General features: G+C 33.2%; 63 protein-coding genes and 1 other RNA gene (2 of these 64 only partly in view). 31 read left to right on the top strand and 33 right to left on the bottom strand.

Translation table 11 applies throughout. The features are described 5' to 3' along the window. Window positions 1–1114, top strand: partial view of a transaldolase gene (locus H5V42_RS01135; RefSeq protein WP_185781277.1) — the 3' portion only. The gene continues 272 nt to the left of window position 1, outside the view; the window shows 1114 of its 1386 coding nt (coding positions 273–1386); its start codon lies beyond the left edge, outside the window; its stop codon occupies window positions 1112–1114. 52 nt (window positions 1115–1166) lie between these two features. Here H5V42_RS01135 and fsa read toward each other — a convergent pair whose 3' ends face one another. The 3 genes from fsa to ffs form a co-directional block, all read right to left on the bottom strand. Further along, a complete protein-coding gene (fsa, locus tag H5V42_RS01130) occupies window positions 1167–1823 on the bottom strand; it encodes a fructose-6-phosphate aldolase (protein ID WP_185781276.1) in 657 nt (218 codons plus the stop codon). A 21-nt stretch (window positions 1824–1844) separates the two neighbouring features. After that, the gene (locus tag H5V42_RS01125; protein WP_185781275.1) at window positions 1845–2654 is read right to left on the bottom strand and encodes an SDR family oxidoreductase; all 810 of its coding nucleotides are present in this window, start codon (window positions 2652–2654) and stop codon (window positions 1845–1847) included. Window positions 2655–2701: 47 nt separating this feature from the next. Continuing rightward, window positions 2702–2800: signal recognition particle sRNA small type (gene ffs / locus H5V42_RS01120), an RNA gene on the bottom strand. A gap of 77 nt (window positions 2801–2877) precedes the next feature. Between ffs and H5V42_RS01115 the strand changes: the two genes are divergently transcribed. From H5V42_RS01115 to H5V42_RS01080, 8 genes are all read left to right on the top strand, one after another. Next, window positions 2878–3918: a glutaminyl-peptide cyclotransferase gene (locus tag H5V42_RS01115; RefSeq protein ID WP_185781274.1), complete on the top strand. Its 1041-nt coding sequence runs from the start codon at window positions 2878–2880 to the stop codon at window positions 3916–3918. Window position 3919: 1 nt separating this feature from the next. After that, window positions 3920–4309, top strand: coding sequence for an acyl-CoA thioesterase (locus H5V42_RS01110; protein WP_185781273.1), 390 nt, complete (start codon window positions 3920–3922; stop codon window positions 4307–4309). Then, window positions 4281–5855, top strand: a complete 1575-nt coding sequence (locus H5V42_RS01105; RefSeq protein WP_206682534.1) for a hypothetical protein — start codon at window positions 4281–4283, stop codon at window positions 5853–5855. The genes H5V42_RS01110 and H5V42_RS01105 overlap by 29 nt, the downstream gene beginning before the upstream one ends. Before the next feature lie 101 nt (window positions 5856–5956). Beyond that, window positions 5957–6688: a LytR/AlgR family response regulator transcription factor gene (locus tag H5V42_RS01100; RefSeq protein WP_185781272.1), complete on the top strand. Its 732-nt coding sequence runs from the start codon at window positions 5957–5959 to the stop codon at window positions 6686–6688. 142 nt (window positions 6689–6830) lie between these two features. After that, the gene (locus tag H5V42_RS01095) at window positions 6831–6992 is read left to right on the top strand and encodes a hypothetical protein (protein ID WP_185781271.1); all 162 of its coding nucleotides are present in this window, start codon (window positions 6831–6833) and stop codon (window positions 6990–6992) included. Window positions 6993–7084: 92 nt separating this feature from the next. Further along, entirely contained in the window at window positions 7085–9178 is a 2094-nt protein-coding gene (locus tag H5V42_RS01090) for a tetratricopeptide repeat-containing sensor histidine kinase (protein WP_185781270.1), read from the top strand. Next, complete coding sequence (locus tag H5V42_RS01085) at window positions 9175–9843, top strand: response regulator transcription factor (protein ID WP_185781269.1); 669 nt, start codon at window positions 9175–9177, stop codon at window positions 9841–9843. Before H5V42_RS01090 ends, H5V42_RS01085 begins: the two co-directional genes overlap by 4 nt. A gap of 295 nt (window positions 9844–10138) precedes the next feature. Beyond that, the gene (locus H5V42_RS01080) at window positions 10139–10801 is read left to right on the top strand and encodes a hypothetical protein (protein ID WP_185781268.1); all 663 of its coding nucleotides are present in this window, start codon (window positions 10139–10141) and stop codon (window positions 10799–10801) included. Window positions 10802–10809: 8 nt separating this feature from the next. Here H5V42_RS01080 and glyA read toward each other — a convergent pair whose 3' ends face one another. Next, complete coding sequence (gene glyA, locus H5V42_RS01075; RefSeq protein ID WP_185781267.1) at window positions 10810–12084, bottom strand: serine hydroxymethyltransferase; 1275 nt, start codon at window positions 12082–12084, stop codon at window positions 10810–10812. Between the two features lie 223 nt (window positions 12085–12307). On the opposite strand from glyA, the gene H5V42_RS01070 reads away from it, so the two are divergent. Then, on the top strand, window positions 12308–13495 hold the full coding sequence (locus H5V42_RS01070) for a hypothetical protein (RefSeq protein WP_185781266.1): 1188 nt from the start codon (window positions 12308–12310) through the stop codon (window positions 13493–13495). 29 nt (window positions 13496–13524) lie between these two features. Here the strand turns inward: H5V42_RS01070 and ytxJ are convergent, their stop codons facing one another. After that, on the bottom strand, window positions 13525–13920 hold the full coding sequence (gene ytxJ / locus H5V42_RS01065) for a bacillithiol system redox-active protein YtxJ (protein ID WP_185781265.1): 396 nt from the start codon (window positions 13918–13920) through the stop codon (window positions 13525–13527). A 141-nt stretch (window positions 13921–14061) separates the two neighbouring features. Here ytxJ and clpB point away from each other — a divergent pair, with 141 nt between their 5' ends. Beyond that, the gene (clpB, locus tag H5V42_RS01060; protein ID WP_185781264.1) at window positions 14062–16662 is read left to right on the top strand and encodes an ATP-dependent chaperone ClpB; all 2601 of its coding nucleotides are present in this window, start codon (window positions 14062–14064) and stop codon (window positions 16660–16662) included. 97 nt (window positions 16663–16759) lie between these two features. Continuing rightward, on the top strand, window positions 16760–17356 hold the full coding sequence (locus H5V42_RS01055) for a TetR/AcrR family transcriptional regulator (RefSeq protein WP_185781263.1): 597 nt from the start codon (window positions 16760–16762) through the stop codon (window positions 17354–17356). A 10-nt stretch (window positions 17357–17366) separates the two neighbouring features. Here H5V42_RS01055 and H5V42_RS01050 read toward each other — a convergent pair whose 3' ends face one another. Further along, complete coding sequence (locus tag H5V42_RS01050; protein ID WP_185781262.1) at window positions 17367–18746, bottom strand: PorP/SprF family type IX secretion system membrane protein; 1380 nt, start codon at window positions 18744–18746, stop codon at window positions 17367–17369. A gap of 61 nt (window positions 18747–18807) precedes the next feature. Between H5V42_RS01050 and H5V42_RS01045 the strand changes: the two genes are divergently transcribed. Beyond that, window positions 18808–19347 carry a phosphoglycerate mutase family protein gene (locus H5V42_RS01045; RefSeq protein ID WP_185781261.1) on the top strand — a complete coding sequence of 180 codons (540 nt, stop codon included), beginning with the start codon at window positions 18808–18810 and terminating at the stop codon, window positions 19345–19347. Here H5V42_RS01045 and H5V42_RS01040 read toward each other — a convergent pair. Then, complete coding sequence (locus H5V42_RS01040; protein ID WP_185781260.1) at window positions 19344–20087, bottom strand: DUF6503 family protein; 744 nt, start codon at window positions 20085–20087, stop codon at window positions 19344–19346. The genes H5V42_RS01045 and H5V42_RS01040 overlap by 4 nt on opposite strands. Before the next feature lie 76 nt (window positions 20088–20163). On the opposite strand from H5V42_RS01040, the gene smpB reads away from it, so the two are divergent. Next, window positions 20164–20625: an SsrA-binding protein SmpB gene (gene smpB, locus H5V42_RS01035; RefSeq protein WP_185781259.1), complete on the top strand. Its 462-nt coding sequence runs from the start codon at window positions 20164–20166 to the stop codon at window positions 20623–20625. On the opposite strand, the gene H5V42_RS01030 is transcribed toward smpB, so the two are convergent. Further along, a complete protein-coding gene (locus tag H5V42_RS01030; RefSeq protein WP_185781258.1) occupies window positions 20622–21263 on the bottom strand; it encodes a protein-L-isoaspartate(D-aspartate) O-methyltransferase in 642 nt (213 codons plus the stop codon). The two genes, smpB and H5V42_RS01030, sit on opposite strands and share 4 nt — an antisense overlap. Window positions 21264–21351: 88 nt before the next feature. On the opposite strand from H5V42_RS01030, the gene H5V42_RS01025 reads away from it, so the two are divergent. The 8 genes from H5V42_RS01025 to H5V42_RS00990 are packed head-to-tail and all read left to right on the top strand — an operon-like array spanning window position 21352 to window position 28637. Next, window positions 21352–22314, top strand: coding sequence for a Gfo/Idh/MocA family protein (locus tag H5V42_RS01025; RefSeq protein ID WP_185781257.1), 963 nt, complete (start codon window positions 21352–21354; stop codon window positions 22312–22314). Window positions 22315–22320: 6 nt separating this feature from the next. Then, window positions 22321–23208 (top strand): 3-hydroxybutyryl-CoA dehydrogenase, encoded by an 888-nt coding sequence (locus tag H5V42_RS01020; protein ID WP_185781256.1) that lies wholly within the window; start codon window positions 22321–22323, stop codon window positions 23206–23208. After that, complete coding sequence (locus tag H5V42_RS01015; protein WP_185781255.1) at window positions 23209–24420, top strand: DUF1015 domain-containing protein; 1212 nt, start codon at window positions 23209–23211, stop codon at window positions 24418–24420. A 5-nt stretch (window positions 24421–24425) separates the two neighbouring features. Next, entirely contained in the window at window positions 24426–25085 is a 660-nt protein-coding gene (locus H5V42_RS01010; protein ID WP_185781254.1) for a YggS family pyridoxal phosphate-dependent enzyme, read from the top strand. A gap of 19 nt (window positions 25086–25104) precedes the next feature. Then, a complete protein-coding gene (locus tag H5V42_RS01005) occupies window positions 25105–26388 on the top strand; it encodes an exonuclease domain-containing protein (protein WP_185781752.1) in 1284 nt (427 codons plus the stop codon). An 8-nt stretch (window positions 26389–26396) separates the two neighbouring features. Continuing rightward, window positions 26397–27248, top strand: coding sequence for an ion transporter (locus H5V42_RS01000; RefSeq protein WP_185781253.1), 852 nt, complete (start codon window positions 26397–26399; stop codon window positions 27246–27248). Further along, window positions 27245–28159: a tRNA (adenosine(37)-N6)-dimethylallyltransferase MiaA gene (gene miaA, locus H5V42_RS00995; RefSeq protein ID WP_185781252.1), complete on the top strand. Its 915-nt coding sequence runs from the start codon at window positions 27245–27247 to the stop codon at window positions 28157–28159. Before H5V42_RS01000 ends, miaA begins: the two co-directional genes overlap by 4 nt. Next, window positions 28152–28637, top strand: a complete 486-nt coding sequence (locus H5V42_RS00990; RefSeq protein ID WP_185781251.1) for a gluconokinase — start codon at window positions 28152–28154, stop codon at window positions 28635–28637. The genes miaA and H5V42_RS00990 overlap by 8 nt, the downstream gene beginning before the upstream one ends. A gap of 58 nt (window positions 28638–28695) precedes the next feature. Here the strand turns inward: H5V42_RS00990 and H5V42_RS00985 are convergent, their stop codons facing one another. From H5V42_RS00985 to H5V42_RS00925, 13 genes are all read right to left on the bottom strand, one after another. Beyond that, window positions 28696–29415: a response regulator transcription factor gene (locus H5V42_RS00985; protein ID WP_185781250.1), complete on the bottom strand. Its 720-nt coding sequence runs from the start codon at window positions 29413–29415 to the stop codon at window positions 28696–28698. A gap of 7 nt (window positions 29416–29422) precedes the next feature. Next, window positions 29423–31006, bottom strand: coding sequence for a sensor histidine kinase (locus H5V42_RS00980; RefSeq protein ID WP_185781249.1), 1584 nt, complete (start codon window positions 31004–31006; stop codon window positions 29423–29425). Window positions 31007–31077: 71 nt separating this feature from the next. Continuing rightward, entirely contained in the window at window positions 31078–31668 is a 591-nt protein-coding gene (gene coaE, locus H5V42_RS00975; RefSeq protein WP_185781248.1) for a dephospho-CoA kinase, read from the bottom strand. Beyond that, on the bottom strand, window positions 31665–32615 hold the full coding sequence (locus tag H5V42_RS00970; protein WP_185781247.1) for a YbbR-like domain-containing protein: 951 nt from the start codon (window positions 32613–32615) through the stop codon (window positions 31665–31667). Before H5V42_RS00970 ends, coaE begins: the two co-directional genes overlap by 4 nt. 5 nt (window positions 32616–32620) lie before the next feature. Beyond that, window positions 32621–33628: a glycosyltransferase gene (locus H5V42_RS00965; RefSeq protein WP_185781246.1), complete on the bottom strand. Its 1008-nt coding sequence runs from the start codon at window positions 33626–33628 to the stop codon at window positions 32621–32623. Between the two features lie 59 nt (window positions 33629–33687). Beyond that, a complete protein-coding gene (locus tag H5V42_RS00960; protein ID WP_185781245.1) occupies window positions 33688–34500 on the bottom strand; it encodes an enoyl-ACP reductase FabI in 813 nt (270 codons plus the stop codon). Between the two features lie 56 nt (window positions 34501–34556). Continuing rightward, the gene (gene recN / locus H5V42_RS00955; protein ID WP_185781244.1) at window positions 34557–36212 is read right to left on the bottom strand and encodes a DNA repair protein RecN; all 1656 of its coding nucleotides are present in this window, start codon (window positions 36210–36212) and stop codon (window positions 34557–34559) included. 45 nt (window positions 36213–36257) lie between these two features. Beyond that, the gene (gene porD / locus H5V42_RS00950; protein WP_185781243.1) at window positions 36258–37148 is read right to left on the bottom strand and encodes a type IX secretion system protein PorD; all 891 of its coding nucleotides are present in this window, start codon (window positions 37146–37148) and stop codon (window positions 36258–36260) included. Continuing rightward, window positions 37141–38349 (bottom strand): bifunctional phosphopantothenoylcysteine decarboxylase/phosphopantothenate--cysteine ligase CoaBC, encoded by a 1209-nt coding sequence (coaBC, locus tag H5V42_RS00945; RefSeq protein ID WP_185781242.1) that lies wholly within the window; start codon window positions 38347–38349, stop codon window positions 37141–37143. The genes porD and coaBC overlap by 8 nt, the downstream gene beginning before the upstream one ends. Further along, window positions 38350–38676 (bottom strand): DNA-directed RNA polymerase subunit omega, encoded by a 327-nt coding sequence (locus H5V42_RS00940; protein ID WP_185781241.1) that lies wholly within the window; start codon window positions 38674–38676, stop codon window positions 38350–38352. Window positions 38677–38688: 12 nt separating this feature from the next. Next, the gene (locus H5V42_RS00935; protein ID WP_241731804.1) at window positions 38689–39513 is read right to left on the bottom strand and encodes an outer membrane protein assembly factor BamD; all 825 of its coding nucleotides are present in this window, start codon (window positions 39511–39513) and stop codon (window positions 38689–38691) included. 111 nt (window positions 39514–39624) lie between these two features. Continuing rightward, the gene (gene dapA, locus H5V42_RS00930) at window positions 39625–40515 is read right to left on the bottom strand and encodes a 4-hydroxy-tetrahydrodipicolinate synthase (protein ID WP_185781239.1); all 891 of its coding nucleotides are present in this window, start codon (window positions 40513–40515) and stop codon (window positions 39625–39627) included. Next, entirely contained in the window at window positions 40515–41048 is a 534-nt protein-coding gene (locus H5V42_RS00925; RefSeq protein WP_185781238.1) for a DUF6913 domain-containing protein, read from the bottom strand. The genes dapA and H5V42_RS00925 overlap by 1 nt, the downstream gene beginning before the upstream one ends. A 200-nt stretch (window positions 41049–41248) precedes the next feature. Here H5V42_RS00925 and H5V42_RS00920 point away from each other — a divergent pair, with 200 nt between their 5' ends. After that, window positions 41249–42352 carry an endonuclease/exonuclease/phosphatase family protein gene (locus H5V42_RS00920; protein ID WP_185781237.1) on the top strand — a complete coding sequence of 368 codons (1104 nt, stop codon included), beginning with the start codon at window positions 41249–41251 and terminating at the stop codon, window positions 42350–42352. Here the strand turns inward: H5V42_RS00920 and H5V42_RS00915 are convergent. The 7 genes from H5V42_RS00915 to H5V42_RS00885 form a co-directional block, all read right to left on the bottom strand. Continuing rightward, window positions 42349–42645: a hypothetical protein gene (locus H5V42_RS00915; RefSeq protein WP_185781236.1), complete on the bottom strand. Its 297-nt coding sequence runs from the start codon at window positions 42643–42645 to the stop codon at window positions 42349–42351. The two genes, H5V42_RS00920 and H5V42_RS00915, sit on opposite strands and share 4 nt — an antisense overlap. Further along, the gene (locus H5V42_RS00910) at window positions 42642–43004 is read right to left on the bottom strand and encodes a hypothetical protein (protein ID WP_206682533.1); all 363 of its coding nucleotides are present in this window, start codon (window positions 43002–43004) and stop codon (window positions 42642–42644) included. The genes H5V42_RS00915 and H5V42_RS00910 overlap by 4 nt, the downstream gene beginning before the upstream one ends. Before the next feature lie 82 nt (window positions 43005–43086). Continuing rightward, complete coding sequence (locus tag H5V42_RS00905) at window positions 43087–43479, bottom strand: hypothetical protein (protein WP_185781234.1); 393 nt, start codon at window positions 43477–43479, stop codon at window positions 43087–43089. Beyond that, window positions 43479–44072: a M23 family metallopeptidase gene (locus H5V42_RS00900; RefSeq protein ID WP_185781233.1), complete on the bottom strand. Its 594-nt coding sequence runs from the start codon at window positions 44070–44072 to the stop codon at window positions 43479–43481. The genes H5V42_RS00905 and H5V42_RS00900 overlap by 1 nt, the downstream gene beginning before the upstream one ends. Beyond that, complete coding sequence (gene ligA / locus H5V42_RS00895) at window positions 44073–46067, bottom strand: NAD-dependent DNA ligase LigA (protein ID WP_185781232.1); 1995 nt, start codon at window positions 46065–46067, stop codon at window positions 44073–44075. After that, the gene (prmC, locus tag H5V42_RS00890; protein WP_185781231.1) at window positions 46068–46916 is read right to left on the bottom strand and encodes a peptide chain release factor N(5)-glutamine methyltransferase; all 849 of its coding nucleotides are present in this window, start codon (window positions 46914–46916) and stop codon (window positions 46068–46070) included. 5 nt (window positions 46917–46921) lie between these two features. Further along, entirely contained in the window at window positions 46922–47410 is a 489-nt protein-coding gene (locus H5V42_RS00885; protein WP_185781230.1) for a GNAT family N-acetyltransferase, read from the bottom strand. Between the two features lie 26 nt (window positions 47411–47436). Between H5V42_RS00885 and ribD the strand changes: the two genes are divergently transcribed. From ribD to H5V42_RS00865, 4 genes are read left to right on the top strand one after another with little or no spacing between them, the layout of a single operon-like run. Further along, window positions 47437–48486: a bifunctional diaminohydroxyphosphoribosylaminopyrimidine deaminase/5-amino-6-(5-phosphoribosylamino)uracil reductase RibD gene (gene ribD / locus H5V42_RS00880; RefSeq protein WP_390809341.1), complete on the top strand. Its 1050-nt coding sequence runs from the start codon at window positions 47437–47439 to the stop codon at window positions 48484–48486. After that, window positions 48479–49078: an HAD family hydrolase gene (locus H5V42_RS00875; protein WP_185781228.1), complete on the top strand. Its 600-nt coding sequence runs from the start codon at window positions 48479–48481 to the stop codon at window positions 49076–49078. Before ribD ends, H5V42_RS00875 begins: the two co-directional genes overlap by 8 nt. Further along, the gene (locus tag H5V42_RS00870; protein WP_185781227.1) at window positions 49078–49941 is read left to right on the top strand and encodes a DMT family transporter; all 864 of its coding nucleotides are present in this window, start codon (window positions 49078–49080) and stop codon (window positions 49939–49941) included. The genes H5V42_RS00875 and H5V42_RS00870 overlap by 1 nt, the downstream gene beginning before the upstream one ends. Next, on the top strand, window positions 49942–50553 hold the full coding sequence (locus H5V42_RS00865) for an IMPACT family protein (RefSeq protein WP_185781226.1): 612 nt from the start codon (window positions 49942–49944) through the stop codon (window positions 50551–50553). Here H5V42_RS00865 and H5V42_RS00860 read toward each other — a convergent pair. After that, window positions 50543–50959 (bottom strand): acyl-CoA thioesterase, encoded by a 417-nt coding sequence (locus H5V42_RS00860; protein ID WP_262889897.1) that lies wholly within the window; start codon window positions 50957–50959, stop codon window positions 50543–50545. The two genes, H5V42_RS00865 and H5V42_RS00860, sit on opposite strands and share 11 nt — an antisense overlap. Window positions 50960–51162: 203 nt before the next feature. Between H5V42_RS00860 and dnaA the strand changes: the two genes are divergently transcribed. From dnaA to H5V42_RS00845, 3 genes are read left to right on the top strand one after another with little or no spacing between them, the layout of a single operon-like run. Next, window positions 51163–52587, top strand: a complete 1425-nt coding sequence (dnaA, locus tag H5V42_RS00855; protein ID WP_185781224.1) for a chromosomal replication initiator protein DnaA — start codon at window positions 51163–51165, stop codon at window positions 52585–52587. A gap of 11 nt (window positions 52588–52598) precedes the next feature. Next, window positions 52599–53045 carry a low molecular weight protein-tyrosine-phosphatase gene (locus H5V42_RS00850; RefSeq protein WP_185781223.1) on the top strand — a complete coding sequence of 149 codons (447 nt, stop codon included), beginning with the start codon at window positions 52599–52601 and terminating at the stop codon, window positions 53043–53045. A 3-nt stretch (window positions 53046–53048) separates the two neighbouring features. Beyond that, window positions 53049–53774, top strand: coding sequence for an SAM-dependent methyltransferase (locus tag H5V42_RS00845; protein ID WP_185781222.1), 726 nt, complete (start codon window positions 53049–53051; stop codon window positions 53772–53774). 30 nt (window positions 53775–53804) lie between these two features. Here the strand turns inward: H5V42_RS00845 and H5V42_RS00840 are convergent, their stop codons facing one another. The 4 genes from H5V42_RS00840 to dapF form a co-directional block, all read right to left on the bottom strand. Further along, window positions 53805–54434 (bottom strand): hypothetical protein, encoded by a 630-nt coding sequence (locus H5V42_RS00840; protein WP_185781221.1) that lies wholly within the window; start codon window positions 54432–54434, stop codon window positions 53805–53807. 154 nt (window positions 54435–54588) lie between these two features. Next, the gene (gene mltG, locus H5V42_RS00835) at window positions 54589–55635 is read right to left on the bottom strand and encodes an endolytic transglycosylase MltG (protein WP_185781220.1); all 1047 of its coding nucleotides are present in this window, start codon (window positions 55633–55635) and stop codon (window positions 54589–54591) included. Beyond that, window positions 55622–56155, bottom strand: a complete 534-nt coding sequence (locus tag H5V42_RS00830) for a GNAT family N-acetyltransferase (RefSeq protein WP_185781219.1) — start codon at window positions 56153–56155, stop codon at window positions 55622–55624. Before H5V42_RS00830 ends, mltG begins: the two co-directional genes overlap by 14 nt. After that, window positions 56143–56937: a diaminopimelate epimerase gene (gene dapF / locus H5V42_RS00825; protein WP_185781218.1), complete on the bottom strand. Its 795-nt coding sequence runs from the start codon at window positions 56935–56937 to the stop codon at window positions 56143–56145. The genes H5V42_RS00830 and dapF overlap by 13 nt, the downstream gene beginning before the upstream one ends. A 118-nt stretch (window positions 56938–57055) precedes the next feature. Between dapF and H5V42_RS00820 the strand changes: the two genes are divergently transcribed. Beyond that, window positions 57056–57671 carry the 5' end (the start) of a S1C family serine protease gene (locus H5V42_RS00820; protein WP_185781217.1) on the top strand. Its footprint extends 776 nt past the window's final position, so the window shows 616 of its 1392 coding nt (coding positions 1–616); it begins with the start codon at window positions 57056–57058; its stop codon lies off the right edge, out of view.

The following is a 57671-nucleotide window of genomic DNA, read 5'->3' as shown; positions in this document are numbered from 1 at the left end:
TATTATTATACGTTTAAATACCAATGCTTTTGATGAATCTCTGGTATTCTCAGGAACAAATCAGGGTATTAACAATTTTCTAATTGAAATGTTCTTAAACTTCGAAGATGAAGAAAGATACGTTAACTCACTTTACAAATTAAAACCAACAGATTTTAGCGCAAAAATTGATTCGCTTAGAACTTTAAAAAATGATGAGCTAAAAGATTTAATTGCTTCTGACGAGTTGTCAAAGGAAGCAGCTTCGATGGCTATGGCTGCCATTGATTATAATAGTTACATCTACAAAGAAAAATATCCTTTCTATCATAAAAAACACACTGGTGAAGAGACAATTCATGCTTTAGATGATAATTATTATCAGTATCGAAAAAAGATAGATTTAAACCACAATGAACTGGTTTACTTTAGACCCTATTATGATTATATGAAGTATCATTTTAGTAATTTAAGTTACATGTCTTGCCTTAGAGATTGCGGTTCTAAAAATCATACTCCAGAAAATTATATTCACCTTAACAATCATAAGTTAAAACTAATTGATAGCACTGTTGAGAATGAAGATTTACGAAATAACCTATTTAGAAGTGTTGCTGTTGATGCACTTTTAAAAGAACATAAAATTACACAAGGAACCCAAGATTTTGTTTCAAAATATGAAGGACTCTCTACAAATGAAGACCACAAACAAGAAATTCAGGGTTTAGTTAAAGGTATTCGTAATCTACAATCAAACAATACGTTGCCTAACATTATTCTTTCAACCTATAATGGTGAAGTTAAAGGTTTACCTCAGGTTGTAAGTCCTAATAAAAATGTAATCTATTTTTGGTCTGGAGTGCAAAAAAAGCACTTTAGAAATGTACATAAACAAATTGCCACCTTAAAAACTCAAAATCCTGATTTAAATTTTATAGGTATTTGTTTGCGCACCTCTGAAAGTCAGTGGAAAAGTATTATCAATGAGTCAGGTCTTTCTACCAACAATCAATTTTTAAGTTCAGATATTGATGAAGTTAGAAGTAATCTAATAATAGATGGTTTTAATAAATGTGTTATAACTAAAGACACTATTATTAAAGAGGGGTTTGGAAACCTTTACTCTTCCTTTTAAAAAAAAACCACCCAAAATTGAGTGGTCTTTATTAATGCTACAGTAAGCAATCTTAAGAATTACCTTTTTTGTAATCCGCTAAAAACTTTTCTAAACCAATATCAGTTAAAGGATGCTTTAAAAGGCCTTTTATTGCTGACAATGGTCCTGTCATAACATCTGCACCAATTTTAGCACAATCAATCACATGCATAGTGTGTCTTACAGATGCAGCTAATATTTCAGTTGTAAAACCATAGTTATCGTAAATCTGTCTAATCTCTGCGATAAGGTTTAAGCCGTCTGTTGAAATATCATCTAGTCGGCCAATAAATGGCGAAACATAAGTAGCACCTGCTTTTGCAGCTAACAGCGCCTGACCCGGTGAGAAAACTAATGTTACATTTGTTCTAATGCCTTTGTCTGTAAAATACTTACATGCTTTTACTCCATCAGCAATCATGGGTAATTTAACTACTATTTGAGAGTGCAATGCTGCTAAAGCCTCACCCTCTTTAACCATACCCTCAAAATCAGTTGCTATAACTTCAGCCGATACATCACCTTCTACTATGTTACAAATGTCTACATAGTGTTTTAGAATGTTTTCTTGGCCTGTAATACCTTCTTTGGCCATTAAAGACGGGTTTGTAGTAACACCATCTAAAACCCCTAAAGCCTGAGCTTCTTTAATTTGGTCAAGATTGGCAGTATCGATAAAAAATTTCATAATGTGTTGTATTTAATTGCTCTACAATTTATAATGACGTAAAAGTAACCTTTCAAACGTGTTATTTGGTAATATTTTCTTTAAGAAAATTGAAAACTTTTGCATGAACGAACCTACGGTGTAATGAACTTTTGGATTTTTAGTTTTTATTATCTTAAAAATCTTTTTGGCAACTTCATTAGGATTTCTTCCCGAATCTACATGCGCGTTCATTAAATCTAAAGACATTTGGTAAGACTCTTTATAAACAGAATCTTTTGATGCACTTACTGTATATCTACTATCAGCAATATTAGTTGCGTAGTCTCCAGGTGCAAGATTTACAACCTTAACTCCAAATTGCTTTGTTTCCATACGTAAACCCTCTACAACAACTTCTAAAGCACCTTTAGATGCTGAATAAAATGCCCTAAATGGCAATCCCATATAACCTGCAATAGAAGTTATATTAATAATCAAACCTGAATTTTGACTTCGCATCACTGGAAGCACCTCTTGTATCATTCGTAAGGGTCCTTTAAAATTCGTGTTAAAAACTTTATCTATGGCTTCTTCCGGTGTTTCTTCTACGGGCCCTGTTATACCTATCCCCGCATTATTAATTAAAATGTCTATTCTTCCCTCTTTTTTGACAATTGACAGTACTGCCGATTTTATACTTTCCACATTATGTACGTCTAAAGAAATAAGATTGAAATCTGAAAAATCTTTATACTTTTCAACTTTTCTGGTGGTACCGTAAACAATAAAACCTTTTTGCTGAAGATACATGCAAATGGCCTTGCCAATTCCGCCAGAACCACCTGTTACTAAAACTACTTGTTTGCTCATCTGAAGAGGTAAAATAGAAAATTAAGTAGGTAAAAATAAGGCATAAAAAAAGGCAAGCTACCTACATCGCACCGCTACGACCGTATACCCTTGCTGCGTTCCCGCCCTGGGGGATTCTACAGGAGCTGGTCGTGTAGGACTTGCCGGCTGCAAATATACAACCCTTTTAAATTTGCTGCAATCAACTTGCATGTGTAATTTGGTATTTCAATTAATTTATAAAATGAAAAGAATCTCATTTCTAATTGTAATAACTGTAACTTGTTTAATAACAGCCTGTGGAAGCACTTCAGATGCCACCAAATTTTTTAGTATTGATTTGGAAGGAAAAAATAACAAATTTCAAAATGGAGATTTGGTTGGCGTTGCCATACAAAACAAGAAGAATAAATCTATTACAAATGTGGAATATTCAATAGATGGTGAAGAAATTACAGAAAACAATGGCAAACTCGCTTTATCTGTGCAAAAATTAGGTCAAAAGCTTTTGGTTGCAAAAGTTTTTTATGATGATACTTCTGTAGAAATTACAAAAAAAGTCAGCATACTCGCTGCAAATCCTCCCGCAGTTTATACCTATGAAATTGTAAACGAATTTCCTCATGATAAAAATGCATTTACCCAAGGCTTAGAATTTAAAAATGATACCCTGTTCGAAAGTACTGGCCGTTTAGGACAGTCAACACTTAGAAAAGTTGATTATAAGACAGGTGAAGTTTTGCAAGAAATTGCGTTGAAAAATTCAGAATTTGGTGAAGGACTTACCTTATTAGGCAACAAAGTAATACAGCTTACATGGCAAAATAAGATTGGATACGTTTACAGTAGTAAAGACCTTTCTAAAATTGAAAGTTTTAGCTATGGTGAAAGTAAAGAAGGATGGGGTCTTTGTAATGATGGTAATAGAATTTACAAAAGTGATGGAACTGAAAAAATATGGATTTTAAATCCGGAAACCTATATCGAAGAAGACCATATAGAAACCGTAACCAATAAATCTATATTTAATAAAGCAAACGAGTTAGAGTTTGTAGATGGAAAAATCTATGCCAATGTATGGCAAAAAGAAAGTATGATGATTATAGATGCTACGTCAGGTGCAATAGAAGGGGTGGTTAACTTTAGTGGATTAAAAAGCAAAGTTGAACAACACGATGCCTTAGACGTGCTAAATGGTATAGCCTACCATCCTGAAAAAGGTACTTTTTTCGTAACTGGAAAAAATTGGAGCAAATTGTTTGAAGTCATTATAACAAAAAAGTAGCGTGAGGTTATTTACTCAAACTGTTTTGGTAACCATAGAGCATTTAGATGAAAACAAGCACGTTAATAACGTGCAATTTTTAACCTGGATACAAGAAATCTCCAGAGCTCATTGGTCGACCATTGCTCCAAAAGAAGTGGTAGATAATTATGTCTGGGTGGTAAGAAATCACAACATAACATATCACAAAAGTGCGTTTTTAGATGATAAACTAAAATTAGTTACTCAAATCTCTAAATGGAAAGGACCACTCTGTTGGCGTAAAGTTGAAATTATAGATTCAAAAAGCAATAACATTTTAGTTTCTGCGCTTACAGAATGGTGCATGTTAGAACGAAAAAGCATGAAACCAAAAAGAATTCATGAGCATCTTATTGAATTGTTTTCATAAACTGATTAATATCAAATGGATTGCAACAATTAGTCTTATTGTACTAATGGTTGGCCTTGCCTCTTGCCGCGAAGATTTTAATGAGAAAATAGTTGCTAACACATTAGAATTTTCTAAGGATACCGTTTTTTTAGACACTATTTTTTCAAATATTTCGAGCAGAACCTATTCATTTAAGGTATATAACAAAGAAAATACAGCGGTAACCATTCCAAATATTTCACTTAGAAACGAAAATTCAAATTACCGTTTGAATGTTGATGGCGAGGCAGGTGTTAATTTTAATGATGTTTCAATTCTCGCAAAAGATAGTTTGTTCGTTTTTATTGAAACAACTGCTACACAAACAGAGTTTGTTGCTAATGAATTCTTAAATACCGATGCCATTCAGTTTACATTAGCTACGGAAACAATGGAAGTGGAACTTGTAAGTTTAGTTAAAGACGCCATTTTTCTATTTCCCTCTATAGACAATCAAGGCATCAAAGAATCTATTTTATTGGGCGATGATGAATCAGAAATTAGTATAAATGGATTTTATTTGGAGGATAACGAGCTTATTTTCACTAAAGAAAAACCATATGTAATCTATGGTTATGCTACAGTTCCGCCAAACAAAAGTCTAATAATAGAAGCAGGTTCAAGGGTATTCTTTCATAAAGATTCTGGAATTCTAGTTTCAGAAAATGCTTCTATACAGGTAAATGGCACCTTGAGTGAGTCGTTCGAAGCCTTAGAAAATGAAGTTATTTTTGAAGCAGACCGTCTAGAAACAGCTTACGAAAATGTGGCAGGGCAATGGGGCGCTATTTGGTTAGCAAAGGGAAGCGTCGACAATACAATTTCAAATTTAACCTTAAAAAATGCCACAATCGGAGTACTCTGTGAAGGTACTACTACCAATTCTGAAGTAAATTTGAACATTGTAAACTCTCAAATCTACAATAGTTCATTTTCTAATTTATGGGGTATTAACGCCACAATCGAAGCTAAAAACTGTGTCTTTGGCAGTTCTGGAGAATCCTCTGTATATTTAAATTTAGGAGGCAACTACGAATTTCTTCATAGTACATTTGCTAATTATTGGACAAGTAGTTTTAGAAACTCACCTACCCTCTTAATAGACAATTTTATTGAGCTTTCTGATGGTTCTCTGTTATCAGCTGATTTACAACAAGCTTATTTTGGTAACTGCATTGTAGATGGTAATCAAAACATTGAATTTTTGCTTTTTCAGGAAGGTGAAAATGCATTTAACATTAGTTTCGAAAGTTCATTGTTAAAATTTAATGATATTAATGATAGGTTTAAAGAATTACCAATTTACGACTTCACTAATGCTAGCATTTACGTTAATACTTCTATTAATAAAAATACTGGCTTTTTAAATCCAACTCAAAACCTCTTTTTTTTGACTGAAGAGTCTGAAGCCATTGGGGCAGGAAACACGGATATTGGCATTCAGGTACCGTTTGATTTATTCGGCAATTCTAGAGCTAATTCTACCGATATCGGAGCTATAAATTTTTTCTTAACAACTGATTAACATAATACAACTAGCAAATATCCACTAAACCCTATTTTTTTTAAGGTTTTTGTGCAATCATAAGTGGAAGGCTGAAATTACTTTAGAGAAAGCTTTTTATTATGGTTTATTCTTATGTAATTATTGACAGTAATGCCTCTTCAATTTTAGATTTAAGAACTGCATTATCAGAATACAAAAATTTTACTTGTAGTGCTTTGCTAAATGACTACGGCGAACTACAGAATTCAATTTTAAAGTATTTGCCAGATTTGGTTGTTGTTAACATAGACGACAAAGACAATAATGTATTCTCATTAATAAATGATTTATACCAGTTCTTGGATACTTTACCAAAAATTATAGCGGTATCAAAAGATGAATCTAAAGCATACAACGCCATTAAGGCCGGTTTTTTCGATTATTGGTTGGTCTCAAGTTCAGATGTAGAAATAAGAAAAACACTATTAAGATTTAAAAGGCTTGTTATTAAAGAGCAAATACCGGCTACCCTATGCTTAAAATCTTATAAAGATTATCACTATCTAGATACTAATGAGATTTTGTATTTAAAAGCGGACAACAACAGTACTGATTTTCATATGAGAGACGGTCGTAAAATAAGCGCATTTAAAACATTAAAATCCTTTGAAGAAAAGTTGCCACAGAATTTTGTGCGGGTTCACCAGAGTTACATTATCAATAGTAATCACATAGCCCGTATTAATTATGGTAAATCTATATGTACCTTAAAAAATAATCAAAGGGGTTTACCTTTTTCTAGAACTTATAGAGAAAAAATAGACGAGCTTAAAGAGCTGCTCTCCAAAAACGCCATTTCTACACTTTCTTAGTCTATTTCTTACAAATTTTGTTTAAATACTCACAAACATAGGCGGGTTACTAACAAAGCCTTTACCCAAGTGTACTTGGGTAAAGGAGAAGCTAGTTTTGGGTCATAATTAGAAGTAATCATTAACCTTAAAACTAGAGAAGATGAAAAAAGTAATGAGCATTTTAGCCGTGGCCATATTTACAATGGGATTAGTATCATGTGAAAGTGAAGCAACCGCAGAAACAGACCAACTATATATAGATTCACCAGATGGAGATGAATTACCAGATCCAGATTGCCCAACTGGCAATTGTGTTTCTTGATAATTTAAATTTATTTTATAACAGTAGCCCTTAACCTTAAGTTTAGGGCTTTTTTTGTATCTTGTTTTAACAAGTGCCCTCAAATTGTAATTATGCTTAAGACCTATGCAATACTGCTAACCTATGCTGCATGTCTTTTTACTACATCTTATAAACCAATAGTTCAAGATAATGATAAGGAAGAATTCCTTAACAGGATTACATCTACTTTAGAATCAGATGTTACCAACGAAGAAAAATTGGCGTTTTTAAATTCTTCACTTAATAAAATTGAAACATTTCAAGGGAATGAAAAATTAGAAGTATTAAGTACCTTGTCTAGTGCGTTCCTGAAAATTGGTGATACTACTAAATTCAAATCATTAAACAAGCAAACCCAGTATTTATCACAAAAAAGCAATAATTATTACTACAATGCACTTTCAAAACAAAAAGTAGGAGATTATTTTAAAAATCAAAAACATTTAGATAGCGCATTTTACTATTATATTTCTGCGAGAAGAATAATTGAAGGGCATGATTTTGATTTGAATTCTAAAAATTTAAACGCCTCTATTCTATATGATATTGCCCTTATACAACATGACACCAAGGATTATGTAAGAGCCGAAGAAACAGCGACAAAATATGTTAATTATGTCAAAGTAAATGAAATAACTCAACATTATTTTACTTCGTATAATCTTACTGCTATAATTCAAAACGGATTAAAAAATTTTGATAAAGCCTTTAAGTACCATCAAATTGCCAAAGAACAAATAAAATTTTTAGATGAGGATGTAAATGAAATTTACAGTATTTATAACACCAATAATTTTGCTAGTACCTACGCCAGGGCAGAAAATTATAAAAAAGCAGATTCTGTATATCAAACTTTACTTCAAAATAAAGACTTAATCAATCTAATACCGAAAACCTATGTCAAAGCAAAATCTGGTTACCTGTATGCAAATTTCAAATTAGGAAAATTTACATCAGCGTATTTTGAAAAAGAGTTTACTGCCACTCTACAACTTATAGACAGCCTAGGTCTTGAGTATGAAAAACCACGAGTTTACCAATATTACGCCGAAGTACTACTAGCTGCTAATAAAAAAGAACAAGCTATTGCTAAGGTTGAAACCGCTGTAGATATAGCTAAAGCTACAGAAAACAATGACCGGTTATTAGAATTGTATGAGTTTTTAATTGCTGTTGAAGAGATAGACAAAAGAGGTTATGGCATGCAATATGTAAAGTTACAAAACCAGTTAATTAATGAGGAAAGAAGTTTTAGAGAAAAGTTTGCACTAATTGAACTAGAAACCGAAGAAACCGAGCAAGAAAACATTAAACTCCAAAAAAGAAGTCAGCTGTTAATTGGGGTGTCAATTGGGCTTTTAGTATTAGGTGTCGGCGTAATTACTATTGTATTGCAGCGCATTGTAAATCAACGCTTACGATTTGAAAAAACCCAACAAGAAAGCAATCAAGAAATCTACAAATTAATGCTTGCGCAACGTGGCAAACTAGAACAAGGAAAAAAAGCAGAGCAACGCAGAATTTCAGAAGAATTACATGATGGTGTTCTTGGAGAAATGCTGGGCATAAGGCTTATTATGAGTGGACTAAATGAAAGGTCTGACCAAGAAGCCATAAACCAGCGAGATGAACTAATTCAAAAATTACAGGGCGTAGAAGAAGAAATTAGAATGATTTCACATGAGCTGAATAAAGGATCTTATGAAAAAGTTGATAATTTTAATTTAGCATTAATTGAGTTGTTAAGTACCTCTGCTAAAAGTAGTGGTATTAAAATTGAAACTAAATATAGTAATGAGGTGGATTGGGAACTTTTTGATAGTAATACAAAAATCAATATTTACCGAATAGTTCAAGAAATAATTCAAAACTCCATTAAGCATTCAAAAGCTAAAAATATAGATTTACAAATCTCTAAAACAGCACATAACCTTAGACTAAATATAATAGATAATGGTAAGGGCTTCGATTTAAAAAAGAAAAAAACGGGAATTGGAATTAAAAATATCCGTTCTCGTATTGAAAAATTAAATGGAAAGGTTAATTTTAGAAGTACACTTGGGAAAGGAACCAAAGTAGAAGTAATAGTTCCAATTAAAAACAACGTAGAAAACAGCAAAGCTGATAAAGAATCCACCAGTTTTAATATATTGCAAGCAGAATGAAAACTTTAAGAATACTAGCCGTAGACGACCACGAAATGATTATGTTAGGATATAAATTTATCCTTGAAAGATTAATCTTTGAAGATTATAACATAATTGTAGACACCGCTTCAGATTATGAAACTGGTCGAAAAAAAATTGAGGATTCTGCTACTACCTTTCAGTACGATATATTGCTGCTAGACGTGCAATTGTTCCCTCCCAATGAAGATCAACCCTATAATGGTGAAGATCTTGGTGTTCTGGCTAGAAAACTTGTGCCTTCTACCAGAATAATATTTATGTCTTCTTTTAGCGATAATTACAGAATTAATAGCATTTTAAAGTCTGTTGATCCAGATGGTTACATGGTTAAAACAGACATTGACCAAAAAACGCTAGAAGACGCTATTAAAACGGTAATTAATAATCCTCCGTACTATTCTTCTAAAGCTTTAGGTGCAATACGTAAAAAAATGGCCAATGATATTTCTCTTGATGAAAATGACAGAAAAATTTTATATCATTTAGCCAAAGGAACCAAAACCAAAGATTTAGAACAGTATATAGAATTGTCATCTTCTTCAATTGAAAATAGAAAGCGTCATTTGAAATCAATTTTTGGAACAGAAAAGGAAAATGATTTGGCGTTAATTTTAGCTGCTAAAAACAGAGGCTTTATCTAAAATAACTTACTCCCAATAGATTACTTATAATTAATATGTTTTAGGGTTACCGTAAAAAGGTTTTACCTAAGTATACTAAACGCGTATTTGTGCAAAAAATACAGTTCATTTCAATGCTTTTTTTGCACATTTTAAGGGTGTAAAATTACCGTTCAAATTTATTTTTGTAAAATTTAACATTTTTTTAAGAATTTTCATTGGATTTTGAACACAAACCCTAATTTTTTTATGGTTTTGCTTTAATCAGTCTTTAAATATTTGATTTAAATTCGATATATATCCAAATCAATCAGATATGTCAATCAAGAATAAGGTAACTTTTGTCAACGAAAACTTAAGCGAAAATCATTTAGCTAAAGCTCAAAAAATTGAAAATTTACGAAAGCTAATCGAGCGTGATTTTTATGCTGATGTTAACATTCATTGTAACTATTCTCCTGTTACCAATACTTGGAAACTTGTTATTAACATGCAATGTAATTTCACCTTAATTGATAGTTTTACATATCTTAATAATGGTGGTTGGGGAGGCTTTCAATACTCCTATGCAAATGGCAACTTAGTTAGCACTAGTTCTTTCCAAGAATATTTTAAAGAATTAAATAGCAAAAGTGATGCTATTTATGATATAGAAGAACTAAGTATTACTATGTTAGATACCTCTATAATTATTGGTAAAGTTTACAATCTTAGTATTCTAGATAATATTGGTAAAATATTTGACGCACTTAACGGCAATTTTGTTCATTTTACAAAAGGAATTTCAGAAATGCCTTATGAAATATTTCTTCCTGTTTATGAGGAGAGTCAAGAAACCAATCTAAATCATAATAACAACCCACAAAACGCGGACGTATATTATAATTACTGGGGTCTTTATTTTGATTCTGACACACAAATGTTTGTGTATGATTGTAAAAGCAAAACCCTAATTGAAGGAGATTTCTTCCTACTCTAAAAAAAATTTTAACCCACAAATAAAGGCCTGTCAATCATCAACTGATTGACTTTTTCTTTTATTGAAGAGACTTTTTCAGTATTCTCATGATTGGTTAACACTTCATTTATATAACCAACTATTGCACTCATATCTTCTTCTTTTAAACCTCTAGTGGTTATTGCTGAGGTTCCAAACCTAACTCCTGAGGTAATAAATGGAGATTGCGAATCAAAAGGAACCATATTTTTGTTTGCAGTAATATCTGCATGCTCTAATGCCTTTTCAGCATCTTTTCCTGTAATATTTTTATTCCTAAGATCAATTAACATCATGTGATTATCTGTACCGCCAGAAATAACCTTGTAGTCTAAATCTATAAAAGCTTTGGCCATTGCGGCTGCATTCTTTTTAACTTGAACTATGTAATTAAGAAATTCATCGGTTAAAGCTTCACCAAATGCTACAGCTTTTGCAGCAATAATATGTTCTAATGGTCCTCCTTGATTACCAGGAAAAACTGCCAAATCAAATAAACCAGACATTTTTCTGAGGTTACCATTTTTTAATTTAATTCCAAATGGATTCTCAAAATTTTCACCCATTAATATTAAACCTCCTCTTGGTCCTCTCAAAGTTTTGTGCGTAGTTGTAGTAACCACATGGCAATGAGGAATTGGATCATTCAACACTCCTTTTGCTATTAAACCAGATGGATGAGAAATATCAGCCAACAACAATGCTCCTACACTATCTGCAATTTCTCTGAATTTTTTAAAATCTATATCTCGAGAATACGCAGAAGCCCCTGCAATAATCATTTTAGGCTTTTCTTTATCTGCAATTTTTTGAATTTCTTCATAATCTAACATTCCTGTTTCTTCATTAACACCATAAAAAACAGGATTGTATAACTTACCTGAAAAGTTAACCGGCGATCCATGTGTTAAATGACCACCATGAGACAAGTCAAAACCTAAAATAGTATCTCCTGGTTGTAAGCAGGCATGGTATACGGAGGCATTTGCTTGCGAACCTGAGTGTGGCTGCACATTTGCATAACTGGCACCAAAAAGTTCTTTTGCTCTATCTATTGCTAATTGTTCAACTTGATCAACTATATCACAACCACCATAATATCGTTTTCCTGGATAACCTTCTGCATATTTATTGGTTAATACAGAACCTGCAGCTTCCATTACTTGTTCACTAACAAAGTTTTCAGAGGCAATTAATTCTATACCTCTTAGCTGTCTTTCTTTTTCTTTTCCAATTAAATCGAACAAGTGTTGATCGCGAGTCATAATGCAAATTTTTAGGTTGCAAAAATACAAATTGAAACGTCTTTTATACTACTCAAAATTTTGTAAAAAAATTATTTTTCAAACAGATTTCAACAATTGAATAAAAAAAATTAATTCGTGTTAGGCCTTGATATACGGTTTCTAACAGTTTTTCGTTATTGAATTAGCCGTTTTTGGCACGTAGTTTGAAAATCAACTAAGTAAATCATAAAACCAAAACATTATGAAAAAATCTATACTCCTTTTATTTTCTGTGATTTTAGCATCATGCGGAGGTGTTAAAAAAACACAACAGGCTATTAATGAGGGTAACTATCTTACGGCCATTAATAAGTCTATTCAGAACCTTTCTAAGAACAAAACAAAGAGAGGCAACCAAGAATATATACGCATACTTGAAGATGCTTTTGCAAAGCATAGTAAACGTGAGTTAGAAAATATTGCCTTTTTAAAACAAGATGGAAACCAGGCAAACTACGAGAAAATATATACTAGTTATGTCAATCTTAAAACGTTGCAGAACAGAATTGAACCGTTATTGCCATTGCCTGTTTATGATGAAAATAGAGAAGCAAAATTTGAATTTTCAAATTACGACTCCAAACTCTTGGTAGCTAAAAATAACTTATCAGAATATTTGTATGCCAACGCTAATGAATTAATGAAAAATGCAACAAGTAAATTAGACTTTAGAAAAGCATATGATGATTTAAGTTACTTAGAAGAAATAAATCCTGGAGCGTATCCCACCGCAAATATTATGCAAGAAGCGCATCTAAAAGGAATAGATTATGTAGCTGTTGAATTAAGCAACCAAACTGAACAGGTAATACCAGAAAGGTTACAAAATGAATTGTTAGATTTTAATACCTTTCGTATAAATGATTTTTGGACAGCTTATCATACCACACCACTAAAAAATCAAGAATATGACTATTTATTAAACTTAGACTTTAATCAAATTTTTATTTCTCCAGAACAGGTTCAGGAGAAACAAATAAGCAAAGAAAAATTGGTTAAAGATGGTTTTGAATATGTGCTAGATGATAATGGTAATGTTGCAAAAGATAGCCTGGGTAACGATATTAAAGTAGATAAATTTAAAAAAGTAAGATGCGATTTTTATCAGTTTACACAATTTAAAACTGCACAATTAGGAGCTAAAATCACCTTAACAGATTTAAAAACGCAACAAGAGGTTAATACTTTTCCAATTTCTAGTGAGTTTGTTTTTGAGCACATTTATGCAAAACATTCTGGTGACAAAAGAGCCTTAGAAAATGACTTAATTGAACTTTTAAATTTAGCTGCCATTCAATTTCCATCTAACGAACAAATGGTATATGACGCAGGTGAAGATTTAAAAACAAGATTAGCAACGCTCTTACAACAAAATCAAATTAATAGATAAAAGAAAGCCCCTTTATTTGGGGCTTTCTTTTATAGGAATTTCTTGATATCAAAATCCATTATTGCTCCGTGAGAAGTATGAAAAACTACTTCTCCATTTCTTAATAGTATTACTTGGGGTGATTGATGCACTACATTCAGCTTTGAAGCAATTGCATTAGAAATATTTCGGTAAGCCAGTAAGTCTAAAAAATTAAAATCTACTTGAGAAGTATCTATTGTACTCCAACTAGTTGTTATTCGTCTTAAAACCATTCCACTGATTCCACAACTTGTAGAATGTTTAAAAACAACCTGCGTTTTACCTTGAGAATCTTGAATTACCTGATTTACCTGCTCCAATGTAGTTAAAGCATTCCAAGGAATGTTTTGTTCTTCCTTTTCTGATGAATTCTCGTTTTTAAATAAGTTATTAAATAATCCCATAACGCAAAAATATAGCTATTTAGTCATTTAGAAATAGAATTCATTACATGACGAAATGTCTTTATATTTTGAATTTTACGCGTCACTTTGTCACTTAATCTATTATGGTAGGATATTTGACTTCTTTCTGAAAAAAAGAAAATGAACGCAAATAATTTCACTATAAAAACACAAGAAGCCTTACAGCAAGCACAAGAGATTGCTATGGGTTTTGAACATCAACAAATTGAAAATGAACATATCTACAAAGCAATTTCTGAGGTTGATGAAAATGTATTGCCATTCTTGTTAAAAAAACTCAATGTTAACACAGCATTGGTAAATCAAATTTTAGATAAAGAATTAGAAAGCTACCCAAAGGTTTCTGGCGGAGACATTATGCTTTCTAGAGAAGCTGGTAAAACGCTTAATCAAGCAAGCGTAGATGCCCGTAAAATGGGAGATGAGTATGTGTCCATAGAACATTTATTACTCGCTATTTTTAAATCTAAAAGCAAGATAAGTCAGATTTTAAAAGACCAAGGCGTTGCAGAAAAACAACTTTTAGCAGCCATAGAAGAATTAAGAAAAGGTGGTAAAGTAACTTCTCAAAGTGCTGAAGATACTTACAATTCCCTAGAAAAATATGCTAAAAACCTAAATCAACTAGCTGATTCTGGTAAGTTAGACCCTGTAATTGGTAGAGATGAAGAAATACGAAGAGTTTTACAAATATTATCTCGTAGAACTAAAAACAACCCAATACTTGTTGGTGAACCAGGTGTTGGTAAAACTGCAATTGCTGAAGGATTAGCACATAGAATTGTACAAGGTGATGTACCTGAAAATTTAAAAGAAAAAACCATTTATTCCCTTGATATGGGTGCACTAATAGCTGGTGCAAAGTATAAAGGTGAATTTGAAGAGAGATTAAAGTCAGTAGTTAAAGAAGTTACTACCTCTGATGGAGATATTGTATTGTTTATTGATGAAATTCACACTCTTGTTGGCGCCGGTGGTGGTCAAGGCGCCATGGATGCAGCAAATATTTTAAAACCTGCACTTGCTAGAGGTGAGTTACGTGCTATAGGCGCAACAACTTTAGACGAATACCAAAAATACTTTGAAAAAGATAAAGCACTAGAGAGAAGATTTCAAAAAGTAGTTGTAGATGAACCAGATACAGAAAGCGCAATTTCTATATTAAGAGGTATTAAAGACAAATATGAAGCCCATCATAAAGTTCGAATTAAAGACGAGGCTGTTATAGCAGCTGTTGAATTATCTCAACGCTACATTACAGACCGTTTTTTGCCAGACAAAGCCATAGACCTTATAGATGAAGCAGCTTCAAAACTTAGAATGGAAATCAATTCTAAACCAGAAGAGCTAGATGTGCTTGATCGCAAAATAATGCAGTTAGAAATTGAAATTGAGGCTATTAAAAGAGAAAAAGATGAAGATAAACTCAAATCTTTAAATCTAGAATTGGCCAATTTAAAGGAAGAGAGAAATGAAATTTTTGCACAATGGGAAGGTGAAAAATCTGTAGTTGACAATATTCAAAAAACCAAACAAGATATTGAAAACTATAAGCTTGAAGCTGAAAGAGCAGAAAGAAATGGAGATTATGGCAAAGTTGCCGAATTACGATATGGCAAAATAAAGGAAGCGCAAGACGAGTTAGACCATCTAAACCTGCAGTTGCAAGAGCAGCAAGCTGGTGAAACATTAATTAAAGAAGAGGTGTCTAATGAAGATATTGCAGAAGTGGTGGCTAAATGGACAGGAATACCCGTAACCAAAATGCTTCAAAGTGAGCGTGAGAAACTTTTACACTTAGAAGAAGTATTGCACAAAAGAGTAGTTGGCCAAGAAGAGGCAATCACAGCAGTTTCTGATGCCATTAGAAGAAGCCGAACTGGTTTACAAGATGCCAAAAAACCTATAGGCTCTTTCTTATTTTTAGGAACCACAGGCGTTGGTAAAACAGAACTTGCCAAAACTTTAGCTACTTATATGTTTGATGATGAAAATGCAATGACTCGTATTGATATGAGTGAATATCAAGAGAAACATGCAGTAAGCAGATTGGTAGGTGCACCCCCTGGATACGTTGGTTATGATGAAGGTGGTCAATTAACAGAAGCGGTAAGACGAAGACCTTATTCGGTTGTATTGTTAGATGAAATTGAAAAGGCACATCCAGATACATTTAATGTTTTACTTCAAGTTTTAGATGAAGGTAGATTAACAGATAATAAGGGTAGAGTTGCCGATTTTAAAAATGCAATAATTATCATGACAAGTAATATGGGTAGCCATATTATACAAGAAAAGTTTGAAAATAACGCTGATATTCAAAGCGCTACAGAAGCAGCAAGAGTTGAAGTCTTAGGATTGCTTAAGAAAAGTATTAGGCCAGAATTTTTAAACCGTATTGATGATATTGTAATGTTTACACCATTGAGTCGAGAGAATATTAGAGAAATTGTTGAATTACAATTAGAAAATCTCAAAAAAATGCTTTTGAATCAGCATATAACTCTTGATGCAACAACTGAAGCTATTAATTATCTGTCCAAAAAAGGATTTGACCCACAATATGGTGCAAGACCAATTAAAAGGTTAATACAAAAAGAAGTGTTAAATCAACTCTCTAAAGAGATTTTAAAAGGTAAGGTAAAAAGCGAAAGCATTATACTTTTAGACTCATTTGATGATGAACTGGTATTTAGAAATCAGTCAGAACTTGTTAATTAATAAAAGCCCCGAAAGGGGCTTTTCTATTTAATACCCTAAAGTATATTTAAGTATATTAGCTTTTTAATAAGGAAACAAACCAATCTACCAAAACCTTATGAGTTCTAAAGCTGAACGTACTACCCGTTTTATAATAGAAACTGTTGCTCCAATTTTTAACAAACATGGTTATGTAGGCACTAGCATGAGTGATATCACAGATGCTACGGGCCTAACCAAAGGTGCTATTTACGGTAATTTTGAAAATAAAGAATCGTTAGCGTTAGCTGCTTTTGAATACCACAGAAACATACTTCTTACTAAAATAGATGAGGTACTTGATGTTGAGGGTAACGCTGCGGATAAGATTTTGAACTTTGTTAAATTTTATCGACAGTATGATACGTTTACAGTAAAACTTGGTGGCTGCCCTTTAGTAAATGTAGGTGTAGATGCTCAGGACAACAATGCAAAACTCGCCTCGGCATCGAGAGAAACCATAAAAGAGGTTGAGGGCAAATTGGCTTTTATATTAGAAAACGGAGTTAATTTCGGAGAAATTAAATTGCCTGTTTCGCCTTTGCAGTTTGCGAAACAACTTTTTACCATTTTACAAGGTGCTGTTGTAATGGGAACGATTACTCGAGATAGAAAGTATCTTTCTAATACTGTTGCATTTCTCGAACAATCGCTCCAAGTACAATTTAAAAATTAGGGTTTAGCTTTTATTGCCTTACCCTAAATATCCACAAGGCTTCATTATATCTACCATCGTAGTTGCTGTTTCTAGCAGCTCTTGCTTCCTCTATAGTATTGTATTTCTTCAAATACACATAGTTATACCCATTCATTTTTCTGAAGAAAGATTTTGGATTTAACCCTCTACTTTCAAGAGTTTGCATAAAGTTTTCAAAATATCGTTGTGTTCCAAAAACATTTGCAATTAAATAGAATCCTGGTTCTAAACCTTCTGCATAAGCCACTTCTTCATACTTTTCACCTGGCTCAATTACGACCTCTCTTTCTCGTTGTGCTTTGGCTATACTATCTTGTTTTGCACGCTCTAATTCTTCTCTTAATTGAGCTTCTCTAGCTCTTTGGATAGAATCTTGTCTAGCTTCTCGCTGTCTTCTTGCTTCAGCTTCACGATCTAACCTTGCCTGCTCCTCTTCTTGCATTCTTTTTTGTTCTTCTGCAAGTCTAGCCTGTTCTTCTTCTAACTGTTGTTGTTTTTGAGTCTTTGAATCATTTTGCTTATCTATATTAAAAGACAAGAATAATTCAAAAGTTTCTCCATCTGGACTAATTAAATTGTTGGTGGCAGTTTCAACTAAACCTCCAACTGTAAGTTTTTGAGCAAACGTTACTCCAAAACCACCAGAAAAACTGTAATAATTATTATAGCCACCCTGTAAATAAAACTTTGGATGTGAATACAGTGCTGCCAAACCATATTGTAAATCTTCATTAGGAATAGATTTTACATAGGCTTGTGGTCTTATAAAAGACCTTCCTTCACCAAATGGCAAACCAAAATCATAAGACATTAAACCATTAAATATTCTATCTGTATTCTCCCTTTCACTATCGGTAAAATTAAAATTCAAAGCGTTCTCAAGAGTAACACCTAAATTAAAGTCACCAGCTTGAATTCTAACTGCGGGAACTAACTGACCTCCAAAAGCATTGTCAATTGCAGGGTCAAAAAATTCTTGAGAGTATAATAAAACATTGGTACCAAAGAATAAATTAGAGTTTTCCCCAACCGGTATAGCAAAAGCTACGTTTAAAATACCACCTGTATTTTGATAAGTGGCTGTGTTATTTTGAAAAAATCCTAAACCTCCAGAGGCTTTTTCCCCAAAACGTTGAGAGTAATTTAAAAACAAAGTTGTTGGGTCTCCATCAATACTTTGCCATTGATATCTAGTCCATAAGCTTACAGACCTAGGGTCATTTCTGTCGTAGGAAAAAGTTGGATTTAATAAACTCGAATTTAGATGTAATAAATTGTGTTGTCTAAAATCTTCTAACAAATTCTCTGTTTGCCCAATTGAAAACATTGGAAGCAGTGTTAGCAGGAGTAGAAATTTACAATATTTCATAGTTCATCTGGTTTTAGGCAGTTATTTGGGTAACTTAACGCTCTATTTTAACAATTATGATATGAAAGCTTTTAAATTGACCCGGATTAGTGTTTTTGCGCTATTGTTTGGGGGTATTTTCTTCAAAATTTGTGCGCAAGATATACAATTAAATGAAGATCGCCTTACAACAACTTTATATTTTGTAAGACACGCTGAGAAAATTAAGACAGATTCTTCAGATAAAAATCCAAGTTTAACTGCAGAAGGATTTGAGCGAGCAACTAACTGGTCTAGAGTATTTAAGGATGTTGATTTTGATATTATCTATTCAACAAACTTTAAAAGAACTCAACTAACTGCTAAACCAACTGCTGACAGTAAAAACTTACCCATCACCAATTTAGACTATAAAAATTTGAATTTTGAGGAGTTTATTAATCAACATAAAGGACAGACTGTTTTGGTAGTTGGTCACAGTAATACCACTCCCTACATGGTTAATAAAATTACTGGGAATACCAATTATGAGGATATGAATGAAAATGACAATGGTAGTTTATTTGTTGTTCAATTAACCAAAGAAGGTAAGTCCTCTGTCATTCGATTGCACATAAATTAATAAGAAGGCGTTACTTTAATATTTTCCAATTCTATTTTAGAAAGCAATTCTAAGTAATTGTTGGTATACAAGCTGTCTATTATTAGAATGCTTGTATTTGAAATTTTTGGTTTATAATTTTCATAATCTACGAATCGTATTCCATTTACATATCGTTCATTGAATGCTACTCTAAAACGTTGGCCACCACCGTCAACGTGGTATTCATAAGCTAAGAAGTCTGGCTTTAACGTCTCTTTATTTATCCAATAAACATATACATCATCATAGTCTTCTCCACCATTTTCCTGCGAAAACGTAATTTTAATTTTGTGATAGGGAACTGCATTTATAGTTGCATCTGAAAGCAATTCTTTTTTAACGGCGACATCATTCAAAGCTAAAGGTAGTCTTGCAAAATAATGTACAGAATTTACGGAGTTGGCATATTTTTGAGCAGTTGTATCTGGTAAATTAAGTAAGCTATCACCAATATATCGTTTTAAATTTCCATTTGTAAAAACATCTGTAATAGTAGCAGTATCCGATAAAATTTTGCGTTTATACAGGGTTCTTCCTTTTCTGTTTTCCGATTGATAAACTATGCCCCTAAACTCAAAATGACTATCGTAATTTTTGTGATCATCCACACCGGTAACAGCTATTGACTTGTTTACAATTTCATCAGCCGTGAGTTTTTTAGCTTCCTTTTTACAAGAAACTAATACTAGTAAAATTGAAAATAACAGCGGATATTTCATAAATCTAATTTTCTATTCTATCGTAAAAGAAACAATTTCCTTACTAACATAATCTGTAAAGCTTAATTTTGTAATGATGCAAAAAAATATAAACATTAAAAACAGACGTGCAAGATTTGATTATGAAATCTTAGATAAATACACCGCAGGTATTGTATTATCTGGAACTGAAATTAAATCTATTCGTTTAGGAAAAGCTTCAATTTCTGAAAGTTTTTGTGAGTTCAACGCTAAAGGTGAACTTTTTGTAATTAACATGCAGGTAGATGAATATAGCTATGGTGGCCATTATAACCACAGGCCTAAGGCAGAAAGAAAATTGTTGCTGAATAAAGGGGAGTTAAAAAAGCTTCACAAAGAAATAACAGCTTCTGGCTTAACCATAATTCCACTTAACTTATTTATTAACGAGAAAGGATTAGCCAAAATGAATATTGCTTTAGCTCGTGGTAAAAAATTATACGACAAAAGAGAAACTATTAAAGACCGTGATAACAAACGAAATCTTTCACGAATCAAAAAAGCCTTCAATAATTAATTTTTATCTTCTAACAAGGGTACAAATCTAAAACTACCCAATTCTTGTTTCTTAAACTCTTTTTCAGATGTTCGAAGAAAAAGAGTCATTATTTGAGTGTCTATTCCAACCGGTATTACAAGTCTACCTCCTATCTTTAATTGCGAAAGAAGTGCTGGTGGCACCTCTGGCGCCCCTGCGGTTACTATAATACCATCAAATGGTGCTTCTTTAGGCATGCCTTTGTAACCATCTCCAAAACTAAATTTCTTTGGGCGGTAATTCATCTTTTCAAAGAAAAGTTTTGTTTTCTTAAAAAGCTCTCCTTGACGTTCAACAGTATACACTTTTGCCTTTAAATGTAATAATACTGCTGTTTGGTAACCACTACCCGTACCTATTTCTAGAATTTTATCATTAGGTTTTATTTTCAACAGTTCAGTTTGAAAAGCAACAGTATACGGCTGAGAAATAGTTTGTTCAGCTCCTATAGGAAAAGCCTTGTCTTGATAGGCGTGGTCTTCAAAACTACTATCTAAAAATAAATGTCTGGGTATGGTTTTAATAGCATCTAAAACCTTTTCATCTTTAATCCCCTTAGCTGCAACAACTTCTGCAAGTTGATTGCGCTTTCCTTTATGTTTTGGTAAATCTCGCATGGTTTATTGGTTCACAAATTTAATAACTAACTGCTCAGCTTTCTCCAAATTTATTGCCTTATCCGTATTTTTGATAAAATTTAATGCTATGCTGAAAGCTGGTGTACTGGGAGCCGGACACTTAGGAAAAATTCATCTTAGATTACTAAATCAATCTGACAAATATGAGTTAGTGGGTTTTTATGACCCAGATGAAATCAATGCTAAAAATGTTGTAAAAGAATTTGGTTACACTTATTATGAAAATATCAATGAACTTATAGAGGCGGTTGACGTAATTGATATTGTAACACCCACATTATCTCATTACAACGTAGCTAAAAAGGCCATTGAAAAGGGCAAACATGTTTTTATTGAAAAACCTATTACCAACACGGTTTCAGAAGCAGAAGAACTCATTGAACTGGTACATAAATACAACGTTAAGGGTCAAGTTGGTCACGTAGAACGGTTTAATCCAGCATTTTTAGCCGTTAAAGACAATATTAAAAACCCAATGTTTATTGAAACGCATAGACTGGCTGAATTTAACCCTAGAGGAACTGATGTACCTGTTGTTTTAGATTTAATGATTCATGATATTGATGTCATTCTCAGTGTTGTAAATTCAAAAGTAGAAAGCATAAATGCCAGCGGTGTTTCGGTAATAAGTAATTCACCAGATATTGCCAATGCCCGAATTAAATTTGAAAATGGTTGTGTAGCTAATTTAACCTCTAGCAGAATTTCTTTAAAGAATATGAGAAAATCTAGATTTTTTCAAAAAGATGCCTATATCTCTGTAGACTTTCTAGAAAAAAATGTTGAGGTAGTAAAAATGAAGGACGCTCCAGAGAAACCAGGAGATTTTGACATGGTTTTACAAAATGCTGAAGGAGATAAAAAACAAATTTATTTTGAAAATCCGGAAATCAACCCAAACAACGCTATTCTAGACGAATTAGAGACTTTTGCAGATGCCATTATAAACAATACAACTCCTGTTGTGAACTTAGAACAGGGCACTGAAGCTTTACGCGTTGCTTTACAAATAATTAAAAATTTCGATTAAAACTATATGAAAACTATTGCAGTCATTGGTGCAGGAACAATGGGTAACGGTATTGCTCACGTTTTTGCTCAAAACGGATTTACTGTAAATCTTATTGACATTTCTCAACAGTCTATAGATAAGGGTTTAGCCACTATTGCTAAAAACCTCGACAGAATGTTGGCCAAAGAACGCATCACACAAAAAGATAAAGAGGCTACATTAAACAATATAACAAGCTTTACAAAGCTAGAGGAAGGAGCTAAAAATGTTGATTTAGTGGTTGAAGCGGCTACAGAAAATACACAACTTAAACTTTCAATTTTTGAAGAGTTAGATAAGGTCTGTAAGCCAGAAACTATTTTAGCTTCTAATACGTCATCTATTTCTATCACCCAGATTGCAGCTGCTACTAAAAGACCAGAAAAAGTAATAGGTATGCATTTTATGAACCCAGTACCAATTATGAAATTGGTTGAGATAATTCGTGGCTATAGCACTAGTGATACCGTTACTAAGGCAATAATGGAGCTATCTAAGCAACTAGGTAAAGTTCCAACGGAGGTTAATGATTATCCTGGTTTTGTAGCAAATAGAATCTTAATGCCAATGATTAATGAGGCAATTGAATCTTTACACCATGGTGTTGCTGGTGTAGGAGAAATAGACACCGTTATGAAACTTGGTATGGCGCATCCAATGGGACCTTTACAATTGGCTGATTTTATAGGATTAGATGTGTGCCTATCTATATTAAATGTACTTTTTAATGGGTTTGGTAATCCAAAATACGCTCCTTCTCCCCTTCTAGTTAATATGGTAACCGCAGGTAAACTTGGAGTTAAATCTGGTGAGGGTTTCTACGACTATTCTACATCTAAAAAAGCAGAAAAAGTATCAGCTCAATTCTCGTAAATGCCAACAGTTAAGCCATTTAAAGCTATAAGACCTGCTCCAGATAAGGCAGCATTTGTTGCCTCTAAATCATATGAAGATTATGATGAACGGGAATTAAATGCAGTATTGGAATACAATCCCTTTTCATTTTTACACATTATTAATCCGGGATTTAAGTTTCACAAAGACACTACAGGGCAAGAACGATTTAAATTGGTAAGAAACAGATATCTAGAGTTTTTAGAAGAATCTGTTTTTATAAAAGATGAAGAACCTTGTTTTTATTTATATCAACTGCAGCAAGGTGATTTTAGTAGTCTTGGTTTATTCTGTACTACGAGCATTCAAGATTATCAGAAAGATAAAATAAAAAAGCATGAAGCCGTATTACAAAAGCGTGTGGAGTTGTTTACCGAATATTTATCTACAGTAGGTTTTAATGCAGAACCTGTGCTAATGACATATAAAGATGACGGTACAATTTCTAGTCTTTTACAAGAACAAATGCAACGTGCTTTTGATTACGATTTTACCACTACTGATAAAATTAGACATACACTTTGGAGAATAGATGACCCAGAAACCATTCAATCTCTAGAAAAAAAATTTTTAGAACAAGATGTGTTTTATATTGCAGATGGCCATCACAGAAGTGCGTCTAGCAATTTATTAACCAATACTAAAAAAGGAAATAATCAAAACTATTTTCTTTCCTATCTCATACCTGAAAACGAAATTAAGGTATCAGGATTCGACCGTCTAATAACTGATTTAAATGGTTTAACTGTAGAAGAATTTCTGGTACGGTTAGATGAATATTTTAGAATTGAAGAAAAAAAATTCGTTGCATTTAGGCCAAAAATAAAGCATCAATTTACCATGTATCTTAATGGAATTTTTTATCTACTTCATTTAAGAAAAACTGCATATGCATTCACAGATGAGCTAAGTAAGTTAGATACACAAATTCTTTTTAAAACTATTTTGGAACCTATCCTAGAAATAAAAGACTTAACCAACGACAGAAGAATTGGTTATAGCCAAGGCAAACCAAGTTTACTGGAGTTAAAAGACAATGTAGATAACGGCAAATATAAAGTAGGTTTTAGTACCACCCCTATCACCATTGAGGAAATAAAAGCCATTGCCGATGCTGGTTTGGTAATGCCTCCAAAAAGTACTTACATAGAACCCAAATTACGAAGTGGTTTAACCATTTATGAAATTTAAAAAGTATGTCCATTAGTCAAAACCTTGAACAATTCAAATTAGAAATTCATGAAAATGTTACCCTTGTAGCTGTTTCTAAAACAAAACCTAACAAAGCAATTTTAGAAGCTTACCAGTGTGGTCAACGTATTTTTGGAGAAAATAAAGTTCAAGAAATGGTGGAGAAATGGCAGTCTTTACCAAATGATATTGAGTGGCATATGATTGGCCATTTACAACGTAATAAAGTTAAATACATGGCCGAATTTGTGAGCCTTATACATGGTGTAGATAGCCTTAGATTATTAAAAGAAATAAATAAACAAGGTAAGAAAGTCGACCGCGCTATACCTTGCCTTTTACAAATGCATATTGCAGAAGAAGACACTAAATTTGGACTAAGTAAAGATGAGCTGTTTCAATTAATAGCTTCTGATGATTTTCAGCAAATGCAAAATGTAGAAATAAAAGGTTTAATGGGGATGGCTACATTTACTAAAAACGAAAACCAGGTTCGCAAAGAGTTTAAGTTTTTAAAAGAATGTTTTACTGATTTACAAAGTAGCTTGCCAAAAATAAATACCCTTTCTATGGGTATGAGTGGTGATTACAAAATTGCCATAGAAGAAGGTAGTACAATGGTGCGTATAGGAAGTAGTATATTTGGAGCCAGAAACTACCATTGATACCAAAGTAAATCTATTTGTGTACGCAGTTTTAGATATAGAAAGTACCGGAGGCAAATATAACGAAGAGGGCATTATGGAAATTGCCATTTATCGTTTTGATGGACATGCTGTAACAGACCAATTTATAAGTTTAATAAATCCAGAAAAAGAAATTCAACCCTTTGTAGTTAAACTTACTGGCATCAACGCTAAAATGCTTAGAACGGCCCCTAAATTTCATGAAGTTGCCAAACGTATTGTTGAAATTACAGACGGTGCCACTCTTGTTGCCCATAATGCTCAGTTTGATTATAGAATTCTCAGAACAGAATTTAGAAGGCTTGGGTACAACTTTCAACGAAAAACATTGTGTACGGTTGATTTATCTAAACAATTAATGCCAGAAGCTGAATCTCATAGTTTAGGTAAATTAGTTCGCTCTTTAGGTATTCCTGTAAGTGATAGACATAGAGCAAATGGTGATGCCCAAGCTACGCTTAAGCTTTTCAAACTACTTCTGCAGAAAGATACCAACAAAGACATTTTAAAATCTGTTGTAAGGTCAGAAACCTTAGGAGAGTTGTCCCCTACCCAACTAGATATTGTAGAGAATCTTCCTTCAGAAACTGGGGTATATTACATGCATGACAAAAAAGGAAATATCATATTCATAGGTAAAACTAAAAATATCAAAAAAAGGGTAAATCAGCATTTTACCAATGTGAGTGAACTTGCGAAAAAATTACAGAAAGAAACCAAAAATGTAACTTTCGAAAAAACTGGCAGTGAATTGGTTGCGCTTTTAAAGGAATATAATGAGCTAAAAAAAAACAGACCTGTTTACAATAAAAAAACAAGTACTGGTTATTCTCATGGTATATTTATGTATACAGATGAGAGTGGCTTAAATGTCTTAAAACCAGAACGAGCAAACGGTCAGCCCAATAGACTAAGCAGTTTTAGCAGTTTAAAAGCTAGTAAAAACTTTGTAGAAAAAGTGTCTTCAGAGGTTGCTTTAGACCCCACAGAAGACCCAACGGTTCACAATAACAAAATACTTGAGTTGTTTAAAAAATACAGCATTGATAAACGAAACCTTATACTTTTAGACCGTGGAAGAGAATTAGGTGAGCAAAGTGCTGTTCTTATAAAAAACGGAAATGTCTCTGGTATTGCTTTTACAGAACTTAATCATCAAATCAACAATTTAAACGTACTAGAAAATATTGCGGTACCGGTAAAAAGCGACAAAGAGACCGTTTTAATCACAGAATCTTATCTTAGAAAAAAGAATAGATTGAAAATTATAGAACTAGATTAGAATTTAACTTGACAACAAAAACAAAACAAAATTGGAAAGCCAGACTTCATGAAATTATTTATGAAGCAGACACTCCTTTAGGAAAAGCTTTTGATATTGGTTTGTTTATTATAATTATTCTAAGTGTAATACTAGTAATGCTCGAAAGTGTAAAATCTTTGGATGCAAAGTATCATGATCTTCTATTGATATTTGAGTGGATAATTACAATTATGTTCACCATAGAATATATTGCTCGTATCATCACAATTAAAAAACCATTAAATTATATTTTTAGTTTCTACGGAGTCATTGATTTTCTTTCGACAATACCCCTTTATTTAAGTTATATTTTTGCTGGTTCACAAGTATTATTGGCAGTCAGAGCATTTAGGTTGTTGCGAATTTTTAGAATTCTCAAGCTTGTAAAATTTATAGGTGAGGCTTCTCAATTAAGCTCAGCTTTGAAAGCCAGTAGAACCAAAATTGCTGTTTTTATTTACGTTGTGTTAATCCTTTCTGTTATTATGGGTACTATAATGTATTTAATTGAAAGCGATGAAGCAGGCTTCACCAGTATTCCGCGTAGTATTTATTGGACCATTGTTACGTTAACTACCGTTGGGTATGGTGATATTGCTCCACAGACCAATTTAGGCCAATTTATAGCTACCGTTATTATGATTTTAGGTTATGGAATTATAGCGGTACCTACCGGTATTGTTACTGTAGAGTTTTCTAAAGCCAATAAAAAAAATAAGTCTTCTGATAATATACCAACAAATTATGTACACGTAAATACGCAATGCTGCCCTAATTGCTCTAGAGAAGGGCATAGAGATGATGCTACGCATTGTTATAATTGCGGTCACCAATTATGAAAAAAAACCTAGTAATTGCTGTGGTAGGTGCAACTGCAATTGGCAAAACCAAGTTGGCAATTGAGTTAGCTAAACATTTCAAAACAGAAATTATTTCTGCGGATTCAAGGCAGTTTTTTAAGGAAATGACGATTGGCACTGCAGTACCTTCAAATGAAGAACTTATAGAAGCGAAACATCATTTTATTCAACATATTAGTATAAAAGACGCCTATTCCGTCGGTGATTTTGAAAAAGAGGCAACTGCTAAATTAAACCAACTTTTTAAATCACATAACACGGTAATACTCGTTGGTGGAAGTGGTATGTATGTTGATGCTGTTGTTAAAGGATTAGACGATTTTCCTGAAGCACCTAATTCTATCAGAGAAGAATTAAACCAACAAATGAAAACTAACGGTCTTAAATCTTTACAGGAGCTTCTCAAAAAAAAGGACCCGGTTTACTATGAAAAAGTTGATTTGGATAATCCGCACCGTGTTATTAGAGCCTTAGAAGTTTGTATAGCTTCAGGCAAACCATTTTCTTCGTTTTTAAATCAATTAAAACCTCAAAGAAATTTTAAAACACTTTATGTTGGTATTAATGCAGAAAGAGAAATTATCTACCGAAGAATTAATTTAAGAGTTGATAAAATGATGCAAGAAGGATTGCTTTCAGAAGCCAAACATTTACATCAATTTAAAAATTTAAATGCTTTAAATACAATTGGTTATAAGGAATTGTTCTCTTATTTAGAAGGTAAAATTAGTCTTGATGAAGCTGTTGCTGAAATAAAAAAGAACACCAGAAGATTTGCAAAAAGACAATTGACTTGGTACCGAAAAAATGAAAATATAATTTGGGTAGATTTTGATGATAGTCTAGAATCTAAAATTGCTAAGATTAAAAATGCACTAGAAAATGAGTAAAAAAGTGTTTTTTGTTATGGGAGTTTCTGGTTCCGGAAAATCTACAATTGGTAAAAAACTAGCAAACGAGTTAGATTTTCAGTTTTTTGATGGTGATGACTATCATCCAGAAAGTAATGTTCAAAAAATGAAGTCTGGTACACCTCTTAATGATGATGACAGAAAGGGTTGGTTAGAAAAACTTAACCAACTAGGTTTAGAGCATCAAACAAAAGGCGCTGTGATTGCTTGTTCTGCTTTAAAAGAAAAATACCGTGCTATCCTTTTGTCAGGACTAAAAGAAAAAGGAGAAATTATTTATTTGAAAGGCTCTTTTAAGGAAATTAAACTTAGGTTGGAAGAGCGTAAAGGGCATTTTATGCCTATCAATTTACTTAAATCTCAATTTGAAACACTTGAGGAGCCAAAAAATGTAATAACTGTTTCTATTGTGAATCCACCAGAAAAAATTATATCTCAAATACTAGAATATGTTTAGAACCTAACTAAAAAAGCTCCGTAAATACGGAGCTTTTTTAGTTATATATGTTCTTTTCTTAATTGGTCTCCTCGTCTGTTTTTACTACTAAACGAAAACCTTCACCGTGAATATTTAAGATTTCAACAACATCATCTTTCTTTAAATATTTACGCAATTTTGCAATGTAAACATCCATACTTCTAGATGTAAAGTAGTTGTCATCTCTCCAAATTTTGGTCAAGGCCAATTCTCTTGGCATTAAATCATTTTCATGCAATGCCAATAAGCGTAATAACTCATTTTCTTTAGGAGACAATTTAATTGACTCCTCATCTTTATATTTTAGAAAACGTAGTTTAGAATTTAAATGAAAGTTTCCTATTTCAAATTCAAATTGTTTACTATCAGCCAGTGTATTAGAAGCTTTACGTTGTAAAATGGCTTTTAATTTCATTAGTAACACCTCGGAATCAAAAGGCTTATTTAAATAATCATCTGCACCAGCCTTATAACCTTTTAAAACATCTTCTTTCATTGTTTTAGCAGTTAAGAATACAATAGGCACATTCTCATTCTTTTCTCGAATTTCTTTTGCTAAAGTAAATCCATCTTTATAAGGCATCATTACATCTAAAATACAAACGTCGTAGTTGTCTTTTTTAAACTTTTCAAAGCCCTCCATACCATTTTTGGCAAGCACAACGTCAAAGTTGTTCATTTGAAGGTAATCTTTCAACACAATACCAAAATTTGGGTCATCCTCTACTAAAAGTATTTTCTTGTTTTCTGTCTCCATATCTTTTTTAAATTAAAGGTAATTTAATGAAGAAAGCCGTTCCTTTACCTTTCTCACTTTCCACATAAACCTCACCTTGGTGGTCATCAACTATTTTTTTTACGTAGGCCAACCCTAATCCGTGGCCCTTTACATTATGTATGTCACCGGTATGTTCCCGGTAAAATTTTTCAAACACTCTCTTTTGCACTGTTTTATTCATACCCGCTCCTTGGTCTTGAATCTTTATTACTATTTGGTTTTTTACCACTTCTGTAAATACATCAATCTTAGGAGATTCAGGTGAATATTTAACCGCATTATCTAAAATATTTACTAAAACATTAGTAAAGTGCATCTCATTAGCCAAAATGTCTGTTCTAGCTGCTTCTAAATTTGTTTTAACGTAACCTCCTCTATCTTCAACTATTAACTCTATATGCGAAATTGCGTCCATTATAATGTCGTGGGCATCTACCCTATCCTTACTAATATCTAATTGATTCTTCTCTAATTTTGATATTCGTAAAACATTCTCAACCTGAGCGTGCATTCTTTTATTTTCATCACGAATCATTCCCAAATATCGAAGTACTTTGTCTTTATCTTCAATAGAAGCTGGGTTTCTAATAGCTTCAACAGCCAAATTTATCGTAGCAATAGGCGTCTTAAATTCGTGCGTCATATTATTTATGAAATCAGATTTAATTTCTGAAATCTGCTTCTGTTTTATCAATTGATAAATTGCACTAGAATACGCAACTACTATAACCAATGTAAATAATAATGACATAACCGCCATTCCTAAAATACTACTGATTAGAAAACTCTTTTTTTCTGGAAAAGAGAGTAACAGGGAAAAATTAGTTTCGCCATCACTATCTCTAAATATTGGAGTTTTATACATGGCCGTTTTAGAAAACTTAAATTTCTTAGACCTTACTTTCGTAGGAAAACCACGGCTATATATACCATACTCGTAATTAATATCAATACTTCTATCTGCCAATTCTTGGCCAATTAATAACTCAAGTTCTGCTTTTGAGACTCGCTTGTGAATAGGTTGGCTTTTAGCAGCTTCTAAAAAAACGTCTTCTATGGCTAGTTTATCAATTTTTGATAAACCACCAATTTTTTCGAGTTTTTGTATTGGTGTTAGTGCATAGCGTTGACCATCTAACCCAAAGTCTTCTTTAAAAACGGTTCGCGTTCGCTTACTGGTAAAATTCGTTATGGTGGTGGAATCTGAATTGCCACCACTATTGTCAAAGAACAACGATGAAACATCATAATCTTCTTCTAAAATTCCATGAGAATAAAACGTCATCTCATCAGAACTTATATCTCTATCTACGTAGAAGAAGTTTCGTATTTGAGTGGTTTTTGGTACACCTGCACTATCTATGGCTTCTGCTATTTTAGTGGAATACTCTTGTAATTCCCTACGCTCTACCCTCTCAGCCACCTTGGCCAATACATCTTCTACAGTATTTCTAAATTGTTCTTCTTTGTCCTCAACAGATTTTTTAATCCACAAACCTTGAACAAAGATTATCCCTATTAAAGATAAACTCATTAGAATTACTAGAAGAACAAAAAGTTTTCTGTTCATCAGTGTAAAATTAAAAATTTAACATTTAGGCCTTTTTCCGTTTAACCTAACCTTAACAAAAATGTTAAAATTTAATGCTTAGTAGCAGCATTTAACAGGATTTCATGAATTTTTCTGGCATTTTGCCTGGTTTTGTCTAACGCTATATTTTTAATGACAAAATGTGCTCTTGGTATTTTTTCTTCGTCTGATAACTGGTTTTCTATTCTAGCCTTAATATCAGAAGTTGAATTACCGTCTCTATTCATTACTCTTGAAATACGCGTTTCTTTAGGTGCTATAACAAGTATTATTTTGTCATATCTATTTTCAGAATTGTTTTCAAAAATAATAGCTGCCTCTTGTATTACATAAGGGTAATCTTGTTTGTCTGCCCAATTTAAAAAGTGAGCTTTAACAGCAGGATGAACAATAGCATTTAGCGCTTTTAATTTCTCTTCATTAGAAAAAACTTCTGATGCAATAAACTTTCTATTCAATTCATTATTTACATATGCCTTTTCTCCAAATAAGCTAATTATTTTAGATTTTACCTCTGAATTCTCATGCATTAAAATTTTAGCCTCTTTATCAGAATTATAAACGGGCACTCCTAACTCTCTAAAGAATTTTGCCACGGTACTTTTACCACTACCTATTCCTCCAGTTAAGCCTACTATCATTTTTGCTCTAGTACAAATTTTACGGTCTGTTCTTGCAACTTACTGTAAAATACACTTTCTGGTTTAGTTACAATGCTCAAGTACAAGGTATTTGATTTTACTAAAGTAGAATCATATTTAGCTACCACTTTAAAATCTGTTCCTACTATGCTATTTAGTGCAGTTTCAGGAGCCTTGCATAGTAGTGTAATGGTACTAGGAAATGTCTTTATTGCGTATCCTTTAGGAACATTTTCAACGGTCACAGGAACTGAAATCAATTTTTCTGAAAAGCGAACAACTTTGGCTAAAACCTTTACTCGATTGCCAGAAAATTCAGAATCTTTTAAACTCGACGGAATTTCTAAGGATACAAACTCCTCAATATCTTTGTCTATGTTTTCAAAGTTTCTTGGTTTTGTATAGATCACTTTTAGAGTGTCAATTTCTTTTGATGGGCCCTTTACTAAAATAGAGTCTGGTTCATATTTAATTCTACCTTGTAGAATATAATTTTGAGCTGGTTTTAGACCTAGATTACCTTTTATCTTAACTTTTTTAGCCACTACATGATATAAATCAAAAAACAACGTGTCTGGCGAAACTCTTTTTATTATTGCTGTAGAGAACTTTTCGTTTAATTGGTCTTGAATAGTGTTAGCCTTTAGGTAATATTCATGGTTTTTAGATTGGATTTTACTAACATTTACTTTAAAGGTTTTTTGACTTAAACCCATACCTAATAAGCGAAAACCACTAGCGCTAATACGCAGTCTAGCTTGAGTATTTGTATTTTCTTTTAATAATAAACTATCAGGAAGTTTAGTAGCTTCTAGCTCTACCGTTACCCAAGAATCATAGTTTTGAGATAACTTACTTATACTCCATGCTACAAATGACAAGGCTAAAAAAAGTAAAAATACTTTTACTTTTTTCTTATCCAAGCCATTAATGAATTTTCGTAGCACTGGGTTTAATTTTTAAAGAATAAATGAGGAAATATTTCCTGTGGTTCTTTAGAACTAAATGTAAGAAACAAAGTAGATTTTAGAAAACCTTTTCCATAGCCCCAAAATTGAATAACTACTGCCAATAAAGCGTACATAGAAATCTTAAAACTCTTGGTGGTAAAAAGGCACTCCATAAACAATACACCAAAATACAATGCATACAACCAGAGTAAAATGGTTGTTTTAAAAAACGATACTATAACCGCTAGAATAAACCCAATCACAAAAAAGGTGGGGAACCAGTAGGTTATTTTTTTAGTTGATGGGTGCCATTTGTTTAAAATTGGCCTTACCATACCGAATTTATTAACCTGTTTATGGTACTTTTTCCAGTCTATTCTTCTTTTATGAAAAACAAAGGCTTTTGGGAATAATCTAGTTTCATAACCAGCTTTCCAAATTCTAAAGGTCAAATCTGGGTCTTCCCCAGGGTGTATGTTTCCAAAACCTTTTGTTTTATCAAAAGCTTCTTTTGAAATTCCTAAATTAAAACTACGGGGTTGAAATTTACCTACTGCATTTTTTCTGCCTCGGATGCCACCTGTAGTTAAAAAAGATGTCATTGCATAGTTTATTGCTTTTTGAATGTCAGAAAAAGATTCATGAGCAGCATCTGGCCCCCCAAAACAGTGAACAAAATTGGAGCCGAGCTCCTTCTGAACTTCAGTTAAATATTGAGGTGGCAGAATACAATCAGAATCTAAAATTAAAAAGTAATTTCCTTTGGCATTACGCATACCATAATTTCTTGAGTCACCAGGGCCTGAGTTTTCTTTAAAATAATATGAAATGTTAAGTCGTGATTTAAACGCTTCAACCACAGTTTTGGAATCTAGTGTTGAACCATCTTCCACCAAAACAATTTCATACGGTTTTTGATAATCTTGTTCAACAAGACTCTGCAGCAATTCTTCTACTTCATCTGGCCTATTATAGACTGGTATTACAAAAGAAAAATATAAATCCTCCATTAATTAAATACGAAAGCCACCTGCATAGCAGATGGCTTTTGTTAATTTTTGTTTAATACTTATTTAGAAAACTCATCTATAACTTCTTGGCTTACTCCTGTATTTGAGAAACCTCCGTCATGAAATAAGTTTTGCATAGTTACCTTTTTAGTTAAATCTGAGAAAAGGGTAACCGTGTAATTTGCGCAATCATCTGCTGTTGCATTACCTAATGGAGACATTTTTTCCGCATAAGAAATAAACCCATCAAACCCTTTTACTCCTTGCCCTGCTGTGGTAGGAGTAGGTGATTGAGAAATTGTGTTAACACGCACTTTTTTGTCTTTTCCAAAGAAATAACCAAAACTACGCGCAACAGATTCTAAATATGCTTTATTATCCGCCATATCGTTATAATCAGGAAAAGTACGTTGTGCCGCCATATATGTTAAGGCCACAATACTACCCCACTCATTCATTGCATCATTTTTATACAACGTCTGCATAACTTTATGGAAAGAAAGAGCCGAAACATCCCAACCCTTCGCAGTAAAATCATATTTTTCATCTGTATAATGGCGCCCTTTACGAACGTTTACAGACATGCCAATAGAATGCAAAACAAAATCTAGCTTACCTCCTAATATTTCAACAGCCTTATTAACCAAATTTTGAAGGTCTTCTTCATTGGTAGCATCTGCTGGTATAATTTCTGAACCTGTTTTTTCTGCTAGCTCTTTTATTTGCCCCATTCGCATTGCTATTGGTGCATTGGTTAACACAAATTTTCCGCCTTCTTCATGTACTTTTTCCGCAGTTTTCCAAGCTATTGAATTTTCATCTAAAGCACCAAAGATAATTCCGCGTTTTCCGTTTAATAAATTGTGGCCCATTACTATATTTTTTGGTTTTTGGTTAGCAAAGATAAGCAATTGAATATCTCACAAGATTATACACCCAGTAATTCTTTAGCATGAGCAACTGCTGAACTTGCAGGGTTTTTACCACCGAGCATTTCTGACAATTCTGCTATTCGCTCGTCTAATTCTAACTGTTTCATATGTGTAAATGTAGCTTCTTCATTTTCTTGCTTGAACACTTTATATTGGGAACTTCCTTGGGCAGCTACCTGCGGCAAATGCGTTATAGAATAAACTTGCATGTTTTTACCCATTTGTTTCATAATACTACCCATTTTGCTAGAAATCTCACCTGAAACACCAGTATCAATCTCATCAAACATCAAGGTAGGTAACTTTTCAAACTTGGCTAGAATAGATTTAATAACTAACATAATTCTTGAAAGCTCTCCACCTGAAGCTACTTTCTTTAATTCTCCATAACTGGAGCCCTTATTTGCTGAAAACAAGAAACTTAAATCATCTTTACCCGTACTTTTAAATTCTTTAGTAAGGGTTAATTCTATTTTAAAAGAGGAAGATGGCATACCTAACAATGCTAATTTGTCTTCTAATTCTTGTTTCAGAGTTGGAATTATCTTCTCACGATTCTGATGTAATTCTTTTGCCTTGTTGTTTAAAGACTTTTCTATTAGCTGAAGTTCTTTTTCTTTTGCTTCAATTTTGGCGTCAACATTTAAAGAAACATCTACTTTTTCCTCTAAATCATTCCTGATTTCTTGCAATTGTTCAACAGAATCAGTTTGATGTTTTTTAAATAAGTTATGTAATAATTGAAGTTGGGTATTTACTTGCTCAAAACGTTTAGGGTTTGCTTCTACCCTTTCTGAAACTTGTTCTAATTCTGAAAAAATATCATCAAGTTCAATAGTAACCGATTCTATTCGCTGAAAAAGGCCTTGATATTCTTTGCTAAATCCGCTTAGTTTGCCAAGTGCTTGCTTTATAATTTGTAATTGTGATAGAATACCTATCTCTTCGTTATTAAGTGTTTGAGATGCTGTTTGAAGATTTTCAAGAATAGTTTCTACGTTATTAAGCTGTTCATATTCTTGTTCTAATTCTTCTAACATTCCCACTTTTAGTTTGGCATCTTGAAGCTCTTTTAGTAGAAAAGAATTGTATTCCAACTCCTTGTTAGCTTGTGACTTATAGTTAATTAATTCTTCAAGATCTTTAACTATGGTTTTGTGTTCAATTAATTCTTTAGAGTACGAGGCTAATAGCTCCTGATTCATTGCAATTGCATCAATCACTTTAAGCTGAAATTCATTTTCTGCTAACTGCAACGTTTGATGTTGTGAATGAATATCTACCAACCTATCACCCAGATTTGCTAATACATTCAGAGTCACTGGGGTATCATTGATAAAGGCCCTAGATTTTCCGCTTGGTAGAATTTCTCTTCTTAATATAGTAAGCGGCTCAAAATCGAGATCGTTTTCTTCAAAAAATGAATGTAGTCTATAGTTCTTAACTTGAAAATCTGCCTCAATTATGCATTTAGTGTCCTTATTTCTTAGCACAGATAAATCTGCTCGTTTACCTAAAACCAAAGAAAGAGCACCCAACAAAATAGATTTACCTGCGCCAGTTTCTCCAGTGATAGTAATAAAACCACTATCAAAACTTACATCAAGTGTTTCAATTAAAGCGTAATTTTTTATTGAAAGATTTGTTAGCATTCCCAGAATTAAACTGGGCAAAGATACTATGTAAATTAATACCTATTAATACTGAATTTGGTTCCAAGTGCTACTATAAAATGGAGCCACTCTATTCAAGGTTTCTTTAAGTTTTACAATGTCAACCTTTGGACCATCTGAAAAGATATTTTGAATTTCTTCGCTCTTGGCATCAAAAAATGTCTGAATTAGAAAGGCATTTGGCCTTCTTTTTATTAGACTTTCAAATAATCTAATGCTTCCAGCAATTATTTGTTTACCTGTACTATTATTATCTGCCATTACATCTAACCCCTTTCTATGATAGTTGTACATGGCTATTCTGTACTCTCTAAATGTATTAGAAAGTAAATTATCCACTAATTCAAATCTAGTGCGTTCCCCTGTTTCTTGTGCCCAACCTGCATAACCACTACCCTGAGCTTGGGTTACTATATTTCTGGCATTTTCATAAAACTCGTCTCCTCCCTGTAAAGAAAACGTATCGGCATCTAGACCCAAAATAATATATATGTAGTAAGAAACCATTGCTACCAAATTGGAGTCTAGTGAGTTAGGGTTGTACACCAAAGGTTCAAATTCTTGATATATAAAATTAAAAGTGTTGTCTCGGTAATTAAAAATTGGACTACTATATGCGGTATTAAATACTGGTCTAGATGATTGTAACTGAATGTTACCTTCAAAGCGATCAGACTCGTACTTGGTAATTGTAATGAACATTTGCGCTTCTATGCGTTCATTTTCTTTATATACTCTATTGGTCCATTTATTTTTATTTACAAAGTCATTTAAAGACTTTTCAAGCGTACCAAATATTTGCTGATTTGTTTGTCCTACCTGGTCAGAATTGACTGTTATGGTGCAATTAAATTCTTGAGCAATAGTTGTTGCTATGAATCCAAAGCAGAAAAAAATAAAAAAGTACTTACGCATCTAATTTTGTAATGATTGCTGACCAGATATCAGAAGCTACTTCTGACTTTGGTTTTAAATCAAACGTTTTTTCGTTTAAATTCTTGTCAAGCAGGGTAATTTTATTAGTTGAAGTTCCAAAACCTGCTCCTTTATCTTCTAAAGTGTTGGCTACAATTAGGTCTAGATTCTTTTTTACGAGCTTTTTCTTGGCGTTGTCAAAAACGTTTTGCGTTTCTAAAGCAAATCCAACCAAAAATTGATTTGTTTTTGCGTTACCCATAGATAGTAAGATATCTTGAGTACGCTCCAACTCTAATTGCATTGGTTCCGCTTCTTGCTTTTTAATTTTTTGTTCAGAAACATTCTTAGGGGTATAGTCAGCAACGGCAGCAGCGCTTATGGCAATATCAACATCAGAAAAATACTCATGAACCGCTTTATACATTTGTTTTGCGGAAACCACAGGAACTATGGTTATTTGATTGTTATTTAATTCTAAATTGGTTGGCCCCGAAATTAGAAAAACTTTTGCTCCTAATTCAGCAGCCTTCTTTGCCAATTCAAAACCCATTGTTCCCGTAGATTTGTTGCCAATATATCTTACGGGGTCTATGGCTTCATGCGTTGGACCAGCAGTGATTAACACGGTTTTATTGCAAAGTGGTGACCCCTTTATTAAATGCTGTTCAATAAAAGAGATAATGTTTTCTGGTTCTGCCATTCTACCTTCTCCAACAAGCCCGCTTGCCAATTCACCAGACTCTGCAGGTATCATTACATTACCAAAAGACGTGAGCTTGTCAAAAGTTGCTTTGGTTGATGAATGCTTATACATATCTAAATCCATAGCTGGGGCAAAATAAACTGGACATTTTGCAGAAAGATAAGTTGCTAACAACAAATTATCACATACTCCATTAGCCATTTTAGAAAGTGTATTTGCCGTAGCGGGAGCAATAATAAACAGGTCTGCCCATAAGCCTAACTTAACATGATTATTCCATGAAATTTCATTATCCTCATTCTTTACAAAATCCATTACCACAGCATTCTTAGATAGTGTAGTTAAGGTAAGTGGAGAAACAAAAGAGCTGGCACTTTCGGTTAATACTACTTTAACCGAGGCACCAGCTTTTATCAATAACCTAACAAGAAAGGTAGTTTTATAAGCGGCAATCCCCCCGGTTATGCCCAAAAGGATATTTTTTCCGCTTAACATCTATTCGTCTCTATCTGTGTTACGGTAATAAATTTTGTCATCCATCCACTCTTGAGCAGATAATGCATGTGGCTTAGGTAGTTTTTCGTAAAACTTAGAAACTTCTATTTGTTCCTTGTTTTCAAAAACTTCTTCTAAGCTATCACTATACGTAGCAAATTCTTCTAACTTTTCTAACAACTCTTTTTTAATCTCAGAGTTAATTTGAGTAGCTCTTTTGGCCGCTATAGAAATTGCTTCATAAATGTTGTCTGTTTTTTCATCGAACTCATTACGATTGTACGTAATTGTTGAAACAGGTGCATTACTATTTTTTAAATCTTGCATGGTAACTACAAATTATTTTGTTGTTTCTACTTCTATTATTTCTTCCCTTTCTAACTTCTTTAAATAATTGTTTGCATCTTTAAGATAGCTAGTTTCTGGGTAAGCTTTTAATAACTGTTGGTATGCTTCTTTTGCATTCTTAATACGCTCAGGCTTCTTAGAATACGTACTATTTAACGCTAAATTTGCTAACGCTTTTAATCGTTGAAATAGTGCATCTTCCCTGTAAGAAGTTCCAGGATTCTCAGATACAAAGTTATCTAATGCCGTATTCGCAGCAATATTAAAATCTAGAAGATATAATTCTCCCAACTTAGCATATTGCTTACCAATCTCATATTGTTTCTTTTGTTTTTTCTTAGTTAATTCTTGCGCTAAAGCATTTGCTTCTTCAAAATACTCAGAATTTGGATAGTTGTTTATAAACAACTGGAGCTTGCTTAATGCCCTATCAGTATCAGACTGGTCTAAAGAATATCTCGGAGACATGTAATAATAGCTTTTTGCCTCTAAAAAATATGCTTGTTGGAGCTTTTCACTATTTGGGTACGATTTAATAAATCTTTCAAATTGATATCCTGATAAGTAATAATCGCCAGATTGGTAGTAAGAATCGGCGAAAAAGAACATTACCCTTTCACCTTGAGGTTTACCTGCATATTTTGGGGCTATTTGTTCAAATAACCTTTTAGCTCTGGTATAATCCCCTTCATTATAAAACTTCTCTGCTAAATCATATTTTGGTTTAACATCTGTATTCTTAAGTACTTTTTGATACTCGTTACAAGAAGAAAACAAAATTATAACAGAAAAACAAAGGATAGAAAGCTGCCTCATATTCAAAAACATCGTGCAAAAGTACAATTATTCATTTAAATACTAAATAGTATACCTGCAATTATAAACAGCTTTTAGCCTACAAAAAAAGAATTAGTCAAAAATTAACGTCTAAACTGCAATTGTTTCCAGTTGATTTAGGAATAATGCAATTTTATCTTCTAATTGTCTACTAGCTTTAACCAATGGCAATCTTACCTCTAATCTACATAAATTGTAGTGATTGTAGACGGATTTAATTCCGGTAGGATTACCTTCTTCAAATATTAAATGCATACCATTTAATAAACTTTGATGAATTTCATAGGCTGGTTCCGAATCTCCTTTTAAACCGAGTGAAATCATTGTTGAGAATTGCTGTGGAAGGCCTTGCCCCAAAACAGAAATAACCCCAGAACCCCCGGCTAGCACTGTTGATAATGCAGTAAAATCGTCACCAGAAATAATATGAAACTCCTCTGGTTTGCCTTGCAGTAACTGGTCTATTTGTATTTGATCTGCACAAGCCTCTTTAATAGCTACAATATTCTTAAAATCTTTGGCCAAACGCAAAGTAGTTTCAGGTAACATATTACTGCCTGTTCTTGAGGGAACGTTGTAAACTACGATTGGTAAGGGTGATGCAGCTGATATGGCCTTAAAATGCTGATATATTCCTTCTTGTGTAGGTTTATTATAAGCTGGAGAAACTGATAAAATTGCTTGGTAATCTAAAAAATCTGTTTGTTTTAATTCGTTAACAACCGCCATAGTGTTGTTTCCTCCAACACCTACAACTAAAGGTAAACGGCCTGCATTAACTAAAGAAACGGTTTTCATTACCAACCGCTTTTCTTGCGCTGTTAATGTCACTGACTCGGCGGTTGTTCCTAAAACCACTAAATAATCAACATTACCGGCGATATTATATTCTACGATATCTTTTAGTGCATCAACATCTACTTCTAAATCTTTTGTAAACGGTGTTACTAAAGCTACTCCTGTTCCAACTAAAATTTCCATTATGCTACTTCTTTCAAAATCTTTAAATACTTTTTCAATTCTGCTTGAAAGGTTGTAAAATCATTGAGATTACAACTAAAGATTAAATCATTTAAGTTACTATCTGCTGCCTCTAATCCTACTCGTAATCTAGCATCAATTTTTGTAGACATTAGTTTTAGCATCAACCGATTGTCAGTATAATAGTTTATCAACAAATCGTACGGTCTTCCTGCAAATTCGCTAAAATCCCCGTTTTCTATTGAGCCATTCCAACCAAGTTCTTTATCAGTAACAAAGGGTATAGAAAACATCCCATTTTTATCGGCAGTCTTTTTAAAACCAATGACATGAACTGCATTTGGTTTTAAATCAAGACTTTTTCTTAATTCTTGAAAGACCTCAGCATTTGAAAAGGCATCCATGTCTACAACACATGCTATACTTGAAATTCCTTTCTTATCTGTTGGCCTTTTTGCCTTCTTAAGCTCATCTTCTAAAAACTTGTGAGCCGATTTTACTTTGAACTTGTCTTGTATGGTTCGAAATATCATTCGGGTAGTATTTCTACAAATTTATACATTCCCCATCAAGCGAGTGCTAAATTAATTGAATACCCTTATTGAAAAAATTCACAAATTGTTACAAATACAACATTTGAAAGGTGCTGAATTCCATCGGTACAAAATTGTCATCAATAAATACAATAACATCAGTTGTCAAAAACAATCCTCTTACCTTTAAAACAAAAATCATGGCCCTATTAAATACTGCTTTTTGGAACCTTCAAAATCTTTTTGACACTTCTCTTTCAGAAATAGCTGCGGATTTTGAATTTACGCCTGCTAATGGGTGGACCAATGAAACTAAAGACAAAAAAATTGAAAATCTTGCTAACATTATCAATCAAATGTTTGAAGGTAATGGCCCTGATTTACTTGGGTTGTGTGAAATTGAAAACCTTTCAATTGCCAATGAACTTTTAGCCCAATTAGATAGGCAAGATTTAGCTGTTGCTCATGTAGACTCTCCAGATATTAGAGGTATAGACTGTTCATTAATTTACGATACAACCATGTTTGAAATAATAGGTAAACCTAAAGAACATTTGGTGCACCTAAGGTACCCTACGAGAGATATTTTTGAAGTTGCTTTAAAGGTTAAAGAAAATGATGCTGAACTAATTGTTTTAGTTAATCACTGGCCATCTCGTTCTCGTGGAAGGTATGAATCTGAACCCTTCAGAATTACCGTAGCCAGCCAGTGCGGAAAAATCGTAGACGAACACTTAAAATTAGATAGACAAGCGTTTTTGGCTCTAGATGACACCGAAGAAGCAATGACTTTTTTAAATGACAAATGGAATGTGAACATTTTAATAATGGGAGACTTAAATGATGAACCCTATGATAGAAGTGTTTTGGAAGAACTACAAGCCTCAAATGGATACGATAAAATTGAAGAAATTATAAAGAGAGGTCAAAGTGAAGCCACACACTTACCTTCAATTTCTAGTTACTTAAAAAAAGAAGCATTTTTATTCAATTGTTCTTGGGGTAAAGCCAGTAAGCCAGATGTAGGAACTCATTTTTATTCTCAATCAATCAATACCATGAATATGTTAGACCAATTTATAATTTCTAGAGGTTTACTCTTTGGCACTAACGGTTTACAATTAGTCAGAGATGATGATGATTTGCCAATGTTAGAAATCTTTACACCAGAAATAATGAGAACTTCTACCACTACTGTTCGACCAAAGAAATTTACCTTTAACATAAAAGCCGATGGTACCGTAACTAACAATAATGGTTATAGTGACCATTTTCCTATTTTAACTCAAATTAGAACACTTTAATTACTAAGTACATCTTCTACAAGTAATTGAAACTCTTCATCTAAAGTTAGCTTGCAAAAAGGTTTCCCTGCTTGCCTGTACCAATATCCCGCGTTCCAATCATCACCTTCTTTTCTATGCAAGTATGCATGAATTTGTTTAGATATTGTATCAGTAAGCTGGTCTACTAAATCGTGCGAGGCATGCCAGTTGTTTTTAGCATCGAACCATAATGAACGTAAATGCACAGACCATGAAGATGGTGGTTGTTGTAGCTGTAAAGAATCTTTAAATTCTTGGTATGTTGATATCATTTTTTTGCTTTTGCTCGTTGTATTTCTGCTTCGGTTGGTTCGTCTGCTACATATTGCGGCCATATGCGCTGGCCCACAATAGCCCCTGTAATCATAACTAACAGTTGATGCCAAGTTTCTAGTTGAAACGACTCTAATTGACCTAAAAAACCTAACAAAACTAAAATTGAGAGAAATGCAAAAAAGCCTGAGATTTCTGGCTTTTTGGTATACACTACACGGTTATAAAATACTTTACCCACTAAACCTCCAAGTAAAAAATTCAACCATATTAACTCACTTCTTTGGTCTTTTACAATTTCACTAAACGTGGGGTATTCATCACCTAAAGCCACTAAAACTATATCAATGATAATCATTGTCCCTAACACTATAGCAAGAATAGTTCTGATTGTTTTTAGGGTCTTTAAATTCCGAAGGAAAAAGTTTCTAAAAATCATTTCAACTAAAATTCATTGACCAAAAAAAATGACCGTAGGCAACACCTAACAACAATAATAATGTAAAAAAGGCCCTTGATTTTTCAAACTTAACTTTAAAACCAATTATCGTCATAATAGCGCAAAAAGCAAAAAGTAAAATTACGGGCCAACCATCTCCTATATAAAACACTTTATTGTTAGTGCCTAAAAAAAGATGCCCCATTATAGTACCTAATGCGAACGGGATAAAAAAAAGTTTGTCTTTGGCAGCTTCAAATAAAATAATATTTGAAGTGTCGTTTTCTAATTCATTTAAATTTAAGGCAACCTCAAATAACACATAAAAGGCAGCAAAGCCTATCATTATATTTCTAACAATTCTATAAGCTTCAGGATTAAAAAATTCTTCCATTAGTTACTTTCTAAAGGTCTTAACCACGTATCAGGATTAAGATAAAACATTTTTTTCCAGCCTTGTACAGCTTCTTTGTCTCGTAAACTAATATACGGAAATGGTGTGGTAATTGCGTAATGTAAATGAGGTGGCTTGCCCTTTGCGTTGCCAGTATCACCAACAGTACCTATAATCTCACCTTGTTGAATTGGTTTTAATGGAAAAGTTTGAATAGCATTTAAATGTGCATAATAATGAAATCGCCATTTTGGCCCCAGAATCATTACCGACTTACCACCCTTTCCAGAATTTGCTGTATATACCACTATGCCATATGTTGCGGCAACTACTGGCGTTCCTTTTTTGGCAAAAATATCAATACCCTTATGGGTAATAGAACTACCCCAAGGATATGCCCAAAACGAGTTTTTATTCCAACTTGATTGGTTTGCATCTTTTACCGGTATTATCATGGAATGCGGTAGCAAAAAACCTACGGCAAGAATCAGCAGAGGCAACCAAAACCACTTTTTAAAATAACGGTAACGAACCATAAAAGCAATTGAACTCAATAGTGCATACCAAAATCGTCTTGTTGTGTTGGTAATCATTTATGCTAGCATTGCCAAAAACTCTTTTTCAGAAATTATAGCTACACCTAAGTTCTCTGCCTTAGAACGTTTACTTGGACCCATTTTATCACCCGCAACTAAATAAGTGGTTTTAGAGGAGACTGAAGAAGCTACTTTGCCCCCATTATCTTCGATAAGTTTTTTAAGTTCAGTTCTTCCGATAGTTTCAAAAACGCCAGAAACTACAAATGTTTGCCCTTTTAAAGCATCTGATTGATTTTGTAATTGCTCTTCAGACAGGGAAAACCGCAGACCATAACTTTTCAATCGCTCAATAATAGTTCTATTTTTTTCTTCCCTAAAAAATTGAACCACGCTTTCCGCAATACGTTCGCCAATTTCATCTACGGCAACTAAACTTTCTTGGGATGCCGCCATTAACGCATCTATATTTTTGTAAGCCTTAGCCAGCTTTTTAGCAACCGTTTCGCCAACATATCTAATTCCCAATCCAAAAAGAACACGTTCAAAAGGTATGTTTTTAGAGGCTGCTACACCATTTACTAAATTTTCTGCCGACTTTTCTGCCATGCGTTCTAAAGGTGTAATCTGTGCCACAGTTAGGGTGTATAAATCTGCATAGTTTGCAATTAGACCTTCTTTAAATAGCAATTCAACTGTTTCACCACCAAGACCTTCTATATCCATAGCTTTTCTTGAAATAAAGTGTTGAATTCTACCTGTTATTTGGGGTGGACAACCCATATCGTTAGGGCAAAAATGTTGAGCTTCGCCTTCTTTTCTAAGAAGTTCTGTGCCACATTCTGGACAATGAGAAATATAAATCGTGGGTTCCGAATTACGACTTCTTTTGGTAAAATCAACCGCAATTATTTTTGGTATAATTTCTCCTCCTTTTTCAACAAAAACGGTATCACCTTCTCGCACATCTAATTTTGCAATTTGGTCTGCATTATGGAGAGAAGCTCTTTTTACAGTGGTTCCTGCTAAAAGCACAGGTTCTAAATTAGCTACCGGAGTAATTGCTCCTGTTCTTCCTACCTGATATGTAATCTCATTTAAAACGGTGGATACCTGTTCTGCCTTAAACTTATAGGCCATGGCCCAACGTGGCGCTTTTGCCGTATAACCAAGCTCTTCTTGCTGCTGTAAATTATTTACCTTAATTACTACACCATCGGTCTCATAAGGTAGGTCGTGTCTATGTACATCCCAATATGCTATAAATTGAACAACTTCATTAATAGATTTCACAAGTTTTGAAACTGGCGGAACTTTAAAACCCCATTGTCTTGTTTTTTCTAAAACTTCAAACTGTGTTTCTAAACCCGATGCGCCTACTACGCTATACAACAAACACTCTAAAGGTCTTTTGGCCACCAATGCACTATCTTGTAATTTTAAACTCCCAGATGCCGTGTTTCGCGGATTCATATAAGGTTCCTCTCCATTATCTAGACGTTCCTGATTCATTTTAGCAAAACCATCTAAGGTTAATATTATCTCTCCACGGATATCAAATTTTGGAGGATAATCTCCTTTAAGTTTTAATGGAATAGAATTGATAGTTTTAATATTGGTGGTTACCAAATCTCCTTGAAAACCATCACCACGCGTAACCGCTCGTTGCAACTCGCCATTTTCATAGGTGAGACTTATAGAAGCACCATCATATTTGAGCTCACATACAAATTCAACCTGAACATCGCCCAAAATACGTTGAATACGTTTTTCCCAGTCTTCTAAATCTTCTTTAGAATATGAATTGTCTAAAGAATACATGCGATGCTCATGTACAACGGTTTCAAAGTTTTTAGTTACCGCTCCCCCAACACGTAATGTTGGTGAACTTGGGTCATAAAACTCTGGGTATTTTTGTTCTAGTTCTTGTAACGCCTTCAATTTCATATCAAAATCGAAATCAGAAATTATAGGATTGTCTAGAACGTAATAATTATAGTTATGTTCACGTAGCTCTTTTCGTAACGCTTCAATTTGTTCTTTTGTTTTCATCTAACGCATTGCTTTCAACATTCGGAAATTACCTAAAATATCTTTCCTTAATTCAACCTGTGTAAATCCTTTTGTTAACAATAATTGTTTAGTAACTTCTGGGAGATATTGATTTATTTCAAAATACAAACTACCACCTTCAGCCAAATTTTTAGTCGCAAATTCTACTATAGCTTCGTAAAATAGTAATGGATTCTTATCTGAAACAAAAAGTGCTGATTCTGGTTCGTACTGCAAAACATTCTTATGCATTTCTGCCTTTTCTAACTCTCTAACATAAGGTGGGTTTGAGACAATAATATCATAAGAGTAATCTGCTTGTTTTGCTGTTAAAATATCTTGCTGAAAAAAATTTATTTCAACACCATTATGCGTTGCATTTTCTTGTGCTATGTGCAAAGCCTTCTTTGAAATGTCTACGGCAGATACGTTTGCCTGTGGTAAATAATGAGCCAAACTTATGGCAATACAACCACTACCCGTTCCTATATCTAATAGACGTGTTTTTTTAGGTGTATCGGATAAATCATTCAAAATCCAGTTTACCAATTCCTCGGTCTCTGGTCTTGGAATTAACGTATGTTGATTTACCTTAAACCGTAATTCTTTGAAAAAAGTTTCACCAATTATGTATTGAACTGGTTCTTGATTTTTTAATCTTGATAAGGCTTCAAAAAGTGGTTGTTCTTCTTCTTTGGTTATGACCAGTTCTGGCTGTACAACTAATATAAAACGTTGTAAACCAAGATAATGTTCGATTAAAAGAAAAAAGAAACTATCTATTTCTTCCTTTGGATAAAGAGATTGCAATTCTTTCTTAAAAATAGATTTAATTTCTTTTAAATACATACGTATTACAAATCTTTATACATATAAACCGGGCAGGCAGAATGCCCTGTACAACCCATTGGTGCATCAATGTACTTAAACCCATTTTTTTTGTAGAGTATTTGAGCTGCATCCATATAAGGCATGGTTTCTAAATAGCATCCCTCAAAACCAAATTGTTTTGCCGTTTCTAAGCATAGCATTATAAGCTGTTTACCTAAACCCTTACCTCTTATACTATTTGAAAAATACATTTTTTGCAGCTCACAAACATCGCCTTCAAAATTATCTAACTGTGCTATTCCCGCGCCACCATAAACCGTTTTGTCATCTGCAATTACAAAATAAGCACTCCTATCTTTTTGATAAGTTCCGAATAAATCTTCCATTGCAGGGTCCGCATAAGCCGTTCCTGTTTTGGGAACGTCTAACTCATCAAAAACCCCTCTAATAACGGCTGCCATTGCCTGATTGTCTTCAATTTGAATTGGTCTTATTGTTAATTGATTTTTCATCTATTGAGATACGTTATTTTTGCAGGGTGAATATCGACCACAAATATATGCAACGCGCCCTAGAGTTAGGAAAAAATGCTTTAGGTTCAGCCGCTCCAAATCCTATGGTGGGCTGTGTAATAGTTCATAATCAACATATTATTGGAGAAGGATTCACTAGTGCTTTTGGAGGGCCTCATGCAGAAGTTAATGCCATTAATGCTGTTTCTGACAAATCTTTATTATCTAAAGCAACTTTGTATGTTACGCTAGAACCATGTTCGCATTTTGGAAAAACACCTCCATGCGCAGATTTAATTGCCACATTCAAAATACCTAGAGTGGTAATTGGTTTAATAGACCCCAATAAAAAAGTAGCAGGTAAAGGAATTGAAAAATTAAAATCTTATGGTTGCGAACTAACTGTAGGTGTCCTAGAAGCTGAATGTAGATTTCATCATAGGCGTTTTTTAACAATGCAAGAAAAAAAACGGCCTTTTGTTATTTTAAAATGGGCAGAGACTACTGATGGTTTTATAGCGCCTTTAAAAGAGATGAGACGTTTTAAGCCCGAACCTTTTTGGATTACCACTAAAAAATCAAGACAATTAGTTCATAAATGGCGAAGTAAAGAAATGTCAATTTTAGCAGGAACTACTACTGTTTTAGAAGACAATCCCAAACTTAATGTAAGAGATTATGCAGGAAAAGCACCTTTAAAACTTATTATAGACAAGTCTTTAAAAATTCCCTCTTCCGCGGCAATTTATAATGATAATACTAAGGTTATTGTGTTTAATAACACAAAGAGCTCTAATTTTGAAAATTCAATAGTTTTTAAACAATTAGAATTTACTAAAAACATACCTTCTCAAATACTCCAATTTTTGTATGAATTTGAAATTAGTAGTGTTTTTATAGAAGGTGGCGCCAAAACCATTCAATCTTTTATAGATGCCAATCTCTGGGACGAGGCTAGGGTTTTTAAAGGCAAATCTAACTTTGGTGAAGGCACAAAAGCTCCAGTTTTAGTTTCAAAATCGAATTTTAGAACTTCAGTTTTACAAGACCAACTTTATACCTATTATAATGATTAAAAACATTATTCTCGATTTTGGTGACATCTTTATCAATTTAGATAAACCTGCTACCGCTTTAGCAATGTCAAATTTTGGATTCAAAATGATTACTCCTGAGCTTGATGTTATTTTTAAAGCCTATGAAAAGGGGTTGATTTCTTCTCAAGAGTTTCTAGAAAGTACCCAACGTTTATTTCCTTCAGCAACAATAGAAGATTTACGTAATGCTTGGAATGCAATTCTGTTAGATTTTCCTGAGCACCGGCTACAATTTATTGAAGACCTAAGCAAAGAAAATTCGCATCGTCTTTTTCTATTGAGTAATACTAATGACATACATATTGAATATATAAAGAAACAAATGGGTTCTCGATTTACGAGATTTCAAAATGCTTTTGATGTATTTTATTTATCGTATGAAATGAAAATGCGAAAACCGGATACTGAGATTTTTGAATTTGTTTTAAATGAAAATCAATTACAACCCCAAGAATCTTTATTTGTTGATGACACCAAAGAAAATACTGACGCCGCAGCTAAATTGGGTATTAAAACTTGGAATCTGCAAGTAGGTAAAGAAGATATAACACAACTTAAAAATCACCTTTAATGCTGTATTTAGCATTGAGCGTTCTTTGCTCTAGTCTCATATTCATAGTTTTTAAATTATACGACACTTATAAAGTTCAAACCCTTTACGCCATTGTTACTAATTATGTTGTAGCCTGTATGGTAGGTTTATTTTTTAATCCAACAACGGTAACTATTACATCTTTAACTCAAAAACCCTGGTTTATAGGTACTGCATTGCTTGGTGTTTTATTTATCTTAATCTTCAATATTATGGGTAAATCTGCCCAAGTTAATGGTGTTGGAGTAACCTCTATAGCCACAAAAATGTCACTTGTGATTCCTGTACTATTTGCCGTATTGGTTTATAAAGATTCGTTATCTGTATTTCAAATTATAGGAATTTTTTTGGCTTTAGGGGCTGTTTATTTTGCCTCTGTAAAAAAGAAAGGAATTCATTTAAACAAAAATCATATTTGGCTACCAATCCTTGTTTTTATTGGTTCAGGCATAATTGATACGAGTATTAAATTTATACAAGAAGCGTATTTAAATGATGGTGAATACCCTATATTTTCTTCTACAGTTTTTGGAGCCGCAGCTGTTTCGGGTTTTTTGTTTGTAGGTTACAGAGGAATTAAAACACCTTTAAAAATTAACCTGAAAAATGTAATTGGAGGCATCTGTCTAGGAGTTCCTAATTACTTCTCCATATATTTTTTACTTAAAGCCTTAAATAATAATCAGCTAAATAGCTCATCAGTGTTCACCATTAATAATGTGGCAATTGTTTTATTTACTACACTATTAGGTATACTACTTTTTAAAGAAAAACTATCCTCAAAAAATATTCTTGGTGTAATTCTAGCCATTTTAAGCATTATTCTAGTAGCATTATTTTAAATGGAACAAAAAGAATCATTTAATACTATTAAAGAGGCCTCAGCAGAAATTTTATTTAAAGAACGAAAGAGTAAATTCTTTGGTTATGCTTTCCCAGTTTCAACCCAAGAAGAAATTAAAAACGCATTGGATTTGTTGCGTAAAAAATACCCTAATGCAAATCATGTTTGCTATGCTTGGCAATTGGGTGTTGACAACCAAATCTTTAGAGCCAATGACGATGGTGAACCCAACAATTCTGCTGGTATGCCAATATATGGTCAAATACAATCTTTTAATGTTACTAATATACTGATAGCAGTGGTTAGAATATTTGGTGGTACAAAATTAGGTGTTGGTGGATTAATTCAGGCTTATAAAGAAACTGCAAAACTTACTTTAGAGAATTGTGCAATAATAGAAAAAGTAGTGGAAAAACAGGTTTCTTTAAAGTTTGGATATAATGATTTAAATAGCGTTATGGGTATTTTAAAAAGATTTGATGCTACCATGGTTTCTCAACATATGGAAATGGAATGCCATATTGTGGCAAACATTGCCAAAAAATATAAAACAGATTTTACCAAAGCATTTGAAAATTTACATAAAGTTGAGCTTCAAATTATGACTTAAGCGTAATTTGTTCCAATATATTTTCAGGACATCTTGTTGGTTTTTTTGTTTTCATATCTACAAATGCCAAAACCGTATTAGCTTCGACCAAAAGCTGACTTTTATCGTTGTAGATTTTATAGTCAAATTCAATCTTAACTGTTGGCATTTTTTTTAATCTAGTTTCTACAATTAGTAGGTCGTCATAAAAAGCTGAATTCTTAAAATTCAATTGTAAGGATATTACCGGAAGCATAACACCATTTTCTTCCATTTTTTTGTAAGAAAACCCCAAACCTCGCAGCCACTCTACTCTTCCCATCTCTAGGTATTGCGCATAATTGCCGTGATATACTACACCCATCTGGTCAGTTTCGGCATACCTAACACGAAAAGAAATTTTGTTAAAATATTTAAAATTTGTCAAATTATTCTATCTTTAAAGGATTTCAATTTTCGAAAGGGAACATGCAAAAAAAAAATATAAAATTCAACTAGAGGGTAATTTTTTTTTTACCTTTTTTGTTCACATATTTGCTCCGTTCTGAAAAGGATAATATTCCCGAAAATTTTAATACAAGAACACTATTTATCTATATATACTAACCAGCAAACAAAGAAGGAATTTTTATGAGTGTTACTGCCCATTCCGTATGGAAGAATTGCTTGTCTTTTATTGAAGACAACATACAGCCGCAGGCATTTAAAACATGGTTCCTTCCCATTAAGCCTGTTCGTTTGGCTGAAAACTCTCTGAGTATTCAGGTGCCTAGTAAATTCTTCTACGAGTGGTTAGAAGAACATTATGTGAAATTACTTAAGGTAGCCTTAACAAAAGAGTTAGGAAAAAACGCCAAATTGATTTATATTATCAAAATGGAACAGCGGGACGGAAGTGACGAAGGAATGACAGAAAAAATTCCTAGTGCAAATAGATCTGCTTTGGTACCTCAAGAATTAGATGTACCCATAACAGCTAAAGACCCTGAATTAAAAAATCCATTTGTAATTCCAGGTATTCGTAACATTAAGATTGATTCTCAACTTAATACCAATTATAGTTTTGAAAACTTCTTAGAAGGCGACTCCAATAGACTAGCAAGATCTGCCGGAATTGCAGTAGCCAATAAACCTGGAGGCACATCTTTTAATCCGCTATTAGTTTATGGTGGTGTTGGTTTAGGTAAAACGCATTTAGCTCACGCTATTGGTGTAGAAATAAAAGAGAAATATCCAGACAAAACTGTACTTTATATCTCTGCCGAAAAGTTTACTCAGCAATATATTGAGTCTGTTAAAAAGAATACCAGAAACGATTTTATACATTTTTACCAATTAATAGACGTATTAATTATAGATGACGTTCAATTTTTATCTGGTAAATCTGGAACACAAGATGTATTCTTCCATATTTTTAATCATTTACATCAAAATGGTAAACAGGTGATTTTAACTTCTGATAAGGCACCTGTTGACATGCAAGACTTTGAACAACGCCTTTTATCTCGTTTTAAATGGGGGTTATCTGCTGAACTGCAAACACCTGATTATGAAACTAGAGTATCTATATTAAAGAATAAGTTATATAGAGATGGTGTTGAAATGCCAGATGATATTATTGACTATGTGGCAAGACAGATTAAAACTAATATAAGAGAATTAGAAGGGGCGATTATTTCATTAATTGCGCAGTCTTCTTTTAATAAAAGAGAAATTACCCTTGAACTAGCGCAAGGAATTGTTGAAAAGTTTGTAAAGAATACAAAACGTGAGGTTTCTATTGACTACATTCAAAAAATAGTTTCTGACTATTTTGATATGGATGTAGCTACTTTACAATCTAAAACTAGAAAACGCCATATTGTTCAAGCAAGACAATTGGCTATGTTCTTTGCTAAAAAATACACCAAAGCTTCTCTAGCAAGTATTGGCTCACAAATTGGTAAACGAGACCACGCTACTGTACTACATGCTTGTAAAACAGTTGATAACTTGGCTGAAACAGATAAGCAATTTAGAAAGTACATAGAGGATTTAAACAAAAAATTTACTTGATTCTGTAAGGCATGACCAGTATTTTAATGGTTTGTCTTGGCAACATATGTAGGTCACCATTGGCAGAAGGTATTCTTACGTCAATGGTTGACCCAACTCAAGTTTATGTTGATTCTGCAGGAACCGGAGGTTATCACGTAGGAGATGCACCAGACCCAAGGTCCATTGCTATTGCCAAAAAAAATGGCATAGATATTAGCAATCAAGTTTGTAGAAAATTCACAGCCGAAGATTTTAATCGTTTTGACACCATTTATGTAATGGATAGTAGTAATTATACTAATGTGGTCAAACTAGCTAATTCTGAAGCTGATAGAGCCAAAGTAAAATTATTACTTTCGGAAATTGAAGGAAAGAATTTAGAAGTTCCTGATCCATACTATGGAGGTGATGATGGGTTTAAAAACGTATATAATTTAATACACCAGGCTTGTAGTAAGCTAATTCTGAAATTTTAATTCATGGATAATCAATCATCTAATACAGCTTTTGGAAAGTTATATCTTATTCCTACCACATTAGGTGATGGTGCTCCCCTAGAAGTGTTGCCTTACTCGGTAAAAAAAATCATTGAAAATACCGATTTTTATATCGCAGAAAACGAAAAAACCGCACGTAGATTTATAAAGAAGATAAATCCCGCAAAGTCTCAACCACAGTTACATTTTCAACATCTAAATAAATTTACAGATCCTGAAGAAATTCCTACGTTTTTAAATCCGTGTTTACAGGGTATTAATGTAGGCTTACTTTCAGAGGCCGGCTGCCCAGCGATAGCTGATCCGGGTGCAACTGTTGTAAAATTGGCACACAATAAAAAAATACCTGTAGTTCCTCTAGTAGGTCCTTCCTCTATTTTAATGGCAATGATGGCTAGTGGTTTAAATGGCCAAAATTTTGCATTCAATGGTTATTTGCCGATAAAAGACACTCGGTCTCAAACCATAAAAAAGTTAGAACGTATTTCTAGAGAACACGGTCAGTCACAAATTTTTATTGAAACACCATATAGAAACAACAAATTATTGGAGGAGTTGAAAAAAACACTGCAACCACAGACGCAATTGTGTATTGCGGTTGATATTACTCTAGATACTGAATTTATTGCGACAAAATCTATTTACGAATGGAGCACCTTTACTATTGACCTCAATAAAAGACCTGCTATCTTTATAATTCAGGCATAAAAAAAACCGAGTAAAACTCGGTTCTTAATATTAATATTGTGGATTATTCTCTTGCGGAATATTTGAAATATCATATCCCTCAAATTGCCTTAAATACACCGCTACGGTACTACCAAACTTATCTGAAAAGTCTGTTCTACCATAAGAACGTAAGTATTTTTTAACGTTACCTGCACCTGCTAGATGTGCTGCTGCAACCATACCAGATTCGGTAACTAAGGTGCCATTAATATTCTTACCTACAAATCTTTTAATATCTCTTCTTAAAATCCACTTGTTGCGTGCAACATTAAGTTTAAAAGCTTTTTCTTGCATTTCAGCATTTAAAAGAAAAGCTTCAGTGTCGTTGATTCCAAGAAGTTGCAGTGTGTTTTTTCCAAATTGATATTTACCTAAATAGCCATAACGATTTATGGTATCATATCTACCCTGAGATTCTTTAAAGCCCAAGGCTTCTTTAAAACCAATAAAGTTTTTATCAAGCTTTATATAGTTTGTTTTGTTAGCACCATTTTGTTTGCTTTTAACCAAGCTTTCAATAGCACTTGTTACTAATGAATCTGGTACTTCAACATTTTTGTTTAAAAAATTAAAGGTACCAAAACTGGTTAACACCAAAATGATAATAAGAGAGGCTGTAACACCCATCCATCTTTTCATATAGTTGATTTAAAGAAAGTTATATTACAACTTTCAAAATTTCAGTCGACAAATATACGTGGGGGGAATGTTTAAAGGTTCTCCGAAAATCACAAGAAAATCCTAAACCTGGCCTAAAATCCGTTAAAAGGAATGATTTATCCGACAAAACCTACTATCTATTAATTTTATTCTGATTTAACCATCGGACGTACTGCTGTTTATTTCGGTTGTGTTGCGAAAGACTCTGAGCAAAAGTATGATACCCAAAATTCTCAACATTAGCTACAAAATAGAAATAGTTGTGCTTTTCTGGATTTAAAACTGCATCAATAGAAGATATATCTGGCATACAAATAGGACCTGGAGGTATGCCCGCTACCTTATACGTATTGTAAGGCGATACAATTTCTAAATCTCTATATAATACCCTTTTTATAATGGTATCATAATTACCTGTCTCTTTTTTAATAGCATAAATTACTGTGGGGTCGGCTTGCAGTAGCATGCCTTTAGAAAGTCTATTTAAATAAACCCCGGCAACTCTTGGTCTCTCATCTACTTTAACTGTTTCTTTTTGAACAATTGAAGCAAGGCTAATTACCTGATTTTTAGATAAATTAAGTTCTTCTGCTTTGTTTGTTCGGTTGGTATTCCAAAATCGTTGATATTCTTTAAGCATTCGTTCTCTAAAAGAATTTGCATCTGTGTTCCAAAAAAACTCATACGTATTTGGCAAATACATGCCCAATGCAGTTTCTGAACTAAAGCCATTTTCTGATAGAAACTTCTCGTCGGTAAAAGTCTTTACTAATGAGACGCTGTCTGCTTCAATTTGTTGAGATATTCTTCTGGCTAAATCATTAAAACTTTCTTGGTTGTTAAAGGTAACTTTCACAGGTATGTTGCCACTTCTAAGAGAGTTAATAAGGTCATTGTTATTCATCCCCTTCTTTAAGGCATATTTACCTGGCTTAATATTTGTGGTATATCCTTTGCGTTGCGCTACAGCATCAAAAGTATTTATGTTCTTTACTAACGGTTCAATTTGAGATTTAACTTCTGTAAATTTTGCATTAGTAGGAATGTAAACATATGCTGTTTCATTATTAAAAGCAGTATTAGGTGTAAATATGGCGTTATAGATATTGTACGCTAGTATACCACATATAATTAAGCCTAATAAGGCTATAGCCCAGATTACTTTCTTAAGATTGCTCACTATTTATTTTTTGATATAAAATTTCATTTTTGAATACGCCTTCAGATAGAATCCATTCGTTCTTAACACCCACCATTTTAAAACCAGCTTTCTTAAATAAGCTAATACTCCTAGTATTTTCTTCTAAGATATTTGCATAAAGCTGATGTAAATCTAAATGTTTAAAACAATATTCACTTAACAGTGCTAAGGCTTCTAAACCATAACCTTTACCGCGGTTTTCTTCATCTGCAATTACTAAGCCTACCCCTGCCCTACGGTGCTTTGGGTCAAAATCAAACAAATCTATCAAACCTATCATTTGGTTTGAATTAGTACAAATGCTTAACCGTAATTGTTTTATTTCATAAATATCTAAATGGGTATTAGCCAAATATTTTTTTAAAATAGCCTTAGAATACGGTTTTTGGGTGCCACTTATTTCCCAAATAGAGCTGTCATTTTCTAAGTAATAAAGGAACTCTAAATCTTCTGGCTCTAAAGCTCTTAAAAAAACAAGGTTCCCTTTTAAAGCTTGCATACTATACTACCGTTAAATACATATGTAGCCGGTCCAATTAGTTGCACATTGGAATAGCTGTTATTTTCAAAATCAAATGCCACGCTCAAATTGCCACCTTCTACTTCAATGGCGATAGCATTAGTATTTGCTTTTTTAGAATAATGCATAGCTATTGCAACAGCAGTAACTCCAGTGCCACAAGACAAGGTTTCATCTTCAACTCCTCTTTCATACGTTCGTACTCTAAAAGTGTTTTCTCCAAGTTGATTTACAAAATTGATGTTACTCCCCTTTTCTCCATACACTCCATATCGTAATTTAGCACCTTCTTTTTTTACATCAATATTGGATAAATTTTGAACCAATTGCACATGATGTGGTGAACCTGTGTCTAAGAAAAAACTTTCATCTCTCTGTTCAATATTATCCACACTATTCATCCAAAGGGTTACCACATTGTTTTCAATTCTGGCTTTATGAATTCCATCAACCGCAATAAATGAAGTTTCTACATCAAACAGGCCCAATTTATGTGCAAAGGCTACCAAACATCTTCCTCCGTTACCACACATGGTACTTTGGTTTCCATCAGAATTGTAATACACCATTTTAAAATCTGACGAATTGTCATTTTCTAGCAGTATTAAACCATCTGCTCCTATGCCGAATTTTCGGTCACACAAATGTGCAACTAGTTTGGTATTGTTTTTGGGAAATAATAGCTGTCTATTATCAATAAGCACAAAATCGTTACCTGTGCCTTGATATTTATAAAAATCTAGATGTAGTTCAGCGCTCATCGAGCAAATATAAGTCTTTCATTAAGGATTATTTTGCAGTTAAAAGAGCGTTAAACTGTTAAAATTTAAGATTTCAAAACTTAATTTAGAATTGCTAAATGCTTAAAACAAAAGGAAAATGAAAAGAACAGCAGGTTTATTTTTTGTCGCCATCTTAGCAGGTTCTGTAACCTTAGGCGCATACAAACTTTTATTTGAAAAAAACAATAATAGCATTTTTGTTGATGAAGGTGCAACCCCATTTGTAACTACAAGCACCGCGGCATCAGCAAAAGGAGCCGGAATCAATGAGGTTGATTTTACTATTGCAGCCGAAAAAACAGTAAATGCAGTTGTACATGTAAAAAATATGACGGTTAGTAGCGGCAGACCAAGTAGTATCATGGATTTTATTTATGGTTTTCAAGGTCAACAACAACCTCAAGTGGGTACCGGTTCTGGTGTAATAATTTCTCCAGACGGATATATTGTTACCAATAACCACGTTATTGCTAGTTCACAAAAATTAGAAGTTACTCTAAATAATAATAGAACTTATGAAGCTGATGTGGTAGGTGCCGACGAAGCTTCAGATATTGCGCTTTTGAAGGTTGATACTGATGAAGATTTACCTTTTTTAGCGTTTGGAGACTCTGATAATACCAAAATTGGTGAATGGGTACTTGCCGTAGGTAATCCGTTTAATTTAACGTCAACAGTAACCGCTGGTATTGTTAGTGCAAAAGCGCGCTCTC

The organism is Croceivirga lutea, from assembly GCF_014235875.1.
GTDB lineage: Bacteria > Bacteroidota > Bacteroidia > Flavobacteriales > Flavobacteriaceae > Croceivirga > Croceivirga lutea.
This window is presented reverse-complemented; position numbering and strand designations above follow the sequence as displayed.

What these genes read in the sequence shown, in the direction of transcription:
- fsa (WP_185781276.1), bottom strand. Translation starts at nt 1,823, where the DNA reads ATGAAATTTTTTATCGATACTGCCAATCTTGACCAAATTAAAGAAGCT.
- H5V42_RS01125 (WP_185781275.1), bottom strand. Translation starts at nt 2,654, where the DNA reads ATGAGCAAACAAGTAGTTTTAGTAACAGGTGGTTCTGGCGGAATTGGC.
- H5V42_RS01115 (WP_185781274.1), top strand. Translation starts at nt 2,878, where the DNA reads ATGAAAAGAATCTCATTTCTAATTGTAATAACTGTAACTTGTTTAATA.
- H5V42_RS01105 (WP_206682534.1), top strand. Translation starts at nt 4,281, where the DNA reads ATGAGCATCTTATTGAATTGTTTTCATAAACTGATTAATATCAAATGG.
- H5V42_RS01100 (WP_185781272.1), top strand. Translation starts at nt 5,957, where the DNA reads ATGGTTTATTCTTATGTAATTATTGACAGTAATGCCTCTTCAATTTTA.
- H5V42_RS01095 (WP_185781271.1), top strand. Translation starts at nt 6,831, where the DNA reads ATGAAAAAAGTAATGAGCATTTTAGCCGTGGCCATATTTACAATGGGA.
- H5V42_RS01090 (WP_185781270.1), top strand. Translation starts at nt 7,085, where the DNA reads ATGCTTAAGACCTATGCAATACTGCTAACCTATGCTGCATGTCTTTTT.
- H5V42_RS01085 (WP_185781269.1), top strand. Translation starts at nt 9,175, where the DNA reads ATGAAAACTTTAAGAATACTAGCCGTAGACGACCACGAAATGATTATG.
- H5V42_RS01080 (WP_185781268.1), top strand. Translation starts at nt 10,139, where the DNA reads ATGTCAATCAAGAATAAGGTAACTTTTGTCAACGAAAACTTAAGCGAA.
- glyA (WP_185781267.1), bottom strand. Translation starts at nt 12,084, where the DNA reads ATGACTCGCGATCAACACTTGTTCGATTTAATTGGAAAAGAAAAAGAA.
- H5V42_RS01070 (WP_185781266.1), top strand. Translation starts at nt 12,308, where the DNA reads ATGAAAAAATCTATACTCCTTTTATTTTCTGTGATTTTAGCATCATGC.
- ytxJ (WP_185781265.1), bottom strand. Translation starts at nt 13,920, where the DNA reads ATGGGATTATTTAATAACTTATTTAAAAACGAGAATTCATCAGAAAAG.
- clpB (WP_185781264.1), top strand. Translation starts at nt 14,062, where the DNA reads ATGAACGCAAATAATTTCACTATAAAAACACAAGAAGCCTTACAGCAA.
- H5V42_RS01055 (WP_185781263.1), top strand. Translation starts at nt 16,760, where the DNA reads ATGAGTTCTAAAGCTGAACGTACTACCCGTTTTATAATAGAAACTGTT.
- H5V42_RS01050 (WP_185781262.1), bottom strand. Translation starts at nt 18,746, where the DNA reads ATGAAATATTGTAAATTTCTACTCCTGCTAACACTGCTTCCAATGTTT.
- H5V42_RS01045 (WP_185781261.1), top strand. Translation starts at nt 18,808, where the DNA reads ATGAAAGCTTTTAAATTGACCCGGATTAGTGTTTTTGCGCTATTGTTT.
- H5V42_RS01040 (WP_185781260.1), bottom strand. Translation starts at nt 20,087, where the DNA reads ATGAAATATCCGCTGTTATTTTCAATTTTACTAGTATTAGTTTCTTGT.
- smpB (WP_185781259.1), top strand. Translation starts at nt 20,164, where the DNA reads ATGCAAAAAAATATAAACATTAAAAACAGACGTGCAAGATTTGATTAT.
- H5V42_RS01030 (WP_185781258.1), bottom strand. Translation starts at nt 21,263, where the DNA reads ATGCGAGATTTACCAAAACATAAAGGAAAGCGCAATCAACTTGCAGAA.
- H5V42_RS01025 (WP_185781257.1), top strand. Translation starts at nt 21,352, where the DNA reads ATGCTGAAAGCTGGTGTACTGGGAGCCGGACACTTAGGAAAAATTCAT.
- H5V42_RS01020 (WP_185781256.1), top strand. Translation starts at nt 22,321, where the DNA reads ATGAAAACTATTGCAGTCATTGGTGCAGGAACAATGGGTAACGGTATT.
- H5V42_RS01015 (WP_185781255.1), top strand. Translation starts at nt 23,209, where the DNA reads ATGCCAACAGTTAAGCCATTTAAAGCTATAAGACCTGCTCCAGATAAG.
- H5V42_RS01010 (WP_185781254.1), top strand. Translation starts at nt 24,426, where the DNA reads ATGTCCATTAGTCAAAACCTTGAACAATTCAAATTAGAAATTCATGAA.
- miaA (WP_185781252.1), top strand. Translation starts at nt 27,245, where the DNA reads ATGAAAAAAAACCTAGTAATTGCTGTGGTAGGTGCAACTGCAATTGGC.
- H5V42_RS00990 (WP_185781251.1), top strand. Translation starts at nt 28,152, where the DNA reads ATGAGTAAAAAAGTGTTTTTTGTTATGGGAGTTTCTGGTTCCGGAAAA.
- H5V42_RS00985 (WP_185781250.1), bottom strand. Translation starts at nt 29,415, where the DNA reads ATGGAGACAGAAAACAAGAAAATACTTTTAGTAGAGGATGACCCAAAT.
- H5V42_RS00980 (WP_185781249.1), bottom strand. Translation starts at nt 31,006, where the DNA reads ATGAACAGAAAACTTTTTGTTCTTCTAGTAATTCTAATGAGTTTATCT.
- coaE (WP_185781248.1), bottom strand. Translation starts at nt 31,668, where the DNA reads ATGATAGTAGGCTTAACTGGAGGAATAGGTAGTGGTAAAAGTACCGTG.
- H5V42_RS00965 (WP_185781246.1), bottom strand. Translation starts at nt 33,628, where the DNA reads ATGGAGGATTTATATTTTTCTTTTGTAATACCAGTCTATAATAGGCCA.
- H5V42_RS00960 (WP_185781245.1), bottom strand. Translation starts at nt 34,500, where the DNA reads ATGGGCCACAATTTATTAAACGGAAAACGCGGAATTATCTTTGGTGCT.
- recN (WP_185781244.1), bottom strand. Translation starts at nt 36,212, where the DNA reads ATGCTAACAAATCTTTCAATAAAAAATTACGCTTTAATTGAAACACTT.
- porD (WP_185781243.1), bottom strand. Translation starts at nt 37,148, where the DNA reads ATGCGTAAGTACTTTTTTATTTTTTTCTGCTTTGGATTCATAGCAACA.
- coaBC (WP_185781242.1), bottom strand. Translation starts at nt 38,349, where the DNA reads ATGTTAAGCGGAAAAAATATCCTTTTGGGCATAACCGGGGGGATTGCC.
- H5V42_RS00940 (WP_185781241.1), bottom strand. Translation starts at nt 38,676, where the DNA reads ATGCAAGATTTAAAAAATAGTAATGCACCTGTTTCAACAATTACGTAC.
- H5V42_RS00935 (WP_241731804.1), bottom strand. Translation starts at nt 39,513, where the DNA reads ATGAGGCAGCTTTCTATCCTTTGTTTTTCTGTTATAATTTTGTTTTCT.
- dapA (WP_185781239.1), bottom strand. Translation starts at nt 40,515, where the DNA reads ATGGAAATTTTAGTTGGAACAGGAGTAGCTTTAGTAACACCGTTTACA.
- H5V42_RS00925 (WP_185781238.1), bottom strand. Translation starts at nt 41,048, where the DNA reads ATGATATTTCGAACCATACAAGACAAGTTCAAAGTAAAATCGGCTCAC.
- H5V42_RS00920 (WP_185781237.1), top strand. Translation starts at nt 41,249, where the DNA reads ATGGCCCTATTAAATACTGCTTTTTGGAACCTTCAAAATCTTTTTGAC.
- H5V42_RS00915 (WP_185781236.1), bottom strand. Translation starts at nt 42,645, where the DNA reads ATGATATCAACATACCAAGAATTTAAAGATTCTTTACAGCTACAACAA.
- H5V42_RS00910 (WP_206682533.1), bottom strand. Translation starts at nt 43,004, where the DNA reads ATGATTATCATTGATATAGTTTTAGTGGCTTTAGGTGATGAATACCCC.
- H5V42_RS00905 (WP_185781234.1), bottom strand. Translation starts at nt 43,479, where the DNA reads ATGGAAGAATTTTTTAATCCTGAAGCTTATAGAATTGTTAGAAATATA.
- H5V42_RS00900 (WP_185781233.1), bottom strand. Translation starts at nt 44,072, where the DNA reads ATGATTACCAACACAACAAGACGATTTTGGTATGCACTATTGAGTTCA.
- ligA (WP_185781232.1), bottom strand. Translation starts at nt 46,067, where the DNA reads ATGAAAACAAAAGAACAAATTGAAGCGTTACGAAAAGAGCTACGTGAA.
- prmC (WP_185781231.1), bottom strand. Translation starts at nt 46,916, where the DNA reads ATGTATTTAAAAGAAATTAAATCTATTTTTAAGAAAGAATTGCAATCT.
- H5V42_RS00885 (WP_185781230.1), bottom strand. Translation starts at nt 47,410, where the DNA reads ATGAAAAATCAATTAACAATAAGACCAATTCAAATTGAAGACAATCAG.
- H5V42_RS00875 (WP_185781228.1), top strand. Translation starts at nt 48,479, where the DNA reads ATGATTAAAAACATTATTCTCGATTTTGGTGACATCTTTATCAATTTA.
- H5V42_RS00870 (WP_185781227.1), top strand. Translation starts at nt 49,078, where the DNA reads ATGCTGTATTTAGCATTGAGCGTTCTTTGCTCTAGTCTCATATTCATA.
- H5V42_RS00865 (WP_185781226.1), top strand. Translation starts at nt 49,942, where the DNA reads ATGGAACAAAAAGAATCATTTAATACTATTAAAGAGGCCTCAGCAGAA.
- dnaA (WP_185781224.1), top strand. Translation starts at nt 51,163, where the DNA reads ATGAGTGTTACTGCCCATTCCGTATGGAAGAATTGCTTGTCTTTTATT.
- H5V42_RS00850 (WP_185781223.1), top strand. Translation starts at nt 52,599, where the DNA reads ATGACCAGTATTTTAATGGTTTGTCTTGGCAACATATGTAGGTCACCA.
- H5V42_RS00845 (WP_185781222.1), top strand. Translation starts at nt 53,049, where the DNA reads ATGGATAATCAATCATCTAATACAGCTTTTGGAAAGTTATATCTTATT.
- H5V42_RS00840 (WP_185781221.1), bottom strand. Translation starts at nt 54,434, where the DNA reads ATGAAAAGATGGATGGGTGTTACAGCCTCTCTTATTATCATTTTGGTG.
- H5V42_RS00830 (WP_185781219.1), bottom strand. Translation starts at nt 56,155, where the DNA reads ATGCAAGCTTTAAAAGGGAACCTTGTTTTTTTAAGAGCTTTAGAGCCA.
- dapF (WP_185781218.1), bottom strand. Translation starts at nt 56,937, where the DNA reads ATGAGCGCTGAACTACATCTAGATTTTTATAAATATCAAGGCACAGGT.